The sequence below is a fragment of the uncultured Marixanthomonas sp. genome (assembly GCF_963974425.1).
Classification (GTDB): domain Bacteria; phylum Bacteroidota; class Bacteroidia; order Flavobacteriales; family Flavobacteriaceae; genus Marixanthomonas.
The window spans coordinates 1-57,671 of record NZ_CAXBCK010000007.1 but is presented as its reverse complement, the minus strand read 5'-3'; the positions used below and the strand labels follow the sequence as shown (position 1 = coordinate 57,671).

General features: G+C 34.7%; 51 protein-coding genes (1 of these 51 running past the window's edge). 27 read left to right on the top strand and 24 right to left on the bottom strand.

Annotated elements, in window-relative coordinates:
- The 6 genes from AACZ92_RS03160 to AACZ92_RS03135 all read right to left on the bottom strand — a co-directional run.
- Nucleotides 1–150, bottom strand: the 5' portion of a protein-coding gene (locus AACZ92_RS03160; protein WP_339697050.1) for a Maf family nucleotide pyrophosphatase. The gene continues 438 nt to the left of window position 1, outside the view; 150 of the gene's 588 nt are visible here — the first part of the coding sequence; it begins with the start codon at nt 148–150; the stop codon falls past the left edge of the window.
- Between the two features lie 45 nt (nt 151–195).
- Nucleotides 196–552 carry a four helix bundle protein gene (locus AACZ92_RS03155; protein WP_339697048.1) on the bottom strand — a complete coding sequence of 119 codons (357 nt, stop codon included), beginning with the start codon at nt 550–552 and terminating at the stop codon, nt 196–198.
- 64 nt (nt 553–616) lie between these two features.
- Nucleotides 617–1,528 (bottom strand): geranylgeranylglycerol-phosphate geranylgeranyltransferase, encoded by a 912-nt coding sequence (locus AACZ92_RS03150; RefSeq protein ID WP_339697045.1) that lies wholly within the window; start codon nt 1,526–1,528, stop codon nt 617–619.
- Nucleotides 1,529–1,645: 117 nt separating this feature from the next.
- Nucleotides 1,646–2,179: an HAD-IIIA family hydrolase gene (locus AACZ92_RS03145; RefSeq protein ID WP_339697043.1), complete on the bottom strand. Its 534-nt coding sequence runs from the start codon at nt 2,177–2,179 to the stop codon at nt 1,646–1,648.
- On the bottom strand, nt 2,163–2,927 hold the full coding sequence (locus AACZ92_RS03140; protein WP_339697041.1) for a Rossmann-like and DUF2520 domain-containing protein: 765 nt from the start codon (nt 2,925–2,927) through the stop codon (nt 2,163–2,165). Before AACZ92_RS03140 ends, AACZ92_RS03145 begins: the two co-directional genes overlap by 17 nt.
- A gap of 29 nt (nt 2,928–2,956) precedes the next feature.
- Nucleotides 2,957–3,544, bottom strand: a complete 588-nt coding sequence (locus tag AACZ92_RS03135) for a Crp/Fnr family transcriptional regulator (RefSeq protein WP_339697039.1) — start codon at nt 3,542–3,544, stop codon at nt 2,957–2,959.
- A 75-nt stretch (nt 3,545–3,619) separates the two neighbouring features.
- On the opposite strand from AACZ92_RS03135, the gene AACZ92_RS03130 reads away from it, so the two are divergent.
- The 5 genes from AACZ92_RS03130 (at nt 3,620) to ccsA (ending at nt 9,525) form a co-directional block, all read left to right on the top strand.
- The gene (locus AACZ92_RS03130) at nt 3,620–3,907 is read left to right on the top strand and encodes a hypothetical protein (protein ID WP_339697037.1); all 288 of its coding nucleotides are present in this window, start codon (nt 3,620–3,622) and stop codon (nt 3,905–3,907) included.
- 39 nt (nt 3,908–3,946) lie between these two features.
- Nucleotides 3,947–4,600 carry a peroxiredoxin-like family protein gene (locus AACZ92_RS03125; RefSeq protein WP_339697035.1) on the top strand — a complete coding sequence of 218 codons (654 nt, stop codon included), beginning with the start codon at nt 3,947–3,949 and terminating at the stop codon, nt 4,598–4,600.
- A gap of 217 nt (nt 4,601–4,817) precedes the next feature.
- On the top strand, nt 4,818–5,843 hold the full coding sequence (locus AACZ92_RS03120; RefSeq protein ID WP_339697033.1) for a hypothetical protein: 1,026 nt from the start codon (nt 4,818–4,820) through the stop codon (nt 5,841–5,843).
- A 27-nt stretch (nt 5,844–5,870) separates the two neighbouring features.
- Nucleotides 5,871–6,266: a group III truncated hemoglobin gene (locus AACZ92_RS03115; protein ID WP_339697031.1), complete on the top strand. Its 396-nt coding sequence runs from the start codon at nt 5,871–5,873 to the stop codon at nt 6,264–6,266.
- A gap of 76 nt (nt 6,267–6,342) precedes the next feature.
- Nucleotides 6,343–9,525 (top strand): cytochrome c biogenesis protein CcsA, encoded by a 3,183-nt coding sequence (gene ccsA, locus AACZ92_RS03110; RefSeq protein WP_339697029.1) that lies wholly within the window; start codon nt 6,343–6,345, stop codon nt 9,523–9,525.
- Nucleotides 9,526–9,570: 45 nt separating this feature from the next.
- On the opposite strand, the gene AACZ92_RS03105 is transcribed toward ccsA, so the two are convergent.
- Together AACZ92_RS03105 and fumC are read right to left on the bottom strand one after the other, a co-directional pair.
- Nucleotides 9,571–10,764: a 7TM diverse intracellular signaling domain-containing protein gene (locus tag AACZ92_RS03105; protein ID WP_339697027.1), complete on the bottom strand. Its 1,194-nt coding sequence runs from the start codon at nt 10,762–10,764 to the stop codon at nt 9,571–9,573.
- 264 nt (nt 10,765–11,028) lie between these two features.
- The gene (gene fumC, locus AACZ92_RS03100) at nt 11,029–12,423 is read right to left on the bottom strand and encodes a class II fumarate hydratase (RefSeq protein ID WP_339697025.1); all 1,395 of its coding nucleotides are present in this window, start codon (nt 12,421–12,423) and stop codon (nt 11,029–11,031) included.
- Between the two features lie 167 nt (nt 12,424–12,590).
- On the opposite strand from fumC, the gene AACZ92_RS03095 reads away from it, so the two are divergent.
- Nucleotides 12,591–12,764: a hypothetical protein gene (locus AACZ92_RS03095; protein WP_339697023.1), complete on the top strand. Its 174-nt coding sequence runs from the start codon at nt 12,591–12,593 to the stop codon at nt 12,762–12,764.
- A gap of 69 nt (nt 12,765–12,833) precedes the next feature.
- Here AACZ92_RS03095 and AACZ92_RS03090 read toward each other — a convergent pair whose 3' ends face one another.
- The 4 genes from AACZ92_RS03090 to AACZ92_RS03075 all read right to left on the bottom strand — a co-directional run bounded on the left by AACZ92_RS03090 (nt 12,834) and on the right by AACZ92_RS03075 (nt 17,514).
- Nucleotides 12,834–15,353 carry an outer membrane beta-barrel protein gene (locus tag AACZ92_RS03090; protein WP_339697021.1) on the bottom strand — a complete coding sequence of 840 codons (2,520 nt, stop codon included), beginning with the start codon at nt 15,351–15,353 and terminating at the stop codon, nt 12,834–12,836.
- An 85-nt stretch (nt 15,354–15,438) separates the two neighbouring features.
- Nucleotides 15,439–15,780 (bottom strand): arsenate reductase (glutaredoxin), encoded by a 342-nt coding sequence (gene arsC, locus AACZ92_RS03085; RefSeq protein WP_339697019.1) that lies wholly within the window; start codon nt 15,778–15,780, stop codon nt 15,439–15,441.
- Nucleotides 15,781–15,786: 6 nt separating this feature from the next.
- On the bottom strand, nt 15,787–16,263 hold the full coding sequence (locus AACZ92_RS03080) for a hypothetical protein (RefSeq protein WP_339697017.1): 477 nt from the start codon (nt 16,261–16,263) through the stop codon (nt 15,787–15,789).
- Between the two features lie 18 nt (nt 16,264–16,281).
- Nucleotides 16,282–17,514, bottom strand: a complete 1,233-nt coding sequence (locus AACZ92_RS03075; RefSeq protein ID WP_339697015.1) for a geranylgeranyl reductase family protein — start codon at nt 17,512–17,514, stop codon at nt 16,282–16,284.
- Nucleotides 17,515–17,720: 206 nt separating this feature from the next.
- Between AACZ92_RS03075 and AACZ92_RS03070 the strand changes: the two genes are divergently transcribed.
- The 5 genes from AACZ92_RS03070 to AACZ92_RS03050 are packed head-to-tail and all read left to right on the top strand — an operon-like array spanning nt 17,721 to nt 25,469.
- Nucleotides 17,721–18,452 (top strand): hypothetical protein, encoded by a 732-nt coding sequence (locus AACZ92_RS03070; protein ID WP_339697013.1) that lies wholly within the window; start codon nt 17,721–17,723, stop codon nt 18,450–18,452.
- 32 nt (nt 18,453–18,484) lie between these two features.
- Complete coding sequence (locus AACZ92_RS03065; RefSeq protein WP_339697011.1) at nt 18,485–21,229, top strand: TonB-dependent receptor; 2,745 nt, start codon at nt 18,485–18,487, stop codon at nt 21,227–21,229.
- A gap of 39 nt (nt 21,230–21,268) precedes the next feature.
- Nucleotides 21,269–22,459, top strand: coding sequence for a DUF4249 domain-containing protein (locus tag AACZ92_RS03060; protein ID WP_339697009.1), 1,191 nt, complete (start codon nt 21,269–21,271; stop codon nt 22,457–22,459).
- Between the two features lie 11 nt (nt 22,460–22,470).
- Nucleotides 22,471–23,691 (top strand): DUF4249 domain-containing protein, encoded by a 1,221-nt coding sequence (locus AACZ92_RS03055; protein WP_339697007.1) that lies wholly within the window; start codon nt 22,471–22,473, stop codon nt 23,689–23,691.
- Between the two features lie 14 nt (nt 23,692–23,705).
- The gene (locus tag AACZ92_RS03050) at nt 23,706–25,469 is read left to right on the top strand and encodes a hypothetical protein (RefSeq protein ID WP_339697005.1); all 1,764 of its coding nucleotides are present in this window, start codon (nt 23,706–23,708) and stop codon (nt 25,467–25,469) included.
- A gap of 214 nt (nt 25,470–25,683) precedes the next feature.
- Here AACZ92_RS03050 and AACZ92_RS03045 read toward each other — a convergent pair whose 3' ends face one another.
- Nucleotides 25,684–26,961: a chloride channel protein gene (locus AACZ92_RS03045; RefSeq protein WP_339697003.1), complete on the bottom strand. Its 1,278-nt coding sequence runs from the start codon at nt 26,959–26,961 to the stop codon at nt 25,684–25,686.
- 77 nt (nt 26,962–27,038) lie between these two features.
- A protein-coding gene (gene prfB / locus AACZ92_RS03040; RefSeq protein ID WP_339697001.1) for a peptide chain release factor 2 occupies nt 27,039–28,146 on the bottom strand; the annotation gives its coding sequence in 2 pieces (ribosomal slippage) (nt 27,039–28,082 and nt 28,084–28,146; 1,107 coding nt in all).
- Between the two features lie 194 nt (nt 28,147–28,340).
- On the opposite strand from prfB, the gene AACZ92_RS03035 reads away from it, so the two are divergent.
- Both AACZ92_RS03035 and AACZ92_RS03030 read left to right on the top strand, forming a co-directional pair.
- Entirely contained in the window at nt 28,341–28,892 is a 552-nt protein-coding gene (locus AACZ92_RS03035) for a hypothetical protein (protein WP_339696999.1), read from the top strand.
- Between the two features lie 11 nt (nt 28,893–28,903).
- Nucleotides 28,904–29,926 (top strand): GntG family PLP-dependent aldolase, encoded by a 1,023-nt coding sequence (locus tag AACZ92_RS03030; RefSeq protein ID WP_339696997.1) that lies wholly within the window; start codon nt 28,904–28,906, stop codon nt 29,924–29,926.
- A 55-nt stretch (nt 29,927–29,981) separates the two neighbouring features.
- On the opposite strand, the gene AACZ92_RS03025 is transcribed toward AACZ92_RS03030, so the two are convergent.
- Nucleotides 29,982–30,302 (bottom strand): YegP family protein, encoded by a 321-nt coding sequence (locus tag AACZ92_RS03025; protein ID WP_339696995.1) that lies wholly within the window; start codon nt 30,300–30,302, stop codon nt 29,982–29,984.
- A 296-nt stretch (nt 30,303–30,598) separates the two neighbouring features.
- Here AACZ92_RS03025 and AACZ92_RS03020 point away from each other — a divergent pair, with 296 nt between their 5' ends.
- Nucleotides 30,599–31,048, top strand: coding sequence for a thioredoxin family protein (locus tag AACZ92_RS03020; RefSeq protein WP_339696993.1), 450 nt, complete (start codon nt 30,599–30,601; stop codon nt 31,046–31,048).
- Nucleotides 31,049–31,107: 59 nt separating this feature from the next.
- On the opposite strand, the gene AACZ92_RS03015 is transcribed toward AACZ92_RS03020, so the two are convergent.
- Nucleotides 31,108–31,422: a YbaB/EbfC family nucleoid-associated protein gene (locus AACZ92_RS03015; protein ID WP_339696991.1), complete on the bottom strand. Its 315-nt coding sequence runs from the start codon at nt 31,420–31,422 to the stop codon at nt 31,108–31,110.
- A 65-nt stretch (nt 31,423–31,487) separates the two neighbouring features.
- Here AACZ92_RS03015 and AACZ92_RS03010 point away from each other — a divergent pair, with 65 nt between their 5' ends.
- The 3 genes from AACZ92_RS03010 to AACZ92_RS03000 all read left to right on the top strand — a co-directional run bounded on the left by AACZ92_RS03010 (nt 31,488) and on the right by AACZ92_RS03000 (nt 36,145).
- On the top strand, nt 31,488–33,623 hold the full coding sequence (locus tag AACZ92_RS03010) for a S9 family peptidase (RefSeq protein WP_339696989.1): 2,136 nt from the start codon (nt 31,488–31,490) through the stop codon (nt 33,621–33,623).
- A gap of 79 nt (nt 33,624–33,702) precedes the next feature.
- Nucleotides 33,703–34,740, top strand: coding sequence for a cysteine synthase family protein (locus tag AACZ92_RS03005; protein ID WP_339696987.1), 1,038 nt, complete (start codon nt 33,703–33,705; stop codon nt 34,738–34,740).
- Between the two features lie 145 nt (nt 34,741–34,885).
- A complete protein-coding gene (locus AACZ92_RS03000; RefSeq protein WP_339696985.1) occupies nt 34,886–36,145 on the top strand; it encodes an aminotransferase class I/II-fold pyridoxal phosphate-dependent enzyme in 1,260 nt (419 codons plus the stop codon).
- 117 nt (nt 36,146–36,262) lie between these two features.
- Here AACZ92_RS03000 and AACZ92_RS02995 read toward each other — a convergent pair whose 3' ends face one another.
- The gene (locus tag AACZ92_RS02995; protein WP_339696983.1) at nt 36,263–37,381 is read right to left on the bottom strand and encodes a GTP cyclohydrolase; all 1,119 of its coding nucleotides are present in this window, start codon (nt 37,379–37,381) and stop codon (nt 36,263–36,265) included.
- An 8-nt stretch (nt 37,382–37,389) separates the two neighbouring features.
- Nucleotides 37,390–38,400: a transporter gene (locus tag AACZ92_RS02990; protein ID WP_339696981.1), complete on the bottom strand. Its 1,011-nt coding sequence runs from the start codon at nt 38,398–38,400 to the stop codon at nt 37,390–37,392.
- 105 nt (nt 38,401–38,505) lie between these two features.
- Between AACZ92_RS02990 and AACZ92_RS02985 the strand changes: the two genes are divergently transcribed.
- The 3 genes from AACZ92_RS02985 to AACZ92_RS02975 all read left to right on the top strand — a co-directional run bounded on the left by AACZ92_RS02985 (nt 38,506) and on the right by AACZ92_RS02975 (nt 42,720).
- Nucleotides 38,506–38,760 (top strand): DUF4834 family protein, encoded by a 255-nt coding sequence (locus AACZ92_RS02985; protein ID WP_339696979.1) that lies wholly within the window; start codon nt 38,506–38,508, stop codon nt 38,758–38,760.
- A 219-nt stretch (nt 38,761–38,979) separates the two neighbouring features.
- Nucleotides 38,980–41,427: a YfhO family protein gene (locus AACZ92_RS02980; RefSeq protein ID WP_339696977.1), complete on the top strand. Its 2,448-nt coding sequence runs from the start codon at nt 38,980–38,982 to the stop codon at nt 41,425–41,427.
- A gap of 6 nt (nt 41,428–41,433) precedes the next feature.
- On the top strand, nt 41,434–42,720 hold the full coding sequence (locus AACZ92_RS02975; RefSeq protein WP_339696975.1) for a glycosyltransferase family 4 protein: 1,287 nt from the start codon (nt 41,434–41,436) through the stop codon (nt 42,718–42,720).
- Nucleotides 42,721–42,788: 68 nt separating this feature from the next.
- Here the strand turns inward: AACZ92_RS02975 and AACZ92_RS02970 are convergent, their stop codons facing one another.
- Nucleotides 42,789–44,096, bottom strand: coding sequence for a hypothetical protein (locus tag AACZ92_RS02970; RefSeq protein WP_339696973.1), 1,308 nt, complete (start codon nt 44,094–44,096; stop codon nt 42,789–42,791).
- A 309-nt stretch (nt 44,097–44,405) separates the two neighbouring features.
- A complete protein-coding gene (uvrA, locus tag AACZ92_RS02965; protein WP_339696971.1) occupies nt 44,406–47,183 on the bottom strand; it encodes an excinuclease ABC subunit UvrA in 2,778 nt (925 codons plus the stop codon).
- A 256-nt stretch (nt 47,184–47,439) separates the two neighbouring features.
- Between uvrA and AACZ92_RS02960 the strand changes: the two genes are divergently transcribed.
- Nucleotides 47,440–48,024 carry a sigma-70 family RNA polymerase sigma factor gene (locus tag AACZ92_RS02960; protein ID WP_339696969.1) on the top strand — a complete coding sequence of 195 codons (585 nt, stop codon included), beginning with the start codon at nt 47,440–47,442 and terminating at the stop codon, nt 48,022–48,024.
- A gap of 252 nt (nt 48,025–48,276) precedes the next feature.
- On the opposite strand, the gene nth is transcribed toward AACZ92_RS02960, so the two are convergent.
- Nucleotides 48,277–48,936, bottom strand: coding sequence for an endonuclease III (gene nth / locus AACZ92_RS02955; protein WP_339696967.1), 660 nt, complete (start codon nt 48,934–48,936; stop codon nt 48,277–48,279).
- Between the two features lie 30 nt (nt 48,937–48,966).
- Here nth and bcp point away from each other — a divergent pair, with 30 nt between their 5' ends.
- On the top strand, nt 48,967–49,419 hold the full coding sequence (gene bcp, locus AACZ92_RS02950; protein ID WP_339696965.1) for a thioredoxin-dependent thiol peroxidase: 453 nt from the start codon (nt 48,967–48,969) through the stop codon (nt 49,417–49,419).
- Between the two features lie 71 nt (nt 49,420–49,490).
- Here the strand turns inward: bcp and AACZ92_RS02945 are convergent, their stop codons facing one another.
- Nucleotides 49,491–50,936 (bottom strand): TonB-dependent receptor, encoded by a 1,446-nt coding sequence (locus tag AACZ92_RS02945; RefSeq protein ID WP_339696963.1) that lies wholly within the window; start codon nt 50,934–50,936, stop codon nt 49,491–49,493.
- Between the two features lie 82 nt (nt 50,937–51,018).
- Between AACZ92_RS02945 and AACZ92_RS02940 the strand changes: the two genes are divergently transcribed.
- Together AACZ92_RS02940 and AACZ92_RS02935 are read left to right on the top strand one after the other, a co-directional pair.
- Nucleotides 51,019–51,795, top strand: a complete 777-nt coding sequence (locus AACZ92_RS02940; protein ID WP_339696961.1) for an MBL fold metallo-hydrolase — start codon at nt 51,019–51,021, stop codon at nt 51,793–51,795.
- A 2-nt stretch (nt 51,796–51,797) separates the two neighbouring features.
- On the top strand, nt 51,798–52,292 hold the full coding sequence (locus tag AACZ92_RS02935) for a hydrolase (protein WP_339696959.1): 495 nt from the start codon (nt 51,798–51,800) through the stop codon (nt 52,290–52,292).
- A 27-nt stretch (nt 52,293–52,319) separates the two neighbouring features.
- Here AACZ92_RS02935 and AACZ92_RS02930 read toward each other — a convergent pair whose 3' ends face one another.
- The gene (locus AACZ92_RS02930) at nt 52,320–53,504 is read right to left on the bottom strand and encodes an MFS transporter (RefSeq protein WP_339696957.1); all 1,185 of its coding nucleotides are present in this window, start codon (nt 53,502–53,504) and stop codon (nt 52,320–52,322) included.
- Nucleotides 53,505–53,660: 156 nt separating this feature from the next.
- The gene (locus tag AACZ92_RS02925) at nt 53,661–54,884 is read right to left on the bottom strand and encodes a cyanophycinase (protein WP_339696955.1); all 1,224 of its coding nucleotides are present in this window, start codon (nt 54,882–54,884) and stop codon (nt 53,661–53,663) included.
- Nucleotides 54,885–55,231: 347 nt separating this feature from the next.
- On the opposite strand from AACZ92_RS02925, the gene AACZ92_RS02920 reads away from it, so the two are divergent.
- From AACZ92_RS02920 to AACZ92_RS02910, 3 genes are all read left to right on the top strand, one after another.
- A complete protein-coding gene (locus AACZ92_RS02920; RefSeq protein WP_339696953.1) occupies nt 55,232–55,789 on the top strand; it encodes a TetR/AcrR family transcriptional regulator in 558 nt (185 codons plus the stop codon).
- 87 nt (nt 55,790–55,876) lie between these two features.
- Complete coding sequence (locus AACZ92_RS02915) at nt 55,877–56,632, top strand: SDR family oxidoreductase (protein ID WP_339696951.1); 756 nt, start codon at nt 55,877–55,879, stop codon at nt 56,630–56,632.
- 315 nt (nt 56,633–56,947) lie between these two features.
- A complete protein-coding gene (locus tag AACZ92_RS02910) occupies nt 56,948–57,292 on the top strand; it encodes a nuclear transport factor 2 family protein (protein ID WP_339696949.1) in 345 nt (114 codons plus the stop codon).
- Nucleotides 57,293–57,671 lie beyond the last annotated feature (379 nt).

Genomic DNA, 57,671 nt, shown 5'->3' with positions numbered 1-57,671 from the left:
CTCAGTTCCTTTTAACTCTTTTGGATAGGTTTCAATAATTTTACGTACATCAATCGTAAAGGGAATACCCAGTTCCTTAAAAAAGTTTTGTCGTCTTGGCGACCCGGATGCGAGAATGATATTGTGGTTGCTTAGTTTTTGTTTCAACATGATTATTAGAATAAAGAATATAGAATAGAGAAAATAGACTAAAAGCTATCGCTTCAATTTGTTTTGAAAGCCCATCGTCATTTTTTGCCATTCGGTAATTTTATCTTCAAAGAACGATAATTTTTCTTGGGTGATATAATTTTTGTGATGCGCTATAAGTAATTGAGTTCCTAATTCAAAAGAAGATCCCAATGCGATATCTAAATAATGGGAAAAGGTCTTTTCAGTTCGTGCAGAACCTTCAGCAATATTACTAGGAATGGAAACAGAACATCTGTTAATTTGTGAAGTAAGGGCATATCGTTCATCACTTGGGAATGTTTTAATAATATCGGAAATCTCTAATGCAATTTCAAGACCTAATTTCCATATTTTTAGGTTTTTGTAATTATGTCTTTTCATAATAGTACTTAGCTAATGTATGTTCTTTTTTCTTTACTCTATTTTCTCTTTTCTTATATTTCATTTATAAAATTACAAAAGGATACAATAGCATAGAGCACATTCCGGTTAACATTACAAGTTTTAATAAACGGGACAGAAGGCCATAGTGTTTAGGTTTCTCGGCTTCAAAAGCTTTGATGCAGAAGAATAGGAGCGGTGCTATTACTAAAAACAGAAAATATAAAACGGCTGAGGTGTATGCGTATAAAAATACATACATATAAGCTATGATAGAAAGCGTTGTGATAGCTCCTAAAGCAAATACAACTGTAGTGGCGCGGCTTCTACCAATAGCAATAGGTAAGGTGCTTTTACCGCCATTTTTATCACCATTGATGTCTTGTAAATCTTTTACCAATTCGCGTATAAAGTTTAAGATAAAAGCAAACAAAGCGTATTCTAAACTTATTTTAAACACTTCCCATTGTGATGTCTGATTCATAGCGTCAGTAACTGGTACGAGGTCAAAAAGTCCTACAATAATAATACTCATTGCAACCAATATAGACACTAAGAAAGTGCCTATAAGTAGCATCGTTTTGAGGTAAGTTGCATAGAGGTACAATAAGGCGGCAATACCAATAAAAAGTGTTGCAAAGGCGGGCTTACCTATGCTATTAGCTAGAAAAAATCCGATGCCCACTCCCAAAGCAGTTACAATGATATAAAAAGTACTCGCAGCTTTTTCTGAAATAGCGTTGCCAATTATAACCTTCTTGGGCTTGTTGATGCGGTCAATATCTGCATCGTACACATCGTTAATAATATTCCCTCCGGCGGCAATGCAAACCGTAGCGATTACCAATAATGAAAAATGAAAATCAGTAAGGGCGAAACTAGCGTGGAATGACTCAAAAAGCGTATATTTAATCAATACTTGTACAAGTACAATTAAAAGCAGATTTATGGGTCGGGTGAGTTGTAAATACTTCAAAGAAACAAAATCTTTTTTTAGGATAAAATTCCCCCTTGGAAGGAGGTTAGGGCGATCTTTTAGTTTTCAAATTAAATAAACTGACAGTACGTAACTTAAAATTATATAGAAAGTTATTTAATCGTACTTGGCACTTGCATTTTCCTTATTTATCCACTTGCCCTGTACTTTTAATACTTGCTCTATAACATCGCGAACACACCCTTTTCCACCTTTTTTGTGGGATACATATTTTGAAATGCTTTTTACCTCTGGTACAGCATCCTGCGGACAACACGGTAAGCCAATCTCTTGCATAACATATAGATCTGGGATATCATCACCCATATAGAGTACGTTTTCGTGTTTAATATCGTACACGTCTAGGTATTCATCCATCGTGTCGGTTTTATGATGTGCGCCTAGATATATATCGGTAATACCGAGTCCGCGTAATCTTGCACGTACGCCTTCGTTGGTTCCGCCGCTAATGATACATACATTAAACCCTTTATCTAATGCTGTTTTTAGTGCAAAACCGTCTTTGGTGTGCATGGTACGGTACATTTCGCCCTCGGTAGTGATGCTAATGGAGCCATCGGTAAGGACACCGTCTACATCAAAAATAAAAGTGGTTATCTGGTTAAGGTATTCTTTATAGCTTTTTTCCATAGGTATTTTGGATTGCCTCTGTTAAATATTGATAAACGTTTTTATACGGACTATCTTTCAACAAATGTAAATGATTTTCTATTGTTTTTACATCATTCCGCTTAGCGGGGCCGGTATGGGCTTGTTTTGGAGATAGTCTTTTTATTTTGTTTGCTGTTTCGGCAATTAAGGGTTTCAATAATTCAAAATCGAGATTACTTTCCTTTAAAATGTCTTCGGAAATATAATACATGTGGTTCACAAAGTTATTTACAAATACTGCAGCCAAATGCAGTGTTTTCCTTTCTTCAGAAGAAACCACCGTTACATGCTTTGAAATATGTTCGCCTAATGCTCTAAGTAACTTTAAATCTGTTTCTTCTTCAGCTTCAATACAAACTGGGATCTCAGAAAAATCGACCAAATTATTTTTAGTGAAGGTTTGCAACGGATAAAAAACTCCTTGTTTGTTCTTTCCGTCTAGTGCTTGCATAGGGACACTTCCCGAAGTGTGCACAACCAATCTATCATTAAAAGGTAGTGTTGCAGAGAAATCGGCTATTGCATCATCAGGGATGGCAATAATATAAATATCGGCTTCTTTTATTTCTGAAATATCTGAAGTGAACGGAATAGACTTTAAACTATCGGGTAGGTCGATTAAATTTCTATTAAATACTTGGATTACTGAAACTTGTTGTGTTTTATGTAAAGCATTACATAAATTGCTTCCAATGTTGCCAAATCCTAAAATAACTACGTTTAACATACTGCCGAAGGTACTAACTTTTTGGTTTTTTACCGATGTATTTTTCGGTTGATTATTTTAATTTCTTCATCTTCTTCTAACTTTTTTACAGCCCTAATAACCGTTTCTACTCGAAGTCCTGTAAGGTCTGCTATCTGTTGGCGAGTTAGTTCCACTTTGTAAGTAGTAGGGTTGCCATCTTTTTGTTTTAAAAAGTCAATTACTGTCAGTACACGGTGTTCTGGAGGATGGACCGATATTTCTTTCATCATCATGGCTTTGTAGCTCAATCTTCGTGAGAGTGTGGCGGTCATTTGCAAATGAATATCAAAGTGTTCTTTCAGTAGCGCAAAAAAGGCTGTTTTGCCCAACTTTATAATACTCACATTACTAATAGCAATAGCAGAGGCAGGATACTTGAAATTGCCAAACAAGGGAGGTTCGCCAAAACTCTCTCCGTCTTGAAACATACCTTGTACAAACTCCTTACCCTCCTCGTTGAGGTTATACATTTTTACGGCGCCGTGCTGCACTTGAAAGTAAAATAACGCTCGCTGATTTTCAGAAAAAATTACATCGCCCATGGTGTATTCGATTACTTCTGCTTCATAATCCAATAAAATTGCTTCGTTGATCATGGGTTTATGATTTGGCTCATAAAATGAAGGGTATTCGCTGAGGTAATTTTGTCTGTGAATTTAAAACTCAAAGTTATGAAAACGATTTCAGAAAAAAGTTTGTTAGTAGAGTTTAAGGAAAACTATTACGCTTATATGCCATTGACGATAATCCTTCAAAGCTGTATAGGTTCTATCGCTGCGATGCTTATTTTGGCACAAGGAACTTCTATGCTTTCTTTTATAGAGTTAATGGTTTGTGTCTCTTTATGTATGGGTTATAACGCTGCCTTATTAGCTCAAGCGCCTTATAAACTTTCATTTAGGTTGCTTGGCATCAGTTTGATTGCAAATATCTTACTTATCTTTATAAACTTGTTGTAGGTAATTAATACCATACATTAAAATTATATATAAAGAATAATGCAAAGACTGAAAGAACAAACTGATGCTAAAATTGCCTTAGGAAGAAAAAACAATCCTAAATTTATGAAAGGTGTTGATGAAATAATCAATAAAGCAAAAGCTTTTCAAAAAGGAAAAAATGCTGTTAAAATAGGTGAAAAAGCATCAAATTTTGAGCTACCCAACCCTTTAGGAAAACAAATAGAATTATTCGATTTATTAAGTAAAGGTCCAGTAGTCATTACATTTTATCGTGGCAGTTGGTGTCCATATTGCAATCTACAATTACGCGCTTTACAAGATAAATTAAAAGATATTCATCAACTTGGTGCTACTCTGGTTGCCATAAGCCCTGAAGTACCTGACTCATCAATGACAAAAAGTGAAATTAGTAATATGGAGTTTACCGTATTGTCTGACCAAGACGCAAAAGTTGCGTCCCAATATGGAGTTGCTTGGGAGATTCCAGAATTTTTATTAGATCATATGCAAATTGACCGTAATCTTGATTTAAAAAAAATTAATAATGGAAATGACAGGATACTACCAATTCCTGCTACTTTTATACTGGGAAGTGACGGAATAGTCAAATGGAATTATGTGAATGTTGATTATAGAACACGTTCAGAACCTGATGAAATAATCGAAGCGTTGAAAAATATTTCAAAATAAACTACCTATAAAAATGGGTATAACTCATAGCTAAGTCGGGTTAAATCGAAGGTTTCAGGCGTTTTTGGGAACCCTCTAAATTTTTAAATTTGGCTTTAATGCATAAAAATTTAAAACAAAAAGTAAAAATTTCTGCTCGTTTTAAATCTAGAAGTCCGTACTTTTTAAGATACTACGAGCCATACCCAAACCGTTATAATGCGCTAAAGTAGAACCAATGGATAAAGCATTAAACCCAAAGAAACTTGTAACTATATTTGGAATACCATTAGTCATCACTGGGATGATGGCGCTCCTTGCGAACTCTTCAGTTTTTAATGCAAACCCTAGTAGTTTATCAATAGGAATTACATTTGACTTATTATTGACTGTCCCGTTAATCTATTTCTTACTTATTAGAAAAACAACGATTCCTAAAACAACGGTAATTCCTTTTTTGATTGTTGGTGTTGTAATTTGTTCCTTGATCCTTCCTGCTGAAAATCAACAATACCTCACTTTTTTTAAAACTTGGTTGCTTCCAATAGTAGAGCTATTCATTCTATCATTTATAATCTTTAACCTTAAAAAAGGAATAAAACACTATAAAAGAAATAAAAGTGAAACGTTCGACTTTTACATAACTTTAAAGAAAACAAGCTATGAAATACTTCCTAAAGCTGTTGTAATTCCCGTAGTTACTGAAATTGCAGTGTTCTATTACGGATTCATTTATTGGAAGAAAAGAAAATTAAAAAACAATGAATTTTCGTACCACAAAAACAGTGGCACAATACCATTATTAATAGCGATTATTGGCATTGTGGCAATCGAAACGATTACAGTTCATATTTTATTAGCTAAATGGAGTAATACAGCCGCTTTGATTTTTACTATTTTAAGTATTTATTCAGGTATTCAGATTTTTGGGTTTTTGAAATCAATGTTGAAAAGACCAATAGCAATTCAAAACAATAAACTTTTTCTTCGATATGGCATCATGACCGAGACAACTATCGATTTAAAAAATATAGAGTCGGTTACACTTTCATCGAAAGATATTGAGTCTAATAAAGAAGCACGGAAATTATCGCTTTTGGGAACATTGGAATCTCACAATGTGATAATTCAATTAAAAGAAGAAAACACGTTAATTGGACTATACGGAGTTCAAAGAAAATATAGAGTTTTGGCTTTATATGTAGATGATAAAATTGAATTTCAAAACCAAATTAATAAAGCCTTAAAAGACAACTCTAATTGATTAATAAGACCCTGCAGAGAATTTGCTATGACAAAAACCGAAATAAAAAATAGAGAAGACGTAAACAAATTGGTAATTACCTTTTATGATTCTGTACGTGCAGATGAGTTGTTGAGCCCTATATTCAATTCGGTGATTACCGATTGGGAAGAGCATTTGGAAAAATTGACCGATTTCTGGGAGAGCAATCTATTTTTTAAAAAGAAGTATACAGGAAACCCTTTAACGAAACACGTGGAGGTAGATAAGCAACAAGAAGGCACAATCAATGAAATGCATTTTGGTGTTTGGCTAAACCTATGGTTTCAAACCATTGATAGCCTGTTTGTTGGAGAAGTGGCTCAGTTAGCAAAAAACAGAGCCCGAAATATGGGAACCTTTATTCATCTAAAAATATTTGAAGCCCGAAAAACAAAGGCATAATAAACTGAAATTGATTAACAGATTTCAGTAGAAAATATGGCGCGAAATACTTATTTTTGCGCCAAAATTCGCTATAATGATTAAAAGAATAGCTTCAGTCCTTTTTTCTACCAGACTTACCGCCGTATTATTTATTGTTTTTGCTATTGCCATGGGAATTGGCACTTTTTTAGATGCTTCTATGGAAACATCACCAACTCCGTATAGTAGGGAGATAATCTATAACGCCTGGTGGTTCGAGGCGATTATGGGGATGTTTGTAATTAACTTTCTTGGTAATATGGCTCGTTATAGGCTAAACACCAAAAAAATGTGGGCAACCTTAGTTTTACACCTCTCCTTTATATTAATCATTATTGGTGCATTTATTACACGATATATTGGGTATGAAGGAGTGCTTCATATTCGGGAAGGGGAAACTGAAAACGTATTACTTTCAGAACACACCTACCTAAACACGTTTATTGACGGTGATTACGAAATTGATGGGGTTGTACAACGTAGAAAATTAACGCCTGAAAAACTTCGACTATCAGAACGGTTGGACAATGATTTTACTATTGAAACCGACTACAACGGTCAGCCGGTAACAATTGAATATAAAGATTTCATTAAAAACGCCAAAGAAGGACTTATTAAGGCCGAAGATGGTAGTCAATTTTTAAAAATAGTTGAAGCTGGAGACGGCAATCGCCATGACCACTGGTTAGAAGTGGGCGAGGTGGAGAATATTCATAATGTACTTTTTGCTGTTAATAAACCTACGGAAGGTGCTATTAACATTACTTATAACGAAGATGGAAGTTACGATATTTCATCTCCATTTGAAGGAACGTATATGCGTATGGCAGACCAAAAACAAGGGGCTGTTGCAAAAGATAGTGTACAGCCACTTATGCTGCGCTCGTTATACCAAATGGCGGGAATGTCATTTGTAATTCCAGATCCTATGACGAAAGGCCGTCAAGGAGTGGTTCATGCAGGTAGTGAAGAACAAACAAATAAAGACGCGCTAATTCTTGATGTTACCTCAAATGGTGAGACCAAAACGGTTGAATTATTGGGAGGAAAAGGAAATGCACCAAACCCTAAGCTAGTTGAAGTAGGCGGCTTAAAAGTATACCTTACCTATGGTGCGAAAACATATGAACTTCCATTTAGTATTACTTTAAATGATTTTATAGCAGATAAATATCCCGGTACCGAAAAAAGCTATAAATCTTTTGAAAGTAAAGTAACGGTAAACAAAGAAGATGGTACTACCATGGATTATAGAATTTATATGAATCATGTGCTTGATCACAAAGGATATCGTTTTTTCCAATCTGGTTTTGACCCCGACGAAGGTGGAACCATTTTATCGGTAAATCATGATTTCTGGGGAACTTGGATTACTTATATCGGTTACTTTTTATTATACCTGGGTTTAATGGCAATACTATTTGATAAGAACACACGCTTTGGAGCTTTAGAGCGTACGCTTAATAAGATTAAAAAGAAGAAAGCCAATATGACCATGTTGGCATTGGTACTCATTTCGGTATCAGGATTTGCACAGCAATCTCCTGATGCCACTACTCACTTGCACCAAGAAACTTCGGTTAAGCAATTAGATTCAGTAATTAAAAATAACGCAGTTAGTAAAGAGCATGCTGCTAAATTTGCGAGATTGGTTATACAGGATAATGGGCGAATGAAACCCGTACAAACCTTTGCAAGCCAATTATTACGTAAAATAAGCAAAGATGATGGATATCATGGTTTAGATGCTAATCAGGTATTTTTATCCATGACAGAGTTTCCTAGGTTATGGTTAGAAACACCTTTACTGAAATTAGACTGGCGAAACGATAGTATTAAAAGAGTGATTGGAGTTTCAGAAGAAACGAGTGAAGTTTCTTTAATAGATTTATTTGACGAAAACGGAAACAGTAAAATAGCACCATATATAGAAGAGGCAACCAGTAAAACTAATCCGAATCAGTTTGAAAAAGATTTCATAAAAATCTATGAAAAAACGTTTTTACTGAACCGTGCATTAAGCGGAACCATTTTAAAAATATTTCCGTTACCAAATGATGAAAATAACAAATGGGTTTCCTATCCAGAACTTCAGGAAGCAAATTTTACAGGCACAGACTCTGTAATTACAAAAAGTATATTACCTGTTTATTTTAAAACGCTAAAACAAGCTAGAAAAACTGGAGACTATTCACAAGCCGAGCAAGTTTTAGACGGTATTAATAAATTTCAGCATAAATACGGAAGCGAAGTAATGCCATCTGATAATAAGATTACTGCTGAAATTGTATATAACAAAGTAGATATTTTTAATAGGCTTTACAAATACTTTTCATTGATTGGTATTTTAATGTTTGTTTTTATAATCGTTCAGATATTTAGGGAGGGGAAGGTTGTCAATTCCCTTATTAAAATCTGTAAATATATAATTTGGGCGTTCTTTATATTTATGACCTTAGGGTTAATAGGCCGTTGGTATATTAGTGGTCATGCTCCTTGGAGTGATGCCTACGAGTCGATTATATACATTGCTTGGGCAACTGTTTTCTTTGGGTTGGCCTTTGGTAGAAAAAGTGACCTCACCATTGCCTCTACAGCTTTTGTAGCAGCTATTATTTTGTGGGTGGCTCACCAAAACTGGTTAGATCCGGCTATCTCAACCTTAGTGCCTGTATTAGACAGCTATTGGCTTATGATACACGTTGCAGTAATTGTAGCAAGTTATGGACCGTTTACTTTAGGAATGATATTAGGTGCTACAGCCTTGTTACTCATGATTTTGACTAACAAAAACAACAAGAAGAAAATGGATATCAACATCAAAGAAATTACAGTGATTACTGAAATGGCTTTGACCGTTGGTCTAGTAATGTTAACTATTGGTAACTTTTTAGGAGGGCAATGGGCTAATGAAAGTTGGGGACGTTATTGGGGTTGGGATCCTAAAGAAACTTGGGCATTAATTAGTATTATGGTTTATGCTTTTGTAATTCACGCTCGTTTAGTACCTGGACTACGAGGACGTTGGTTATTTAATGTATTAGCTATATTTTCTTATGCTACTATTATGATGACGTATTTTGGAGTGAACTTTTACCTAACAGGATTACACTCTTACGCTAGTGGTGATGTTCCCGTAACTCCTACGTTTATTTATTATGTAATTGCATTTTTCGTAATACTAAGCGTTGTTTCTTATTTTAGTTATAAAAAGCATTATAAAATAAAAAAAGGATAGGTTTTTAAACCTATCCTTTTTCCAACTTAATTATAGTTTGGGGATTTAATTGTAGATATAATCTGGCTGCTCATCTACCATCCTGTGGTCTTCAATAATTTGTTCTCTAATTTCTAACTTCATATAGAGGTCATTGGTGAGTTCTTCTACATTTGCTTCGGTTACTTTTAGTTTTCGAGCTATTTTTGGATTTTCTACTCCTTCTGAAATATATTGGAGCAACTTAATTTCCAATCCATCAAGATCATATTGCATAATCAAGTTTTCAAGATATTCATCTTTCATTAAGTTGGTAAGATTTTCTCTGTTCATCATTTCTTTTCTTTTTATAAAAATTCGCATTTCTGTTTGTCTTAGTTCAATTTCTTCTTTTATAGCTTTCATTCTATATGTTATACCAAAGGTTAATAGCAGCATTTCTATTACAACAGCTATTTTCATATGGATGGTTTCGGTGTAAAGAAACGTTATTTCAAAACTCTGAAATACAGAAAAGTCTATTGATAATAACAATGGAATACAAGAGGCAATAACATAAAATTTTGCATAGTTTTTTTTACTAAAGAGGAGCATTCCACAAATAAAATAACCAATTAAAACGGTGAATAAAACCGCATTTGAAACGGAGGAAAGTAATTCGTTCTTTGATATCCATGCCGATACAAGGAGTACAAACGAAATACCTAACAATGCAATTGTCAATCCTTTAATATTTGAAAAAAACTCTTTGATAACCAGATATTTATATGAAAACAGAGCCATTAAACCAACTGCTCCAAAAAGTAGGGTAGATTGGATTAACCAAGATTCAACCATTAAATTTACACCGGCTAGTTTTAATAGCCCATCATTATAGAATAAAACCGAAGCCAATAATAATAGGGTACCCGTAAAATAAAGAAAAAGGTTTTCTTCAAAAATAAAGTAGCACGCTCCATTTAGTAAAAAGAGCATTAATATAAAACCGTAAAAAAGGCCTTGATAAAATAGTGTCTTAGGGTTTTCAGAATATTGAAATGTGTTTGTCAATATTTTTTCTGAAATTGGGTTTAATTTAGTTGTAGTATGTTCTTTAAAACTGTGGGAAAATTCTGCAACTACAGAGTTATCTGTGTTAAAAGCAGCTTGAACTTCATTGAAAACTAAATCAGACTTTGTTGTAACATCTGTTTGTTTTTGTATTGTTTTTTTATTGTGCTCAGTTATGTGTTCAAGATACTGATATTTTTGGGAAGCCATTGTGTTTACAAGGGCTCCATCTTTAAAGTTAGCTTTTCCAAAACTGCTTGCGTCTGCTTGACAAACTAGGAGCAGTGATAAAAAAAGACACAATATAAGGGGGGTAAATTGCCGTCTCATTAAAGTAGGTTTACATTATTAGGGTAGGGAAATATACGCAAAAATTACATTTAAACTAATTTTTTTGCATTTAATCGATATTTTAACATAAAAAAAGAGCTGCAATTAATTACAGCTCTTTTGAAAAAGTTAATTTATTAACTATTATTTTTTCCCAACCATATCTTCAGGACGCACCCACTTATCAAATTCTTCAGCGGTAACATATCCTAAATTTATTGCTTCTTCTTTCAACGTCGTTCCGTTTTGGTGAGCTGTATTAGCTATTTCTGCAGCTTTATAATAACCTATTTTTGTATTAAGAGCTGTTACTAGCATTAATGAGTTGTTTAGTTGTCTTTCAATAACTTCTGTGTTTGCTTCAATTCCGTTAGCGCAATGTTCTTCAAACGAAACACAAGCATCTCCTAACAATTCAGCAGAGTGTAATAAATTAGCTGCCATTACAGGTTTAAATACGTTCAATTCGTATTGACCCTGCATGCCGCCAACCGTCACAGCAACATCATTACCCATAACTTGGGCACAGACCATGGTCAATGCTTCACATTGAGTAGGATTTACTTTTCCAGGCATAATAGAAGATCCTGGCTCGTTTGCTGGAATGGTTATTTCTCCAATTCCACTTCGAGGACCACTTGCAAGCATTCTTACATCATTTGCTATTTTATTTAAAGAAACCGCTAGTTGCTTTAACGCTCCGTGTGACTCTACAATTGCGTCGTGTGCTGCTAATGCTTCAAACTTGTTTTCAGCAGTTATAAATGGAAGCTCGGTAAATTTTGCTATATATTCTGCTACTTTCTTGGCATAGCCATCAGGCGTGTTCAGTCCAGTACCTACAGCCGTTCCTCCTAATGCTAGTTCAGAAAGGTGTGGCAATGTATTTTTTAAAGCTTTTAAGCCGTGTTCTAATTGAGAAGCATACCCACTAAACTCTTGTCCTAAGGTTAGGGGAGTGGCATCCATTAAATGGGTACGACCAATTTTTACAACATCTTCAAATTCTTTCGATTTATTTTGAAGGGTTTTATGTAGCTGTTCTACACCAGGAATAGTCACATCAATCAGCTTTTTATATGCAGCAATGTGCATTCCGGTTGGGAATGTATCGTTTGACGATTGCGATTTATTTACATCATCATTGGGCTGTAACGTTTTATCACCTTCTCCAATTTTATTTCCTGCAATTTGATGAGCACGGTTAGCAATCACTTCATTTACATTCATATTACTTTGTGTACCACTTCCTGTTTGCCAGATTACCAATGGAAATTGATCATCGTGCTTGCCGGCTAAAATTTCATCACAAACTTTGGCTATCAAATCTCTTTTTTCTTCTGAAAGAACCCCTAATTCAGAATTAGTATACGCTGCTGCTTTTTTCAAGTACGCAAATCCATATACAATTTCAAGTGGCATAGAGGCTGGTTTGCCTATTTTAAAGTTGTTTCGGGAGCGTTCTGTTTGTGCACCCCACAATTTATCGACAGGGACTTTTACTTCGCCCATCGTATCTTTTTCTATTCTGTAATCCATAATAGGTTGAAATTTAATTTTTTAAGAAACTACGCAAAGTTAGTTAAATCAAGGGCTTTACTCAAGGATAGGTCGTTAATTATGTGTGAATAAATAGCTTCTTTTTATTGTTTTTTTTGAAAAAATCCTACTATCTTTGATGCGTTAAATAAAAATCACGATTTATCATGTTCGACTTCAATCAATATTTAGGCTTTTTAGCTTTTCTAACTATATTAACTATCGGGTTTTGGTTAATGATTTTTTTAATGGCTATCCTTCCGTATTGGATTGGGGGATCATTATATGAAAACTGGAAACTAAAGCGCGAAGCAAAAAAGAAAGAAAGAGAAGAAGCTTAAGCTTTAAACGTACAATATTAAAAAAGGAAGCCAAACGGCTTCCTTTTTTTTGTCTATATACTAAATATTTTATCCTTCAAAGTCACCGCCTTCATCATCACCATTTCCTCCTTGTTGATCACGACTACGTTGGCGTTGTTTTTTCTGATTAAATCTATAGGTAAACGATAAATTCACACTACGTTGTCTCCATTGAAATTCACTATCACTAATAAAAGAATCTGTAACGGTCAATGAATTTCGTTTACGAGAATTCAGTAAATCACTAACATTTACACCAATGGTACCATTATCGTCCATTATATCTTTACTAAAAGCAAGATTAATGGATAGAATTCCTTCAGATTCTGTTTGTGCATTGTTTTGTGGGCCTCTGTAAAAACCATTTGTCTGCCAATCAATTTTCCATGGAAGACTCACTTTGGCACTCGCACGGGCAAACCAGCTATTGTTTTCGGTTCCATATTCAATACTATTAAAACTACCATCACTTTTAAAAGTAAAATAGTTGAAACTTCCGTTAAGACGTAACCACTTTAATGGATTGTAAAGTATACCGGCTTCAAAACCGTAACGCTCGTTTGTAGAAAGGTTAATTGGGATAGTACGTACTACATTAACACCATTTATTACTTGACCAGTTTGTTCTTGAATACGCTCAAATGAATCAGTTTCATGTTGATAGTAAATGGAAGAAGTAAGCGTTATTTTTTTCCATCGTTTTAAATACCCTAAATCGAAAGCACTTGCGTACGCTGGATCTAAATCAGGGTTTCCTTGAAATACATTGGTAACACTAGAGCGTGAAGGGAATGGGTTGATAAACCACCCTCTTGGACGGTTAATTCTTCTATTGTACCCTAAAGTAATATTTTCGCGTTCGGCTAATTCGTAGATTAAGTTAACAGTAGGGAAGAGGCCTAAATAGTTTTTATCGAAGTTGGTGTCAATATCAACTCCCAATGCTTCAGAAAAGGCATCTTCATCAAGGTTTGATTGTATTTCACCCTTAAGTTGTGTGTTTTCAAGGCGTAATCCTAATAAGAAAGAGAACTTACCGAATTTGTTTCCGTACTGCGTATAAACCGCGTTTACGTTTTCAGTATAATCAAAAATGTTTGAAAGGGTATCATTTCTTACAAAAACACCATTGTTATTTTCTTGATTTAAGTTGTAATCGGTTACTTCATTTTCAAAATTTCCGCGATATCCAGCTTCGAATTGTGCGTTTTCACCAAGAGGTAGCACGTAGTCTGCTTGAATTAAAAATTCTTCTTGGTCTTCATAAGTTAAAATATCTTCAGAAGGAAAATCAAAAGCTGAAGGGATTAATCGTTGTTCCGTAATAAAAGATCGTTGCTCTTCGCTATCGTTTTCATATTGAAAATCTGCAGTAAGTTTATGGCCATTATCATCAAAGTTATTTACATAGTTTAATGAAAGCTGATAACTCACATCTTCTTCCGTTTCAAATTCTTCACGAACTGTTGTTTCTTGAAGGACTCCATTGCTAAATTTTCTCGCATTATTAGTCGTTAAATCTTCATCATCACCCAAACGAAGAAACCCGCTAGCTGTAATTGATGAACGATCTGTTAAAAAATACTCTATACCTAAGTTGGTATTAAATCCTCTGTTTAAGCGATCGTAATCTCTATCTTCAATAACACGATCAAAAGTTGGATCTGTTGTAACTTCCTCTCCTGTATCTGGATCTGTAAAGGTTGTGGGGAAATATTGGTTGTCAAAAAAAGCATTACCAGGCGCATCTCGATACCGGACACTGGTGGTGTTGAATATATTAAAATTATCTGTCCTAAGGTTTATGTTTCCTGAAATACCACTACTGGTTGGAACACCTATATTTGCAGAAATAGAACCGTTCAGTCCAAGGGTTTTCTCTTTCTTCAGAATAATATTTAGAATTCCTGCGGTACCTTCAGCGTCATATCTGGCAGATGGTGATGTAATAACCTCTACACGTTCAATAGCTTCGGCAGGAAGTTGACGTAACGCATCGGTAGAACCAAAACCTGCAATAGCAGATGGTTTTCCGTTTATTAGAATACGAACATTTTCATTTCCTCGTAAGCTAATGGCGCCTTCCACATCAACATTTACCGATGGTACGTTATTTAAGGCATCACTTACCGTTGCTCCACTTGTGGTAAGGTCTTTACCAATATTATATATTTTTTTATCTAACCTTACCTGTACTTCGGTCGTTTCGGCACGGATAACAACTTCGTCTAAGCTTTCAGTATCTAATGCCAAGGCAACAGTTGGAAGCGTTGTGTCCTTTCTCAGTTGTTTATTTGGCACTTCTTTAGTCTCATAGGAAATAAATTCATACTTAACTGTATAAATTCCTGGCGGAACTTTAAGAGAATACATACCATTTGTATCGGTAATTCCTCCATTGGCAACTTTTCCTTGTGCATTGGTAAAAGAAACTGTTGCATATTCTAAAGGAATGTTAGATCCTTCTTCTATAATTTTTCCGCTAATGGTTACGGATTCTGGTTTTTTGTTTTGGGCTAATAAAAAAGTACTGCAAAGGAGTGCAAGTACAAGAGGGTATAGTTTCATAGTCGGTTTTACTGGATTGGACTGCGAAAATACGTGTGGGTTTAGTCTGTTTTTCCTAAAATTCTGTTAAATAAAAAAACAGTAGTTATAATATAGATAAAACATTCTCTGGAGGTCTGCCAATACTAGCTTTAGCACCTTTTACAACAATAGGACGTTCTATTAATTTAGGATGTTTTATCATAGCTTCTAGAACTTCTTCTTGGGACAAATCTTTTCCTTTGAAATTATCCTTCCAAATTGGTTCATTTTTCCGAATTAAAGCAATCGGTTTGATATTCAGTAACTCAAGGATTCTCTTTAGTTCTTCCTTTGTAGGTGGCTCTTCCAAATATTTCACAATATTTAGGTCTTCATTTTTTTCTTCCAATAACTGAAGTGTTTGGCGAGATTTACTACATCTGGGGTTGTGATATATAGTTGTCATAGTATTTTATAAATTTAATTCTTCTATTTCTAATGTATAATCGTGCTGTAGGTCTTCGTGCAGCTCTGTAATTATTTTTTTAACGAGCGTTAGTTGCCGTTCATATAAATTTGTCAATGTTTTATTTCTTTTTATTGAAGGCCTCAAATCTTTCAACTGTTCACAAAAATACAAAAGCAGTTCTACTTCGGTTTCCTTTTTCTTTGAATACCGAATGTATTTTTTGACCATTCGCAATACTTTCCGAACGGTTTTCTTCATATAATAATAGCTGTTTGTGTTTATAGTTGAAAAACCTTCGTCAATAACTTGTTTTACGCTTTCTATATATGTTTCTTCGTTATGCGATTGAAACAATAAATAGGTGAGGAGCTCTTTATTCTCTTTTTTGAATTTAGCCAGACGGAGGCAAAGTTCTTCCAACTCATCGGAAGATCGGAATTTTAATTCTTTTTTAAGTTGAGCTACAGTGGCTGGTTTCATATAAGGGGAATATACGTATTAAAAATTGAAAAGAAGCTTCACATAAAAACTTGGCTTTACCAATTCTTTTTTAAGATTTACATCGTCAAGCATCGAAGTTAATAAAAGTTGCACCGATTTGTTTTTATTGGCTTTTTTTACCAAGAAATTGAAAAGCCAAGGGTATTTAAGCAGATTTTGGAGCGATTTGCTCACCCGAAGTTCCTTCCACATAGCTTGGTAAATTTTAGTATCGTATTTTTTGTTGAAATCAGCATCAAAACGATTTGTTTTAAAAGCTTCTTCAATATGTGTGGCAGCAATACGGCCACTGCGAATGGCGTTTCCAATTCCTTCGCCTGTAAATGGGTCGATCAGGTTTGCGGCATCGCCCAATAATAGAAATCGATTTCCGGAAAGTTGTTTCTTTTTAGAGCCTAACGGAAGTCCAAACCCTTTAATGTCTTCCAATGGCTTTGCGTTTTTAAATCGGTCTTTTAAGTTGGGATGATTATTTAGTAGGTGAGTAAATTTTTCTTTTAAGTGTATGTTCTGCTTGCTTATTTCGCTGGAAAGTATTCCTAAACCAACATTGGCTTTGTTGTCTGGCAAAGGGAACACCCAAAAGTAGCCAGGAAGTATTTCTTTGTAAAAATGAAGTTCGATAAATCCGGATTCATTTAGACCTGTTACATTTTTAAAATATTGACGTAGGCCTCCGCTATGGTATTTTTTATCTATTTTGTTGAGACTAAGCTTCCTGTTAACAATAGAATTTGCGCCATCTGCACCGATGATTATTTTTGTTTGAAAAATGGATTGTGAGGTTTCAATAAAAACGGAATTTTCTTTAATTTCAATTGCTTTTACTTTATGGTTTTCAAAAACTTTAATGTTAGGTACCTTTTTAATTTCTTCAGCAAAAAAAGCATCAAAATCTAATCGTTTCATGACAAATCCTGCTGCTTCTTTGTACTTTGGGTTTTTAAAAGGAATATCTAAGCTTTTATGATTTGGTGCAAAAAACCGAACGCCATTAGATGCTTTCTTTGGGTTTTGCTTCAAAAATGCTTCAGCTAGTGCAGAGTCCATCCGGTGAAACTGATTTGTTACATCTGCACTTAGTGCATCACCACAAACTTTATCACGTGGAAAAACGTCTTTATCAAGTACAGCAATCGTTAAACCACTTTCGGCTAATTGATAGGCACTCGCACACCCGGCAGGACCAGCACCTATAATTACCACATCAAATAACCTTGATTCTATCATAGATATTAAAAGCTAAATACATCACAATGTAAAAAAAGAAAAGAAGATAGTTAATTTCAGTTTTTAATTATTTTTTAGAAATACTAGTTATATAACAAATAAACTTGTTTGTTTTTAAGAATGTTATAATGTTTTGTGGATTTATGTGCAAATATTTTTTAAAAATTAACCTACTGTTTAATAAAACTTTGGGTAATTTAGTACTTATGAATTGGAATAAACTGTGCCTTTTACCATTAATTTTATTGTCAAATTTATATGTAACCGCACAAGGCTTAGACACTGAAAAACAATATAATTGGTTTGATAATACCATTGGTGTGGAGAACACAGGGCTATACAATGGCGTAGCATATATTGATATTGAAAAAGCTAAGGGTACATTTAAAAAATTTTTATACCATAATGGTTTTCAATCTGGAAGTATAGATTATGATGGGCAAACCTATTATGATATTACTTTAAAGTATGATGTTTTTAATGATAAGGTAATTCTACAATTAATAGGTGAGAACGGAACTACAATTTTACAACCCTTCAAAGAACTCATAAACTCCTTTAGTATCAAAAATAGGACGTTTAAAAATATAGTAAACAAGACTACTGAAAATGGGGATGCGTTTTCTGGCTTTTATGAAGAGATATTAGAAACCTCTCAACTTGCAGTTTTAAAAAAACATAGAAAAAAAAGACTAAAGCGTATAAGGAGAAAAAAGCTTAGTTACCAATATAAACCTATAAAGTCCTATTATTTTCTTCTTTATCAAGGCAACTATTACTCTGTTAAAAACAAACGGGATTTTATTAAGTTGTTTCCAGATTTTAAGGAAGAAATTAATTCTATAGGGATAGATGGTTCAGTACAAAGAGATAACCCAGATGCTGTTATTCTTGCTTATGCTAAACAAATAAACACACTACTATCAAAAAAACAATAAATAAAGTCCAGATTACATTCAGTATCTTTTTTATGCTACTTTTCTTTGTTCAAGTTAGTGTAGCACAGGATACTAGTACCGTATCAGTTTCATTTAATAATACTCCATTAAAAGAAGCACTAAGCACTATAGAAAAGCAAACAGAGTATCATTTTTTTTACTTAGATAAATGGCTAGAAGGCAAGACAGTAAGCGGGAATTTTGATAATACAACAATGGATACTTTGTTGATCGAACTGTTAGACAAAACAGTTTTAAACTATTATATCACCAAGGATAAGCGAATTATACTTACCCAAAACAGTTTGGTCTACGACAAGCTTCCCGAAGGGTTTTTTCCGACGGAAGAGATAGATACAATTGCAATTGAAAAAGAGGTGACTGAAGCGTATTCTCCAATATTTTACAATCAAGAAAAACCAAAGAAAAGCACACCAATAGAAACGGTACGTATTGGTAAAGAAAACCAAGGGAACTCTCGTAATAGATATACTTTAAGCGGATATGTAACTAATTCATTGACCGGAAAACCTATTGCAGATCTTGCTATTTTAGTACAAGGTAGTAGTACTGGAACCACTACAAGTGATGATGGTTTTTATTCTATTTCATTACGTCCGGGTGTCAGTATGTTAGAGACCAAATTAATTGGTATTGAAGATGTGCAAAAAAGAGTGATTATCTATAATGATGGTAGACTCGATATGGAACTAAATGAAGATTACGAAATGCTAGGGGAGGTTTTTTTAGAAAACGAAGCAGATAACAATGTTACAAAAGCAGAAACCGGTGCAGAAACCATCGATGTAAAAGTAATTAAAAACATTCCGTTGGTTTTAGGAGAACGTGATATTTTAAAGGTAGCAACGACCCTTCCGGGTATTTCAAATGCTGGGGAAGGAGCAACCGGGTATAACGTTAGAGGTGGAAAAGCAGATCAAAACTTAATTCTTTTAGATGAAGGTGTTATTTACAATCCTTCTCATTTCTTCGGAATATTTTCTTCCATTAATCCGTTTACTTCTGGTAATGTGGATATCTATAAAGGGAGTATTCCTGCCGAATATGGCGGAAGACTTTCTTCGGTTTTCGATATTTCTACCCGAGATGCCAACACAGAAAAGTTTTCAGGCGAAGGCTCTATTGGTCCGGTAACGGCTAACTTGACATTAGAAACTCCGATAGTTAAAGATAAAGCTGGAATTATGGCTGGAGTTCGGGCAACCTATTCAGATTGGATTTTGAATTCACTCGATGAAGAATCTTTAAAGAATAGCGAAGCTTCTTTTTATGATGCCATTGTAAAATACAACCACCAAATAAATGAAAATAACGAAATAAAAGCCACAGGGTATTATAGTAAGGACCGGTATAGCATTACTTCAGATTCGTTGTTTGGGTATAGCAACCGGTTGGTTTCTTTACAGTGGAATCATAGGTTTAACGAGGAGAACAAGGGAAGTTTATTGTTGTTAAATAGTGAATATAAATATGATATTGAATACGACGGCCCAACAGATACCGATTTTGATCTAGGCTACAGCATTAACGAAACCCAACTAAAATTAAGATTTGATTCAAAACTGAACAATAAGCACACATTAGACTATGGTATTTCTACAAAATTGTACAATGTGCAACCGGGCGAGATACAACCCTCACAAAATAGTTCTATTGTAGACCCTTTAAAAATACCAAAAGAGAGAGGGTTAGAGAGCGCTGTGTTTTTGTCAGATAACTTTACAGTAAATGAAAAAATAGAGCTTAATGCTGGTATTAGGTATTCAACTTTTGCAGCACTTGGGGAGGCTACACAACGAAGTTATTTGGAAGGTGTTCCGTTAAGTGATGCCACGGTAACCGATACACTTAGTTACAATAATAATGAAACTATTGAAACTTATGGAGGGCTGGAGGGACGTGTTTCTGCACGGTATTCTTTTAACCCAGAGTTTTCGGTAAAAGCGAGTTTCAATAATACTATACAATATATTCATACCTTATCCAACAATACAACAATATCACCTACGGATACTTGGAAGCTTTCTGATTTAAATATTGAACCACAAAGAGCCAACCAATATGGTTTAGGGTTTTATTATAATTTTGACTCCAATAAATACGAAGTAAGCCTAGAAGGATACTATAAAACGTCTAAAAATATTTTAGACTTTAAAACAGGTGCCCAGCTTTTACTAAACGAAAATGTAGAAACAGAGTTATTGCAGGGTGAAGGAAAAGCCTACGGCCTCGAGTTTTTGGTTAGAAAAAAAACAGGGAAGTTAAATGGTTGGTTAAGTTATAGTTATTCTCGTTCTTTTCTTAAATTAGATAGTGAGTTTAAGGAAGAACGAATAAATAACGGTGATTTTTTCCCTTCAAATTATGACAAACCGCACGATATAAGCGTAGTTGCCAATTATAAATTAACAGAGCGTTTTAGTCTTTCTGCCAACTTTGTATACCAAACGGGACGTCCTATTACGTATCCTGTAGGAAGCTATGTGATAAATAACTCCGAATTTGTGCTGTATAGTGACCGAAATGAATTTAGAATACCAGATTATTATCGGTTAGATTTAAGCATTAATTTTGAAGGAAACCATAAATTGGATAAGCTAGCGCATAGCTTTTGGAATATTTCGGTGTATAATGTGTTAGGGCGTAGCAATCCATATTCTGTCTTTTTTGTAACAGATAATGGAGAAATAAAAGCGTATCAAAGCTCTATTTTTTCCATTCCAGTACCAACGATAACGTATAATTTTAAGTTTTAAATTATTGTGAAAGAAGGATTACGACATAAAAATTCAATGTTGAAGCGAGCTACACTCTTTTCAATTGTTTTTGCAGTCTTCTTTCTCCATGGATGTATAGAAGAAATTGATTTTGAAACAGAAACTTTTGAAAGCGCTCTTGTAGTAGAAGCTACTATTACCAATAAAACAAAACTACAGACAATTACACTAAGCCGCACATTTCAATTTGAAGAGGATGGACCTTCGGCCGAAACAAATGCAACAGTATTGGTTTCCGATTCTATGGGAAATGAATATTCTTTTGAAGAAACAGATGTGCCAGGTGTTTACCAATCAACTACTACCTTCTCTGCTCAGCTTGATCGTGATTACGAGTTGTCCATAATAACGGCTAATGGCAGGACCTATGGTTCTAACCCAACCGCTTTAGAAAGTACAACTCAAATTGATGATTTATATGCTGAACGAGAAACTAACGAAAGTGGAGAACTTGGTGTTTCAATTTTTGTTGATAGTAATAACTCAACTGAAGAAGGGACTTATTATCGTTTTGAATATGAGGAGACCTATAAAATAGTTTCCCAGTATTTTACCGATAAAGATTTAGAAGTAGTTACCTACAGTCCGCCAGAAGTGAAATTAGTGCCAAAAAATCGGGAGGAATTTACTTGCTATAATACAGTTCCTTCCACTGCTATACTATTGGCTAATACAAATACGCTTAGCGAAGATCGATTATCTCGGTTTCCAGTACGTTTTTTAAGCCGAGAAAACCCAAAAATTTCCACTCGTTATAGTTTGCTTGTAAAGCAATTAGTAATTTCTAGAGATGCGTATGTATTTTACGAAACATTAAAAAATTTTTCAGATTCAGGAAGTTTATTTTCACAAGTGCAACCAGGATTTATTAGTGGGAACCTTTTTTCAACCACTAATGAAAACGAAAATGTGATTGGTTTTTTTGAAGTAGCTGCTGTTTCATCAAAACGAATATTTTTTAACTATTCAGATTATTTCACACCACAGGATGGATCTTTACCACTTTTTGTAGAGGATTGTGATCTTAAACGCCCTAGATTACAATCATTGGTAAACCTAATAGGAAGTGGAGGAGCAAAGTTTGTTGCAGAACCTTCTGAGCCCGGGAACGAAGAAATAGGCTTTGGCCCTTATTTAATTGCACCAAAACCGTGTGTTGATTGTACTGTATTTGGGACAAATGTAGTACCAGATTTTTGGGAGGAATAATTCATTTTATAATGAAAGTAAAATTACAACATACAATTTTGAAACTGAAGAAGGTCACTTTTTTTTCAGTGATTTTAGCGTTCTTTTTTCTTTACGGGTGTGTAGAAGAAATTGATTTTGAAACAGAAAGCTTTGAAAGTGTTCTTGTAGTAGAAGCTACCATTACTAATGAAACAAAACTACAAACCATTACATTGAGCCGTACATTTCAGTTTGAAGAGGATGGACCTTCGGCTGAAAGTAATGCAACAGTACTAGTAACCGATTCTATGGGGAATCAATATTCTTTTGAAGAAACTGATATGCCTGGCATTTACCAATCAACTACTACTTTTGCTGCCCAGCTGGATCGTGACTATCAATTATCTATAACAACAACCAATGGCAGAAGCTATGGTTCTAGCCCTACAACGCTAGAAAGCATTACCCAAATAGATGATTTATATGTAGAACGGGAAACTAACGAAAGTGGAGATACTGGTGTTTCAATTTTTGTTGATAGTTACAACCCGAATGAAAAAGAAACCTATTACCGTTTTGAGTATGAAGAAACTTATAAAATAGTATCACCTTTAAGAGCTTCACAAAATTTAGAAGTTGTTAGTCTTAATCCTCCAGAAGTGGAGCTTGTACCTAAAACCCGAGAAGAAGAAGTTTGTTATGCTACCAAACAATCTAAATCAATTTTATTAGCATCGACAAACTTATTAGCTCAAGACCGTTTGTCGAGATATGAAGTGCGTTTTATTGAACGTATAAATCCAATTATTTCGCAGCGATATAGTGTTTTGGTAAAACAAAGTTCTATTTCAAGAGATGCGTATCGGTTTTATGAAAAATTAAAGAGTTTTTCAGAATCAGAAAGTCTTTTTTCTCAAGTTCAGCCAGGTTTTATCGAGGGAAATATTGTTTCACTAGAAAATGACACTGAAAAGGTGATTGGAATTTTCAATGTAGCTTCTGTATCTTCACAAAGACTTTTCTTTAACTATTCAGATTTATTTGCCGAAGATGAATCTCCAGGAACTTTTGTAGATGATTGTCTTCTTACAAGACCAGAATTGCCGCTTTTAGTAAATCAAATTGAAAGTGGACTAATAAAGTTTGCTTTAGAACCAACAGGGCCAGGAAACCGAGAAATAGGTTTTGGCCCATATTTAATAGCTCAAACACCTTGTATAGATTGTACTGTATTTGGTTCGAATGTAGTTCCAGACTTTTGGGAAGAATAATTTAATTTTTATATATGAATAAAAAGATTTTACATATTCTATTATTGTTTTTCACAATTGGTACAATTGCTTTTATGCAAGCACAGACTAGTAATCGTGATGCAAGCCAGCATTTCAACACATCAATAATACCAAATGAAAATATTTTTACACATTTAAATACGTCTTTGTTTTTTGTGGGCGAGTATTTGTATTATAAAATGTATGTGCTCAATTCAAAAACCGAAAATGTAAGTACCCTTAGTAAAGTAGCGTACCTTGAATTAATTAATGAAAACAAAGAATCGGTCTTTAAACATAAAATACCTTTGGTTTCAGGAATTGGACAAAGCGATTTTTTTATTCCTACTACAATTCCTTCAGGAAATTATAAAATTGTTTCCTATACCATGAACATGCTATCAAAAAGTCCTGATAATTATTTTCAGCAAGACATTACTATTATTAATCCATATAGAGGAAATCAAAGTACACTTACAAAAAAGAATGATACTCTTTTAAATAATGAGACTAGACCAAAGAATGTTATTGATAATAGCAGCAATAATTCAAGCTTTAGTATCACTACTGATAAAAAAAACTATGCAAAAAGAAGCCCCGTAATCCTACATTTTAAAGGTGAAAGAGGGGAACTTCCGGAGGGAGATTACTCATTATCGGTTAGAAAAATAGATACTGTTGCGCATGTCTCATTAAAACATGCTACAGATTATACAAATCTAGTTTCCGATAACTTTAAACCTCAAAACAAGCTCATAGTGCCAGAGTTAAGAGGAGAAATCCTTACGGGAAAAATAAGCACTAAAGATGAAAGCCAGAAAATTGGAAAACAAAAGATAGCCTTATCAATCCCGGGCGATAATTTTATTTTTGAAATATCTAACGTGGATTCTGAAGGGAACTTCTATTTTAATATCGATAGACCGTATTCAAACAATACCCTAGCATTGCAAGTACTTAATGATTTTGATAATACTTTTGAAATTATAGTAAACGACGAAGCTTCCATAAGTTTTGATACATTAGATTTTAATCATTTTTACATCACACCAGAAATGAAAAATCTGATTGTAGAACGCAGTGTTTACAATCAGGTTGAAAATGCATATTACAGTGTAAAACCAGATACTGTAAAGACAATTCCACCGCATACCTCTATTTATAAAAAAAAGAGTTCCATTTACAATTTAGACGAATACACTCGTTTTCCTACTATGAAAGAAACCATGGTGGAAATAGTAAACGATGCTTGGATAGACTGGCAAAACGGAAAAGGTACTTTTGCAATTAGAGAAAAGGAGAATAGCTTGCGCAGCAATGCCCCTGTTCTTTTACTAGTAGATGGTTTTTTTGTACAGGATCATCAAACATTAATAGATTACAATGCTAATAAAGTAGAAAGCATAGCCATAATGCAAGATAAATATTATTATGGTTCGCAAACTTTTCAAGGGGTAATGGTTGTGGAAACTATTGAAGATGATTTTTACGAAAAACCTTTAAAGAATTATGTTAAGCAAGTTGAAATAGTACCCATTCAACAAAAAAAACAATATTTTAAACAAGTATATTCAAACACGGATAACTCAGAAGCGTCGCAACGTGTACCTGATTATAGAAGACAATTACTTTGGTTGCCAGAACTAGAATTTAACGAATCTAGCAGAAATATTACCTGCTATACTTCAGATATTTCAGGTGTTTATGAAGTTATAATGGAAGGTTTCACTGAAAAAGGACAGCCTATTTTCCTAAAAAAAACATTTACTGTAAGGTAATTATGTTAAAAAATTAAAAAGATCGCATTAATTTTAAAATTTATTACTATATTTATAAAATCATAATTGGGGTGCTAAAGTTAAAACAGCTGAGAATATACCCATTGAACTTAGAGAGATAATACTCATTAAAGAATTATGATAGCAAAGAGAATTAAAATGTGATTTTACATTTTGTTCTCTTTGTTTTTTTTTAAACTACTCACAAACAAAATCATTCCTTTACCTTTTTATCCATTTGTGAACTGATAAAAGGAATTCGTGGTGCTAAAAAATAGCCTGTTAAGCTAGCAAACAAAATAGGAATAAAATAAGTAAACCCAGTTAATGTAGCTAATAGAATAGTAGTACTCATAGGGGTTCGGGTAACACAAGCGTTAACCGATGCCATACAGCAAATAACCGCCAACGATACATCTACGGAAGGAAATACTTGATGTATTAACAATCCTAACGTTGCCCCGACAAAAAATAACGGAATTATAAAACCACCACGCCAACCCGAAGTAACCGTTACTGAAATAGCTATAATTTTAAATATAAGTATAGCAGTTAATAATGTAATAGAGTAATCATTAGATAATAATTCGTTTATTTCGTGATGTCCAAAATATCGTGTTATAGGTAGGTAAAAAGCAATTATCCCCAATATTATACCACCAAGTAATGTTTTTATATAGATGGGGACGTGTAGTTTTCCAAAAATATTCTTTAAAAACTTAGTGCAGAAAATAAATGACCACGCCAGTACCGCAGCTGAACAAGCAAACAGGACAGCAAATAGAAAATCATAAGTCGATTCCATTTCATAAGCGGGTAGCTCCCAAGTAGGGCCGAGTCCTAAATGAATAATTAAAGCAAAAACTACATAACTAAAGCAACTTGCTACAAAAGCAGGGATAATGGCCTTGTAATACTCTACAGCGTGTTTGTGGTGTAATATTTCTAGTGAAAACAAACTTCCACCTAATGGTGCTCCAAACAAAGCGGTAAAACCAGAAGCCATCCCAGCAATACTTAATGAGCGTCGGTCTTCTCCTTTTAAGCGAAAAACTTTCCCTAGCCACGTTCCAGTAGATCCTGTAACTTGTACCAACGGTGCCTCTGGACCTAAACTTCCCCCAGAGGCTACACAAAGCAAGGAAGAAAGAATCATCGATGGATTATTCTTTGGATCCAACTTTCCTTTATTAAAGCGAATGTTGTTGACGATTAACTGTATTTCTCCGGGGTCACCAATAAGATGAATAACAATACCAGCCAATAACCCAGATATTGCCATTGCCGGAATTACTTGCCAGCCTTCAAAAAAAGCAATTTGATGAGTTAAAAACTCTAAAACAATCCAATACACCCCTGCAATAACGCCACCCAGTAATCCTAACAGTGCCCACAGTAAAAAATTTCGGCTAAATAGAAAAGGATTAAATGAAATAGGCCTGTCTAGTATGTTTACATATTCTACAAGCTTTCTTCTTTTTTTAAGTTTCATGGCTTGAACTGTATTTTAAAATAATTGCTGCTTATTGATATTGACGCTGCCAACTGAAAACTGCGTACTGAACACTATTAAAGCTCATCACTCTTTTCCTTTTGCCCACTATTCATTAAATAGGCCTTTAAAAAGTCATCTAAGTCACCATCTAAAACAGCATCGGTATTTCCAGTTTCGTGGCCAGTACGAACGTCTTTAATTAACTTATAAGGATGCAACACATAGTTTCGTATTTGGGATCCCCATTCTATTGCCATTTTGCTGTCTTCTATTTCGGCACGCTGCTCTTGTTGTTTCCGAAGTTCTATTTCGTATAACTGCGATTTCAACATTTGCATGGCTTTTTGGCGGTTTTCTAGTTGAGAGCGTGTTTCAGAATTATGTATAACAATCCCAGAAGGTTTGTGTGTTAAAATAGCTTTAGTTTCAACCTTATTCACGTTTTGCCCTCCAGCGCCGCTACTTCGTGCAAAATCCCATGATATATCTCCAGGACTTACATCAATCTCTATAGAATCATCGGCCAAAGGATATACATACACACTAGCGAAACTAGTATGGCGCTTAGCGTTGCTATCAAATGGGGAGATGCGCACCAATCTATGCACACCGTTCTCGCTTTTTAGCCAACCAAAAGCATATTCGCCGTCAATTTCGAGTGTTACGGTTTTTATCCCGGCTACATCGCCTTCTTGGTAGTTAAGCTCTTTAACTTTAAACCCATTTTTTTCAGCCCACATTAAGTACATACGCATCAGCATACTAGCCCAATCGCAACTTTCGGTACCACCAGCACCGGCTGTAATCTGCAAAACGGCACTTAAATCGTCACCTTCTTCGCTCAGCATGTTTTTAAACTCAAGCGACTCGATGGCTTTTAGGGCTTTATCATAGCGGTTTTCAACGTTTTCCGCCTCGCCTTCGCCTTCTTTAAAAAATTCGTAAATTACTTCGGCATCTTCCGTAAAGTTAACGGCTTCTTCATAATCTTCTACCCACTTTTTTTTATTTCGAAGTTGACGCATAAATACTTCGGCTTCTTGAGGGTTATCCCAAAAATTGGGATCAAAAGTTTTTTCTTCTTCGTTTTGTATTTCTATTCGTTTTCCGGCTACGTCAAAGATACTGCCTCAAAGAATCCAGGCGATCCTTAAGGTCTTGGAGTTGATCGTTCGTAATCATATAGTGTTTGGTTTGTTTAAAATTTCTTTCAGAAAAACAAAAATAGGATTTAACTCGGCAAGCGGAAATTATTTCAGCCTATTTTTATAACTTTAAATCGTACTAACCAAATACATCAATTTGTTATGAAACCTTACTTTTTACTACTTACCGTACTTATAAGTACCATTAGTATTGCCCAAAAAAATACGGAAATGAAACCGAATTCAATTATTTCTGAAATAACTAAAACATTAGATAATCAAAATGTAGAAAATTACTTCTTTACTAATCGCACCTGTTTAGGGGATACTCGAATTATTACGATGAATAAAGAGGAAAAATGTTTTACCAGCGGAAATTTTAGTGAATACTATTTATTTTGGCAAAAAGACGGTGTAACCCATATTACCAAAGCTGATAATTGCGGTGCTTTTAAAAGATTGAAAATCAATGATAACGATATATTTGATTTTTTTCTGAAGCATAAAGAAGCGCTTAAAAATAATTCGGTTAAAGAATACGAAGTAGCAGACCCTGAAAATGTGCCAACACAAAGAACAGAAGTATATCCGTGTTCGCATAAGTTTTCTTTTACAACGCCAATGGGTACCTTTACAAAAAAGTTTAAGGAGTTTGATGTAACAAACGCTTCTAAACAAAGTAATCTCAATTATGAGTATAATCAGCAATTAAAATTAATTGCCCTAGATAAAATGATAGATGCTGTAATTTCAGAAACAGCAGATAAATTAAAAAGACAATAAAATATACCTGCATGAAAATTGACCTACGCAGTGACACCGTCACAAAACCTACAAAAGAAATGTTGCAAGCCATTATGGAAGCCGAAGTAGGGGACGATGTGTATAAAGAAGACCCTACCGTAAACAAATTAGAAAACTATGTAGCCGATCTTTTTGGTATGGACGAAGCCCTCTTTTTCCCAACGGGGAGTATGGCCAATCAAGCTGCTATAAAGCTACATACTCAGCCTAGTGAACAGTTAATTTGCGATAAATGGGCGCATGTTTTTAATTATGAAGGCGGTGGCGCCTCGTTTAACAGTGGTGTGTCTTGTAAATTGGTTGATGGTGATCGTGGAATGATTACCGCTGCACAAGTGGAAGAAAACATCAATCCGCCAGATTTTTACCACAGTCCATTGACTACCTTGGTTTGCTTGGAAAATACTACCAACAAAGGGGGAGGAGCGTGTTACGTTTTTGAAGAAATAAAGAAAATTCGAAAAGTCTGTGATAAACACAATTTGGGGCTGCATTTGGATGGCGCTAGATTAATGAATGCAATCGTAGCCAAAAAAGAAAACCCAAAAGACTACGGGAAAATATTTGATACGTTAACCATTTGCTTAAGTAAAGGAATGGGTACTCCATTAGGAACGCTGTTACTTGGAAAAAAAGAACTGATACAAAATGCCATGCGCGTTAGGAAAGTGTTAGGTGGTGGTATGCGCCAAATAGGCTTTATGGCAGCAGCGGGATTATATGCTTTTGAAAATCATATTGAACGATTAGCAGAAGACCATAAAAAAGCTTCGGAAATAGCTGAGACCTTAAGAAAGCAATCCTACGTTTCAACAGTAGAACCTACAGAGACTAATATTGTTATCTTTTACTTGAATGAAGGCTTTTCCGAAGAAAAGTTTATGGATGACCTACAAAATCAAGACATTGTAATAAGCAATATGGGACAAGGAAAACTTCGTGTAGTAACCCATTTGGATTATACCAATGCGATGCACAAGCGTTTTTTGGAAGTTTTGAGACAATATAAGTAACTAAAAAAAAGCTCCTATATAAGGAGCTTTTTTTAGTTTTAAAGTAAAAAGATGTTTACTCAACTTCTTTCACCTCTGCTCCCGGAGCATTTTTCTTTACAGATTCAATACCGTTGTTCATTCCGCTTTCAGCAGAATACATTTGGCTACTGCCGATAATTTGTCCGTTTGTGGATTTTAAATTGAAATGAAATTTTCCGTTTTTAGCAGTTTTCTTTTCATAACGAGCATCGTCGCCACAATTTTTTTGAATAGACTCAATTCCATTTTTTGCGGATGCCTTTGAGTTATACATTTCACTAGTTAAAATCACTTGCCCGTTACTTGCTTTTAAGTTGAAATGATATTGATCTCCTTTTTTCTTTAATTCGAACATGTTTCTTATTTATAGTTAAACTTGTTTTAAGTACTTAAATATCCGAAAAAAAAACCATACTCTAAAGTTATAACCTATTTCATTACAGAATTTTAATCAATGTTTAACATCAATCATCAGAAAAAAACAGTTATAATATTTGCGCTAAAAATCTAGTATTAATGATGAATACCTAAAAGATATTATAAAATTGACTAACATTAATGTTAAAACAAGTACTTATAATAATAAATCTACGTTGTTTATTTTTATTTGGCATTATATGTGCTTATTTTAACTGAAAACAACAGAAGACTATGAAACGTGTTATCTTAATTGCATTTATTTTTATTACTACAATGGCAACAGCACAGATGAAGAGTAGTAAATTAAATTGGCACACTAATTTGGAAGAAGCACAAACCCTTTCAAAAGAGCTAAATAAACCTACTTTAATATATTTTACTGGAAGTGATTGGTGCGCACCTTGCAAAAAACTCAAAGAAGACTTTTTTGAAAGTCCCGAGTTTAGACATAAAGCAGAAAGTTTAGTGTTAGTTGTAATAGACTATCCTAGAAAAGTAGATTTACTTAGCCAAGAACAACTAGACTATAACAAAACGATAATTAGTAAGTATAATAAGCAACAGACGTTTCCTAAAATAGTAATGCTAAATCCAAAAGGGAATGAAGTGGGTAGTATTTCAGGTTATAGTCCATCACGTGATACTAGTAAACATTTTACTTTTCTAGAAGAGCATATATAATCTAGATTGATAAAACAGTATATAAGAGCCTTGTAAAAATTTTACAAGGCTCTTTTTTATTACTTAAACATATCCATTCCTGGGATATTTGGCATGCCTTCTTTGGCAACGGCACCAATTTCAGCTTCATTAACATCGGTTGCTTTTTTAATAGCTTTGTTGAGATTGACAACTAGATAATCTTCTAATTGCTCTTTATCTTCTAATAAAGAATCGTCGATTTCAATTTTTTTGATTTCTCGATTGGCCGTTATCGTAATTTTTAATAATCCGTCATTGCTTTCTTCATCAAGAAGAACGGTATCTAAGCGTTTTTTAGTTGCTGCTACTTTTTCTTGGGCTTCTTTTAATTTAGCCATCATATCTCCGAACATAACTTTTTGTTTTAGGTTTGGTACAAATTTACTAATTTGCTTAGGTAATAATCAACCTTTTAAAGATGAAAAAACCTATAGTTGTTTCCATGGTATGCCTTATTTTTGCCGTTTCTTGTAAAACAGATAAAACTTCCGAAGAGAATATGGAGATAACCCCACCTAAAGCTGCTAAAATTGCTAAGAATCTTGAAATGCATGGTGATACCCGTGTTGACAATTATTACTGGCTTAACGATCGTGAAAATGAAGAAGTGATTGATTACCTGGAACGGGAAAACGATTTTTATGAAAAGATGACGGAACATACCAAAGCGTTTCAGAAAGATCTTTTTGAAGAAATGAAAAGCCGAATTAAAGAAGATGATGAGTCGGTTCCCTATTTTTATAATGGCTATTACTACATTACACGTTTTGAAACTGGGAATGATTACCCAATCTATGCTCGTAAAAAAGGTTCTTTACAAGCAGAAGAAGAGATTTTGTTTAATGTAAATAATATGGCTAAGGACCATTCCTATTATAACTTGAGAGGAATAAACGTAAGCCCAGATAATAAATGGGTTGCTTTTGGAGTGGATACGGTAAGTAGAAGGCAATATAAACTTCATGTCAAAAATTTAGAAACAGGTGAAATTCTTTCTGAAACAATTGCGAATACTACTGGAGGCTCTACGTGGGCTAATGACAGTGAAACACTATTTTACACCCGAAAAGATCCACAAACGCTGCGTTCTAATGAAATTTTCAGACATAAAAGAGGAACTGAAGCAAGTAGCGATGAATTAATATATACCGAAGAAGACGAAACGTATATTACCTATATATATAAGACAAAATCTGATAAATACCTCGTAATTGGGAGTAATAGCACGTTAACTTCAGAGTATCAAATTCTGGAAGCAGATAATCCAGATGGAACTTTTAAAGTTTTTCAACCGCGTGAAAGAGGATTAGAATACAATATTTCACATTTCGGAGCAGACTTTTATGTGCTAACCAATAAAGACGGTGCGACCAACTTTAAGTTGATGAAAACACCTGAAAACAAAACCCTGAAAGAAAATTGGAAAGATGTTATAGAGCATAGAGAAACAGTGTTGTTGGAAGATATCGACATCTTTAAAGATTATTTGGTGGTAAGTGAACGTAACAACGGCTTAAATAAAATACGTATCATGCGTTGGGACGAAACGGATGATTACTATCTGCCGTTCGATAATGAAACCTATACAGCCTATACCATACAAAACCGAGAATTTGAAACCGATACTTTACGCTACGGCTATAATTCGTTGATTACACCAGCTTCGGTAGTAGATTTCAACATGAAAACTCGCCAAAAGACGGTAAAGAAAGAAGTAGAAGTATTAGGCGGAAAGTTCGAAAAAGATAACTACGAATCTAAGCGTATTTGGGCCACAGCGGAAGATGGCACCAAAATTCCAATTTCGTTAGTGTCTCGCAAAGGAATTAAAAAAGATGGCAGCAATCCATTTCTCTTATATGCTTATGGATCCTATGGTTCCACAATCGATCCTTATTTTTCAACCGTACGCTTAAGCCTAATGGATCGAGGATTTATTTTTGCCATTGCACACGTTCGCGGTGGGGAATATTTAGGAAGACAGTGGTACGAGGACGGAAAACTACTGAAAAAGAAAAACACCTTTACCGATTTTGTAGACGCTTCAAAATATGTAATTGAAGAAGGATATACTTCTGCAGACCATTTATACGCGTCAGGTGGTTCTGCTGGTGGATTATTAATGGGTGCTATTGTAAATATGAACCCAGAACTATATAATGGAGTAATTGCTTCAGTACCATTTGTAGATGTAGTAACTACGATGCTCGATGATACTATTCCATTAACAACAGGAGAATATGATGAGTGGGGAAATCCGAACGAGAAAGATTATTATGAATATATAAAATCGTATTCACCATATGATAATGTGAAAAAGCAGGAGTATCCTAATTTGTTGGTTACAACTGGGCTACACGACTCGCAAGTGCAGTATTGGGAACCAGCAAAATGGGTGGCGAAACTAAGGGAAATGAAGACAGATAAAAACAAATTACTGCTACAGACAAATATGGATGCCGGTCACGGTGGTGCATCGGGAAGGTTCGAAGCACTTAAGGAAGTAGCAATGGACTATGCATTTATACTGGACTTAGAGAACATTAAAGAGTAATTAAAAAAAATAATGTAACTTTGCCTAGTTTTTTAAATGAAGGTATTACACCTGACTTTTACTAACGAAAATTCCCTTTATGAAAGAAGAAATTCAGGCGCATGATAATGTGTTGCAATTAATAGGAAACACTCCTTTAATAAAACTCAACAACATTACGGCGAACATGAAAGGCAACTATTTTGCTAAAGTAGAGGCATTTAATCCCGGTCACTCTTCAAAAGACCGTATTGCCCTTTATATAATTGAACAAGCCGAGAAAAAAGGAATCCTCAAACCTGGAAGTACAATTGTCGAAACCACTAGTGGTAACACAGGTTTCAGTATTGCTATGGTGAGTATATTAAAAGGATACAAATGTATTTTAGCAGTAAGCTCAAAATCTTCAAAAGATAAAATAGATATGTTGCGTACTATGGGTGCACAAGTCTATGTTTGTCCAGCTCACGTTCCAGCAGACGATCCGCGTTCGTATTACGAAGTAGCTAAGCGATTGCATCAAGAAACAGAAGGTTCGGTATATATTAATCAGTACTTCAATAGTTTAAATATTGAAGCACACTATAAAACTACCGGTCCTGAAATTTGGAATCAAACAAAAGGACAGATAACGCATTTGGTGGCTTGTAGTGGTACTGGAGGTACTATTTCTGGTACGGCTCGTTTCCTGAAAGAACAAAACCCAGACATCAAAATAATTGGTATTGATGCTTTTGGTTCGGTTTTGAAGAAATACCACGAAACCCGTGAATTTGATAAAAACGAAATTTATCCTTACAGAATTGAAGGATTGGGGAAAAACCTGATTCCAGAAGCTACAGACTTTAACTCCATTGACAAATTCATAAAAGTAACTGATGACCAAAGTGCTCATACAGCACGAGAGTTAGCAAGAACCGAAGGCATTTTTGCAGGATATACAAGCGGTGCAGCTATGCAAGGCTTAAAGCAGTTGGAAGAGGACGGCGATTTTGGTGAGGACAGTAATATTGTTGTTATTTTTCCAGATCACGGATCACGCTATATGAGTAAAATATACAGTGATGAATGGATGGAGCAACAAGGTTTTATGGACACTGAAGTAGAGCAGATTGCTGCTGTTCAGGTAGTAAAATAACTTTTAAAGGTTAGGCCTTAAAATACCTTACTTTTTAAACTTTTGGATAGGATATTCATTAGTTGTCAATATCTTCAGAAAAAGAATATGGCTATGGGAAGTAATTTCCCTATTTTTGCGCCCTGTATTGAAACAAAATTACTTGATGAAAGATTTATTTGATAAAATTTACAAAGACAAAGGCCCGTTAGGGAAGTGGGCAGAACAAGCTGAAGGCTATTTTGTATTTCCCAAACTTGAAGGTCCTATTAGCAATAGAATGCACTTTAATGGGAAAGAAGTGATTACATGGAGTGTAAATGATTATTTAGGCCTCGCTAATCACCCTGAAGTACGTAAAGTAGATGCCGAAGCTGGTGCCAAATACGGTTCAGCATATCCAATGGGTGCTCGTATGATGAGCGGTCATACCGATCTTCACGAGCAACTACAAAAAGAATTAGCTGCATTTGTAAATAAAGAAGCTTCTTATTTATTGAATTTCGGTTATCAAGGAATGGTTTCTACCATTGATGCTTTAGTTTCAAAAGACGATGTAATTGTGTACGATGTAGATGCTCATGCCTGTATTATAGATGGTGTTCGTTTGCATTTAGGTCAGCGCTTTACTTATAAGCACAACGATATGGAAAGTATCGAAAAAAACTTAAAACGTGCTGAACGAGTTGCTGAAAAAACTGGAGGAGGAATTTTATTGATTTCTGAAGGTGTTTTCGGAATGCGAGGAGAACAAGGAAGATTAAAAGAAATTGCTGCCCTTAAAAAGAAATATACATTCCGTTTGTTTGTTGATGACGCACACGGATTTGGTACCTTAGGAAAAACAGGTGCTGGAGCAGGAGAGGAGCAAGGAGTTCAAGATGATATTGACGTGTATTTTGCCACATTTGCAAAATCTATGGCGAGTACAGGAGCTTTTATCGCTGCAGACGAAGAAATAATAAACTACTTAAAATACAACCTACGTTCTCAAATGTTTGCCAAATCATTGCAAATGCAATTGGTGGAAGGTGCTTTAAAACGTTTAGATATGTTACGCACCATGCCAGAGCTTAAAGAAAAGCTTTGGGAAAATGTAGATGCTTTACAAGGCGGACTTAAAAAACGAGGTTTTGATATTGGTACTACCCAAAGTTGTGTAACACCCGTGTATTTAAAAGGAAGTATTCCTGAGGCGATGGCTTTGGTAAAAGATCTTCGTGAAAATCACGGAATATTCTGTTCTATAGTAGTTTACCCTGTGATACCTAAAGGATTAATACTACTTAGGATGATACCAACTGCATCACACACCATGGATGACATTAACGAAACATTAGAAGCCTTTTCAGCTATACGCGATCGTTTGGAAGATGGAACTTATAAGCGTCTTTCTGCAGCTGTAGCGCAAGCAATGGGTGAATAAACTCAATTCCTATGAAAATAGGAATCTTGGCAAACAAAAAGCATTATTATAAAATTCAAAAAAAAACCACTTCAAAGTTGAAGTGGTTTTTTTAATAAACAATTGTGGTTGGGTTAGTTATAAGTCTTTCCTAAACGTACTTCGTTCTTTATGTTGAACCGGCTCATAGTCTTTCCAAAGAAGTTGCACGGCGGTGTTTTCCTTTAATTCAGGGTTGGTTTCTACGCGCTCAATCCCTTTAGAGTTGAACAAGTGTTGCATTTCTTCAAAAATAATAGCAGTAACACCTTTTCCTTGTAGCTCAGGGTCAATCCCTATTAAATAAAAAGCGGCGATATCATTTTTCTTTTGAGCTTGTAAAAGATGATACCAACCGGTAGGAAACAATCGTCCATTGGCCTTTTTTAATGCTTTACTGAAAGATGGCATAACAATGGAAAAAGCAATAAGTTTCCCTGTTTCATCTTTTATGCACGTGATATAATCTGGATGCACAAAACTGAAGTATTTTTCTTTATAATAGTCTATTTGGTATTGCTGAATAGGTACAAACGTCTGTAAGTCATTATAGGTTTTATTGAGCAAATCGAACATTTTGTCAACATACGGTAGTATTTCCTTTTTGTTTTTGAATCGAATGACGGAAAGATTATACCGCTGTTTTACAATTTTTGAAAACTTAGCTACTTTCTCTTTAATAGAGTCTGGAATACTCAATTTATATTCCACCCAAGTGGCTTGTTTTTCAAAGCCCAATTGTTCAAAGTGCTTGGCGTAATAAGGGTAGTGGTACCACGTTATCATGGTATTCAACTCTTCAAACCCCATAGTAAGGATTCCCGCTTTTTCCATATTTGAAAAGCCAACAGGTCCTTCAGTATATTCTAAATTATGGGCAGCGCCAATTTCAAAAACTTTTTCAAGTAAGGCTTTGGTCACTTCAACGTCATCGATAACATCAAACCAGCCAAATCGGACTTTTTTCTTGTTTTGTTCTTCAACTTCCAGTTGATTAATTATAACTGAAATCCTTCCAGCAATTTTCCCGTCTTTATAGGCTAAAAAATACCAAGCTTCGGCATTTTTAAAAACAGGGTTCTTTGCTTTATCAAGGGTTTCCATCTCGTCTTTAATCAACGGTGGAACCCAATATTTACAGTCTTTATACAATTTGAACGGAAAGGTTACAAATTGCTTTAATTCTTTTTTGTTGGTTACTTTTTTAACTTCAATCATGTGATTTATTACAATTGGCTACCATCTCCATCATCTTCCAAGAGATCTTTTCTTTTGTTACGTTCGTTCTTTTCTTTTTTCTGTTCCTTGTACTTCTTTCTTTTATCACGTCCGCTTTTTCCTTTTTCTTCAATAAACTCGTCTTCGCGATGCATATCAAACCGATAGGCAACACCAAGTCTTGCTCTCCAAAGGGAAGGAGTATCTTTAAAATTTAGGGTGCCAGAAAGGTCAACCTGTAAATCTTTATTTATAAGGACAGCTACACCTCCTCGCAGTAATTGATCGGCATAAAAATCACTTTTTATACCTTGATTTTCTAAGAAAATAGAGAAATACCGATTTGTAGCGTGTGTTAGTGTAAGTATATATCCATATTCGGGATTATCTGTAGTAACTCTATTTACAATAATATTGGTTACAAATACAAAACCTCCAATAAAATTATTTTGTGTAGACACTACAAACTTCGGACTAATAGATTTTTCTGCTTCAGGAGTAAAAGGATTGTCTTCTGTTATGTCAAAATTTGCTCCTGCATAAACAGAAATGGCCGGAATTAAATCGGCCCATTGGATACGGTTATTGGCTTTCCAACTATATAAATTAGGACCTTTTGCTTCGCGGTTGCGGTACGGATCGTACAACAAATATTTAGCCCCTAAGGTGTTGCTTTTAAAATTGGCAAAGTTGCGTTCAAAGTTGTTCGCTCCACGGGTATCTGTTACTTTATTAGATTGAAAGTTACCCATTAAGCTCACCTCAAGTTCTTCTTTTAACACGCCATACCTAATGGCGTAATCCCAAGAAAAAGTATTAGCTTCGGTAAATAACAATCGGTGTTCTTCTTTTCCAATACTTAACCCAGATTCAAATTGTAAAATGTTTGTTCCTACTGAAAAAGCACCTTGAGAGCTGCCAGGCCTATTGGCGTTGAGTATTTCGGTGTATTGTGCCGAAAGCGTCGTGGTTGCTACAAAAGCTACTAGGAAAAAGTAAACAATTCGGTTGTTCATCATTGTTTTGGGTTTGATTCAAAGATATAAGAATTTATCATTTATTTAATAAATTGCTTTCGTCTTTTTATAGGGGTTTATGTATTTTTGAACTCTATGATTACGTTTTTGAAAACGATATTAATTATCCTTCTGGTATTTTTCGGGTTAAAAGTTTTAATCCGTTGGGCTACACCGTACCTAATGAAGTATGTGGCCAAAAAAGCAGGGCAACGTTTTGAGCAAGCTTTTAACGGAACCCAAGGGAACCCTAATTCGAAAAAAGAAAAAGAAGGTAAAGTGACAATCGATAAAGTACCAAATAGAAAAAAATCACAAAAATCTACAGTAGGGGATTATGTGGATTACGAAGAAGTAGAGTGATTTAAAAAAAATCATATTCGTATGATTTCTGTCTGTTTGTAAAATTCTTTTTTAGTATAAATACTGCAAGAATATAGACTTTAGCGCTTCAGTTTTATAATAACCTATATCTCATACTCTTTTAGCACAGCGATCTTTTTCTATTTATATCTAAAGATGTATATCCAATTGTAGCATATTTTTGTTAATTTTCACACTTCAAAAAAATTGACAGTGGCTATGAAGCATTCGCTTAAAAAATTTCTACCGCATCTTATAATTTTCATTCTTTTTATTATTGCTTCGTTGGCTTATTTTAGCCCTGTTTTGCAAGGGAAAACTATTTTTCAAAGCGACATTGCTCAATACCAAGGAATGGCTAAGCAATTAAAGGATTATCGTGCTGAAACTGGAAATGAAACGTATTGGACCGATGCTGCTTTTGGCGGTATGCCCACTTACCAGTTAGGAGCTAAATATCCTCATAATTATATTAAAGATTTAGATCTTGCCATTCGGTTTTTGCCGCGACCAGCAGATTACCTGTTTCTATATTTTATAGGCCTCTACATTTTATTATTAGTATTAAAAGTTGACTATAAACTTGCTTTTCTAGGAGCATTAGCCTTTGGCTTTTCAACCTACCTTATTATAATTCTCGGCGTGGGGCATAATGCCAAAGCCCACGCTATTGCGTATATGCCATTGGTATTGAGTGGGATTTTGTTGACCTTTAGGGGTAAATTTCTGTATGGTTTTTTATTAACCACAGTTGCGATGGGACTCGAATTGGTTTCCAATCACTACCAAATGACTTATTATCTTCTGTTCTTGGTTATTTGTATTGGAGTTGCTTATTTAGTTGATGCTTTCAAGAAAAAAATGCTTCCTCATTACTTTAAGGCTTTAGGTGTTATGGTACTTGGAGTTTTAATTGCTGTCGGTCTCAATGCTACTAATATTTTAGCCACAAAAGAATATGCCGATACTTCTACCCGAGGAAATAGTGAATTAACGATTAACTCTGATGGTTCGCCTAAAGATAACGTAGACGGACTTGATTTTGATTATATTACAGAATACAGCTACGGAAAACTAGAAACATTAAATCTGTTTATTCCAAATTTCATGGGAGGTGGTTCTGGAGATCCGTTGCCTCAAGACGGCGCAACTAAAGAAGCTTTATTAAAAATGGGAGCATCGCCACAGGAAGCTAGCCAGATTTTAAATCAATTACCCACCTATTGGGGAGATCAACCCATTGTAGCAGCACCAGCTTATATTGGAGCGGTGGTTATCTTTTTAGCTGTTTTGGCCTTGTTTTTAGTGAAAGGACGTCTAAAATGGTGGGTAACAGCTGCATTTATATTGAGTTTGTTCCTTTCCTGGGGGAAAAATCTTAGTTTCTTGACGGAATTTTTTATTGACTACGTTCCGCTATACAGTAAGTTTAGGGCGGTATCATCTATTCAAGTGATTATGGAACTGATTTTGCCAATTTTAGCAGTAGTGGGATTACACCAATTTTTCAGCGGCTTTGAACGCGATGAAGAAAAAAAGAAAGCTTTGTTATACAGCGCCGGAATAACAGGTGGAGTAGCATTAGTATTTATTCTATTTAAATCGACACTGTTAGATTTTTCCAATTCATTTTACGATGCAAACATTCGTGAAAGCTTGAGTTTGCCAGTTCTCGACGCGGTAAGAGAAGATAGAGCAGCCATGTTGACTTCAGATGCTATCCGGTCGTTAATCTTTGTTTTACTTGCAGGAGCTACATTATGGTTCTTTTTAAAGGGTAAACTGAAAGAAATAGGAGTAATTTCAGTACTCGCTGTTTTAATTGTGATTGATCTTGTAGGAGTGGATAGGCGATACGTAAACAATGACGATTTTGTTCAGGCACGAGTTATGGAACAACCGTTTCAGAAAAACGGAGCGGATTTGCAAATCTTAAAAGATGATAGTAATTATAGAGTATATGATGCTACCACCAATGCATTTAATAGCGGTCGCGCCAGTTATTATCACAATGCATTGGGAGGTTATCACGCTGCTAAACCAGGTAGAATGCAAGACCTTAATGAATTTTATATAAGCAGAGGAAATATTGGGATGCTCAATATGCTAAATGTAAAATATATTATTACTCAAGGTGAAAATGGGGGAGCAGTGGCACAGCGAAATCCCTACGCGAATGGCAATGCTTGGTTTGTTGATAATGTGATTTTGGCAGATAATGCAAACGATGAATTATTGTTATTAGATAGTTTAGACACCAAGAAAACAGCTATAATTCCTAAGAAATTTAAAAATGAATTACCTGTTGAAAAGATAAGTCGTGATAGCTCTGCTACGATTGATTTAGTAAAGCACGAGCCTCAACATTTAATGTACGAAACTGCTACAAAATCTCCACAACTGGCTGTGTTTTCTGAAATATATTATCCACACGGTTGGAATGTATACCTTGATGGGGAGCCAACTGATTATTACAGAGCTAATTATGCGTTACGGGCGATGACCATTCCGGAGGGTTTACATAAAATAGAGTTCAAGTTTGAGCCTAAAGTTATACAAACAGGAAGTACTGTAAGTTTGGTTAGCACCCTTATTTTTGTCCTATTGTTGATAGGAGGAATATATTTTAGTTTTAAACAAAATAAAACTGAAATTGACAATACCTAATTGGTTATGAGAAAAGTCTTAATTATAACCTATTATTGGCCTCCAGCAGGTGGACCAGGCGTTCAACGTTGGCTTAACTTTGTAAAATACTTTAAAGAATTCGGGATTGAGCCAGTTGTCTATGTGCCAGAAAACCCTCATTACCCATTAATTGATACAAGCTTTGAAGCCGATGTACCCAATGATATAGAAATTCTGAAACATCCCGTAAACGAACCCTATAAGTTTGCTAAACTACTCTCTAAAAAGAAAACATCACAAATAAGTAGTGGGATTATTTCTGAAAAAAAACAATCTACTGTAGAGAAGCTGTTACTTTTTATTCGTGGAAACTTCTTTATTCCAGATGCTCGGGTAGGGTGGGTAAAGCCTTCTGTAAATTTTCTGAAAACATATCTTTCAGAAAATTCAATCGATACAATAATTACAACGGGACCACCACACAGTCTTCATTTAATTGGTCTTGAATTACAAAAGAAAACAAAACTTCCGTGGATTGCCGATTTTAGAGATCCGTGGACGACCATACATTATCATAAATCGTTACGGCTTACTAAAGCTTCAGAAAAAAGGCATAAACAATTGGAAGCTGAAGTTTTAAAAAGCGCTGACTTAATTACAGTAACCAGCCCAACGACCAAAAAAGAATTTCAGGAAATTACTAAAAAACCGATTGAAGTAATTACAAACGGATACGAAATTAGAGAAAAAATCACACCGGAACTTGACATCAAATTTTCCATTGTACATGTTGGTTCTTTATTAAGCGAACGCAATCCTTCTGTTCTATGGAACGTACTTTCAAAATTGGTTTCAGTAAATGAAAAATTTGCTGCTGATTTTCAATTAACACTCGCAGGAACTATAAGTGAAAGTGTGGTTGAAAGCATTAAAAAGCAAGGATTAAAAGATAATTTAAGGTTGCTAGGTTATGTTTCGCATTCTGAAGCTTTACAAATGCAGCACAATGCTCAGGTACTTTTACTTCTTGAAATAGACCGCCCAGAAACCCGTGCTATCATTCCAGGTAAGTTGTTTGAATACTTGGTGGCAAAAAGGCCTATTATTGCTTTGGGGCCAAAAGGGAGTGATATTGAAAAGCTAATTATAGAAACTGAAAGCGGTCAGTTTTTCAACTATTCAGAAAAGGAAAAACTGAAGTCTAATATTTTACAATTATATTCTGAATATAAAAAAGAAGCATTAGGAGTGAATTCAAAAAATATTTCAAAATACAGTCGTAGAAGCTTGACGAAACATATGGCTGAAGTTATACAAAAGGTTGCTGGGTAATAAAATGCGAAACCCCCGCTAAACTTTCGCTTAACAGGGGTTTCTAACTAACCAACCAAAAACTTTTATTATCCGCGGCCTCTTTGTCTACTGTTGCTTGAAGACGATCGGCTACTTTTACTAGTTCCACTAGAATTAGATCTTTTTACCGAGCTGCTGCGTTTTGCAGTACTTCTTTTTGGAGTACTAGAACGGTAGGTTTTATTATTTGTACTTGTTCTTTTATTTTGTGAAACAGCCTTTCTTTTATTTGAACTGCTTGTACGTTTGTTTATACTTTGAGTTCTATTAGTACTCACTTTTCGAGGCGTGCTACTTCGTGAAACACTTTTTGTATTACTCGTGGTTGTTCGACTTCTATTATTTATAGTCGATTTAGGTTTAGAGCTTCTAGTAGAACTTGTTTTAGAAATTACATTACGACTAGAAGAGCTATTTCGATTATTACTAACGGTTGACTTCCGTACAGTACTTGATCTTTTCGTATTGTTACTAGAAATAACATTTCGTTTATTACTAGATGACGAACTTCGCACCGTTTTTGTATTCCCCCGAGAACTTGTTCCTTTAGCAACTGATGCACGATTATTAGTACGTGTAATGTTACTTCTATTCACGTTATTTCTGCGTGGGTTCTCTGTGGCGTAGGTATTACGTCGGTTTGGGTTATAATCACTACGTTTTGTTACACGACCATTTTTATAATGTGTACGACTACCTGGACGATAAAAGTTTCTTCTACTATTGTTGTAGGCTACACGATGTCTATTGTTATAATACTTTCTATGCTTTACCCAACTATAACGGTGTGGACTATAATATCTTCTATAAGGATTATCATATACAACACAGTTTGAATAATACGGTCTTGCATAATATACGTGCCATGGACGATAAACATATCTTGGAGTCCATAAATTTATATATCCAGTAACGTGCGAAAAATGCCCGTAATGGTTATAAACTACATGTAAGCCTCCAACACGCACAATACGTCTGTCGTTATAGCGTATTTCGGTATTACCTACTTGGGCTACACGGCCGTATTCGTCATAATAAATAGGAATTTCTTCCACTTGAATCACGGCACCATAATCATCATATTGTACATATGCTTCATAATCATATCCGCCGTTAAATGAAATATTTACATTTCGTGTATTTACGTTTACATTTACATTACTCCGGTTTTGACCTAAATACACAAAATCAAACTGACCATCTGGAAATACTGAAAATTCAACATCTCCTTCTACAAACACATACGATTTTCCATCGTAACTGTAATTTGCAATTTCTTCTGAAGCGTTACTTTTTGCTGTTGCAGTAAGACTTACTAGAAAAATACTGAATAAGAATAAGGTTACTTTTTTCATAATAGAGGTTTTTAAGTTGTACTTGCTTTAAATTTTTGGTCAGCTCGGTACATTTATTACGAAACAATCATCGTGCCAAGTTTTGTAACCAGTTGATTATCAATTAATGTTATGTTGATGAGTTTACTGTTTTTATTTTTTCAACTTCAATCCCTAATGTCTGTTTATTGCTAAGGAAAGGATAGAATAAATAAAACCCCGGCTTTTCTTGTAAAAGAAACTCCGGGGTTTAACTAAAAACTAATCGATAAAAAACTAAATATTTCTTATTTAATAGCTTTCAATCTTTATGCCAAAAAATAGTACTGATTAAATCTTCTCTTTTAGATAAGTAGCTGTAAATGATTTTTTGTTTCTCGCTACTTCTTCAGGAGTGCCTTCTGCTACTACTTGTCCTCCTTTTTCACCACCTTCTGGGCCGAGGTCTATAATATGGTCGGCGCATTTTACCAACTCCATATTATGCTCTACAACGATAACGGTATGGCCTTTTTCTAATAAAGCGTAGAATGATGCCAACAGTTTTTTGATATCGTGAAAATGAAGCCCAGTAGTAGGTTCATCAAAAATAAAGAGGGCTTTATCCTTTGTGGTACCTTTAATTAAAAAGGATGCCAGTTTAATACGTTGCGCCTCACCACCTGAAAGGGTAGAGGAGCTTTGACCTAATTGTACATATCCTAAACCTACATCTTGCAGAGGCTTTAATTTTTTGGTTATTTTTTTCTCTTCGTGTTTTTTAAAGAATGAAATAGCATCATCAACCGTCATGGTTAGGATATCATCAATATTCTTATTTTCAAAATTCACTTCTAGAATCTCTTTTTTGAAGCGTTTGCCATTACATGTTTCACATTCTAGATGTACATCGGCCATAAACTGCATCTCTATTGTCACTTCGCCATCACCTTTACACGTCTCACAACGCCCGCCATCTACATTAAAACTGAAATGCTTGGCTTTATAGTTTCGTATTTTTGAAAGTTTCTGTGATGCAAATAGATTCCTTATATCGTCATATGCTTTTATATACGTTACAGGATTACTTCGGCTCGAACGACCAATTGGATTCTGATCAACAAATTCAATGTTCTTGATGTTGTTGAAATTTCCTTTTAATTCTGAAAACTGACCCGGTTTTTCACCATAGCCACCAATTTTTCGTAGCATAGCTGGATATAGAATCTTCTTAACCAAGGTACTTTTACCACTTCCTGAAACACCGGTGACAGCTGTAAAAACACCTAACGGGAATTCTGCGTCTATATTTTTTAAATTATTTTGCCGCGCACCGATTACTTTAATGCTTTCTTTCCAACTGCGGCGTTTTTTAGGAACTTCAATCTCCATGGTGCCATTTAAGTATTTTGCTGTAAGGGAATCAGATTTCAAAATATCTTTAAACGTTCCGGTTGAAACTACTTCACCGCCAAAGGTTCCTGCTTCTGGACCAATGTCTATAACTTCATCGGCAGCTTTCATAATATCTTCATCGTGCTCCACGACAATAACGGTATTACCTAAATCCCGTAAGGATTTTAAAACTTCTATTAATCGCTCAGTATCTTTTGGATGCAGACCGATGCTGGGCTCATCAAGAATATACATGGAGCCGACCAAGCTACTGCCCAACGAAGTGGCTAAATTAATTCGTTGTGATTCTCCTCCGGAAAGCGTGTTACTTTTTCGGTTCAGAGTCAGGTAGCTCAGTCCGACATCCATTAAAAATTGAAGACGGTTGTTTATTTCAAGCAACAGCCTTTTGGATACGTTCGTATCGTATTCGTTTAATTGTAATTCTTTAAAAAAGATAGCTAACTTTTCAAGTGGAAGCTCCACTAATTCTTGAAGGGCTTTTCCGCCCACTTTTACATAGCTTGCTTCTGGACGTAGTCGTTTTCCGTTACAAACATTACATTTTGTTTTACCACGGTAGCGAGAAAGCATGACTCGGTTCTGTATTTTATAACTTTTCGATTCTAAAAAAGAAAAGAAGTCGTTTAAGCCTTCAAAGTATTTATTTCCGTCCCAAACCAATTGTTTTTGTTCTTCAGTGAGTTCGAACCAAGGTTTGTGAATAGGGAAATCGAATTTATATGCGTTATTGACCAATTGGTCTCGGTACCAACTCATACTATCACCGCGCCATGGAAAAATTGCGTTTTCATAGATAGAAAGTGACGTATTAGGTATCACCAAGTCGTCATCAATGCCAATTACATCTCCGTAGCCTTCACAATTGGGGCAGGCTCCGTAGGGATTGTTAAAACTGAAAAGATGTACGTTCGGTTCTAAAAAAGTCATCCCATCGGCCTCAAAACGATTATTGAACTCCTTACTAGAATTATCACTTAGTTTTTCAATGTATAATTCACCTTTTCCTTCGTAGAAAGCCATTTCAATAGCGTCGGCTAAACGATTATAAAAGTCTTCGTCATCTTTGGTAATAATACGATCTACAACTAATTGAAGTTTTTTTGAAATTTGTTTGTCCTCCAATTCATCAATACGAATTACCCTATCTTTATTTTTTACCCGAGCATATCCTTGTTGGGCTAATGCTTGAATTTTGTTCTTCATCGTGCGTCCTTCTTCTAAAAAAATAGGAGCGAGGAGGAGCATTTTTTCACCTTCTGAAAAGGATTTAATGTAATTTATAACATCGGTTACCGTATCTTTTTTTACTTCATCTCCAGAAATTGGTGAAAATGTGTGGCCAATTCTAGTGTAAAGAAGTTTTAGGTAATCATAAATTTCGGTTGAAGTACCTACCGTTGAACGTGGATTAGTGGAATTTACTTTTTGTTCAATGGCAATAGCCGGAGCAATCCCTTTAATGGAATCTACTTTTGGTTTATCTAATCGCCCTAAAAATTGGCGAGCATAGGAAGAAAGACTTTCTACATAACGACGTTGACCTTCAGCATAGAGGGTATCGAAGGCTAAGCTGGATTTACCACTTCCGGAAAGACCGGTTATTACTACTAATTTATTTCTGGGTATAGCAACATCAATATTTTTTAGATTATGAAGTTTTGCTCCCTTAATTAGGATGTTCTTTTTAGTATCTAAAGTGTCAATATTCAAAATAAAAGATTCTTTTTAGGTAAGATTTTGCAAAGATACTACATAGAAATGGGGATTACACATGTGCCGATATTATAATTTTTTTAGGAAAATTTTATGTTTTATTTGCATTTCACGTTTCTTTGTTGTTATATTTACGGCTCACAACGACAATTTTAAAATTTATTGCCTATAGCATATTATTACTTTTTACACTAAAAACCAAAACGACTAAATAGCCTTAACAAGGCTAGTTGTTAACTTAAAAAGTATTGATATGAAAACGAACACCCATACGGATGCAGTATTGGTTAGTGCTTACATAAATGGTGATGAATCTGCACTCTCTCATTTAATTACCCGCCACAAACAAAGGATTTACAGTTTTATTTATTCTAAAGTCTATAATAGAGATGTCACTGAAGATATTTTTCAGGATACTTTTATAAAGGTTATTCGCTCTTTAAAGCGAGGTAAGTATAACGAAGAAGGAAAATTTTTACCTTGGGTTATGCGTATTGCTCATAATTTGGTTATAGATTATTTCAGAAAAAATAACCGCATGCCAAAATTTGAAAATAAAGACGATTTTAATATTTTCTCGGTACTCTCCGATGGCGCTTTAAATGCAGAAAAGCAAATAATAAAAGGGCAGGTAGAGAACGATGTTAGAAGGTTGATTGAAGAGCTACCCGAAGACCAAAAAGAAGTGCTCGTTATGCGTATTTATAAAGAAATGAGCTTTAAAGAAATTAGCTTACAAACCGATGTAAGTATTAATACGGCATTAGGAAGAATGCGATATGCACTTATTAACTTGCGGAAGGTAATTGATAAGCATAATATTGTGTTGACAAATTAATACAATAAATTGTTTTTTTGGGCGTTAATAAATAACATTAACCACAAAACGACTCTTTATGCAAAAAATGTACTCTAAAACCTCACACCAGGAGCAGGTGGATAAACTGGCTCCTAAAGTTGAAACAATTAAGTTTCTTCTAGACTATTCAAAGGCTTTAAGTGTTAACGATTATTATAATTTGAAGTTTGAAGCACTTCTAAACTAAACTTTGTTAAGAGCCCCGAATTAATTTTCGGGGTTTTTTATGTCTTATTTTTTCTTCTTTTTATAATATTCGTTCAGAACTGTTTTCCTACCGATTGTTTTAGTAATAATATCTTTTTCCAAATCCCAACCACGTGCTGGTGAGTAATGACGTCCGTACCATATTATTTGTAAATGAAGTTCATTCCATAAATCCATTGGGAAGAGTCGTTTGGCATCCTTCTCAGTTTGTGTTACATTTTTTCCCGTCGTAAATCCCCAACGGTATAATAGCCTATGTATGTGTGTGTCTACAGGAAACGCAGGAATATTAAAAGCTTGAGACATCACTACACTAGCGGTTTTATGGCCAACGGCAGGAAGCGATTCTAACGCTTCAAAATCTGCTGGAACTTTCCCGTTATAGCTTTCGATTAAAATTTCAGAAAGACCGTGGATTCCTTTAGATTTCATAGGCGACAAACCAACTGGCTTGATAATTTCCCGGATTTCTTCTACCGATAGTTTTACCATATCATAAGGATTGTCTGCGACTTCAAACAGTAAAGGGGTTATTTTGTTCACTCGAACATCGGTACTTTGGGCAGAAAGTAAGACTGCAATCAAAAGTGTATATGGGTCTTTATGATCTAGAGGAATTGGTATTTGTGGGTACAATTCTTTTAGTGTCTTGATTACAAAGTCAACCTTTTCCTGTTTCGTCATTTTTTGCTTATTTTTAAACAAAAATAGCAAATGAAAACCTTACAAGAAGGGGACAAAGTCCCAAATTTTACTGTTAACGATCAAGAAGGGAATCCGGTATCACTTACCGATTATAAAGGCTACAAGTTGGTGGTTTTTTTCTACCCAAAAGCAAACACACCTGGTTGTACTAATGAAGCTTGTAACCTTAGGGATAACTATGAAGAACTTAAGAATAAAGGCTACAAATTGTTGGGAGTAAGTGCGGATAGCGAACGCAAACAGAAAAATTTTAAAGAAAAATATGATTTCCCCTTTCCGTTATTGGCAGATGAAAACAAAGAGGTAATCAATACATTCGGCGTTTGGGGACCTAAAAAATTTATGGGTCGGGAGTATGATGGTATTCATAGAATGACATTTATTGTTGATGAAGAAGGAAAAGTAGAACGTGTTATTTCAAAAGTAAAAACGAAAGATCACGCTGCGCAAATTTTAGATTAATATTCTTTATAACAATAAAACGGCTAGTTTTTAAAATATAAAACCTAGCCGTTTTTTTATAATCTATATATCTATTTGGAAGTTTTTGCGTGGTAACTGAATAATTCTTTTTCGTGAATAATTTCAGAAACACCAGGGGGAAGCATTTCTTCCCAATTTTCCTCACCGTTTTCTATCATTTCTAATACTTCGCGAGAGAAGATGTTTAAAATGTTTGGATTGTAATCTTTTATATCCACTACTTTACCATTGTACTTGAAGAATTTGTATAATTCTTTCATTCTTGGATGTACTTTCAAGTTTTCGCTGGTAGTATATTCACCTGTTTCAGGGTCGCGCATTGGGTAGAGGTATACTTTAAGATCTTTAAAGAATAACTTCCCAAAGGCCTCTAGAATACCACCACTTAAATGACGGTAGTATTTTTCATCAAAAATATCGACCAAATTATTTACTCCCATGGCTAATCCTAAACGCATTTTGGTGTATCGTGAAAAATATTCCACCAATTTGTAATACTCTTGAAAATTAGAAATCATTACTGTATGCCCAAGAGAACAAAGCAGTTTAGCTCGATCCATAAAGTCTTCTTCGTCAATTTCACCTTCTGCACGAAGGTTGGATAGTGTGATTTCAAAGATAACTTCGGTACGCTCTTTTTCAACTTTTCTCTCTTGTAAAAACATCTCGTATGAGTTTTCATACATATCGATGTTTACTTTTGTTACTGGACGAAAGCTTCCGCGAAGCGCTAAAATGTTCTTTTTGTAAAGAATTCTAGCTGGTAAAATGTTGTTTCCGTCAGGACCGAACATAATAGCTTCGGTCATTCCGTTTTTAATAAGCTGTAAACTCATTAAGCGGTTATCAACTTTTTCAAACTTAGGTCCGGAAAAATTTATCGTATCAATTTCAATTTTATCTTTATCAATGTGGTCGTATAAATAGCGTAATAACTTTTTAGGCGTGTCATACTTATAATAGGCACCATAAATTAGATTAACACCAAGAATTCCCAACGTAATTTGTTGTAATAATGCTTCATTTTCATGAAAGCGAACATGTAGCATAATTTCGCTATAATCTTCATTAGGATCTACTTGGTATTTAATGCCAACCCAACCGTGACCTTTATATTTTTTAGCAAAATCAATAGTTGCCACCGTATTTGCATACGCGAAGAATAGTTTATTTGGATGCTTTTTTCGGGCTATTCGCTGTTCGATAAGGTCTATTTCGTGCGAAAGCATTTTTTTGAGTCGGGATTCTGTAACGTAGCGTCCATCTTCTTCTTCTCCATAAATGGCATCGCTAAAATCCTTATCATAAGCCGACATGGTTTTCGCAATCGTGCCGGATGCACCGCCTGCTCTAAAAAAATTCCGAACGGTTTCTTGTCCAGCACCTATTTCAGCAAAAGTTCCGTAGATATTTTCATTCAAATTTATTCGAAAAGCTTTACTTCTAATGGAAGGAATGTTTTCAAACTCTTTGTCTCCTAATATAGTATCTGGCATAGTTACCCTTTATTATGAATGGTACTAACAAAGGTAAGAAATACCGTAGCTATTCAAAAAAAATACTGTTATTTTTGTGTGAATGAATTCGCAATTTACCGTAACATTTTTGGGCACCGGAACTTCACAAGGTGTCCCCGTAATAGGAAGTCACCATCCCGTTTGTAAAAGCAACGATCCCAAGGATAAACGTCTTCGGGTTTCCGTGTTATTGCAATGGAACAATTATAATTATGTAATTGACTGTGGACCAGATTTTCGATATCAAATGCTTAGGGAAGGCGTGACATACCTAAATGGAATATTATTGACTCACGAGCATAGCGACCATACAGCTGGGATAGATGATATACGCCCGTTTTATTTTAAACAAGGGAACATCCCTTTTTATGCTCACAAGCGGGTTTTTAAATCGCTTCACGATCGCTTTGCCTATATATTTGAAATTGAAAATAAATATCCAGGTGCACCAACTCTCGATGAAATAGAAATAGATAAAGACACTTCTTTTATTATAAGCGAAAAGAAAGTAACTCCCATTGAAGCCATGCACCATACGCTACCTGTTCTAGGGTTTCGGGTTGATGGGTTTACATATTTAACTGATGTTAAAACAATTTCTGAAGAAGAAGTAGAAAAAATTAAAGGAACAAAAGTACTGGTGGTAAATGCGTTGCGGGAAAAAGAACACTATTCGCATTTTAATTTAGCAGAAGCATTAGCCTTTATAGAGAAAATAAACCCTGAGCGTGCTTATTTAACCCATATAAGCCATTTAATGGGCTTTCATGAAGAAGCGTCAAAACAACTGCCAAAAAACGTTTTTATGGCATACGATACATTGAAAATTAAAATATAGTTATGAGAAAGAAATTATATATGTACTTGTTCTTTTTTGCTTTATTGTTCATCATATTTCAATATATGAACGAAAAGCAGATATATGAATCACAAGAAAATGACATAGCTCTGCTGAAAAGTAAGGTTGATAAGTATGAAAAAGTCAATGATTCTTTAGCTAGACAATTAATGGACGTAAATTATTTTACGCTTCAAGGAAATGACAACGCTATGACTTATTTTGAAGAAGTTGGATATGAAGCTTCCGATATTGAAAACCAGGTGAAAGAACACATTTACGATCTTAATGGTAAAAAAGGTAAAAACCCTATTGTTCCTTATGATGGAATAGAGGGGAAAATGAAGATAAACAAAGTGAAGTTTTTAAATCACCGATGGATTGTAGCCGATTTTACCGACGGTACCTACTGGGGCGAAATGGTTTTGGAATATTACATGAACGAAGATGAAAGTATCGACCTAAATGTTATTGGCTCATTGTTGTATGGCAAGTAATATTCAATAAACAATTTATTTTATACGCTATCTGGAAACCGTCTTGTAACTCTTACTTCTCAATGCAATTAAACCTAAAATAGGACCTATAGCTAGTATTGTATAAATAGCATTTGAGTCAGTCAACGCTATCATTTCTGTAATAAATTGAATGCTAAGTATCGTTATTGAATACCCTATGCAATTAACAATTGTAAGTGCAGTCCCTTTTATTTCTTCAGGTGCATTTTGAGCTACTAATGTTGATAAAAGCGGAGAGTCTGCAATAACAACCATTCCCCAAAAAATGAGAAAAGCAATGAACAAGCTTTCATATTCGCTATTAAATAGCAATGGAGAAATTAGGCAGCATCCACAAGATAACAGTAATGCAATGAATGCTATTTGTTTGATACCTGCTTTTTGCCCAAGATAGCCGCTGAATACGCAGGCCAAACCACCAATTCCGATTATTAAGAATGATAAAAGAGAAACATTGAATAGTACTTGAGTATGTTCTGTGCTATACTTTTTAAGCATGATGGGCACAAAAGCCCAAAATGCGTACAACTCCCACATATGACCAAAATAACCAAAAGCAACAGACCGAAATTTTTTATTACGGAATACGCTAAAAAAAACAAATAAATCTGCTCGTTGGCTGGGCTTTCTATATGGACCATCAGGTACCATAAGTATCATTAACAAGCCACCTACCACCGCAAGTGATGAAGTTGCCATAAGTACAGATTTCCAGGAATATAAATCAGTTATCTCTTTTAGCAAATGTGGAAAAGCAGTCCCAATTACCAATGCACCAACTAAAAACCCAAGTGATTTTCCCAGTCCTTTTTTATAATAATCTGCAGCTATTTTCATTCCTACTGGATAAATACCAGCAAGAAAAAAACCTGTAAAGAAACGAAGTAGGAGTAAACTCATTAAATTGTTGCTTTCCCAGATTATTCCTAAATTAAACAATGACCCAAGTAAAGCACTGATTAAAAATACTTTTGAAGGTGAAAATCGGTCAGCTATAGTCAAGATGGCAAAACCCAATGTGCCAATAATAAATCCAAACTGGACTGCCGAGGTTAAATGTCCTAAAGCACTTATGTTAAGATTGAAATTTAGTACGAGATCATTTATCACACCATTTCCCGCAAACCAAAGTGAGGTACAGCAAAACTGCGAGATTACAATTACTGGAAGTATTACCTTAGGTTGTTTCAAGTATATTGTGTTTAAAGTGTTTATGGGTGTAATTGTATATCCTTGTCTAGGCAGTCACTTCTCCTTTTTAATAGGCTGAGCAAGTTAAAAAATAAGATACTAATTTTAAGAAACTGAACTATTGTTTTTCAAGGGATAGGTAGTTGTAAAAAATTATTATTCGGTAATCTTATTAAATCTTTGATTTAGACCATCTATAAACTGATGTGTTCTTTTTTCAAATCCTGTTATAGTCCCTAGACTATCTCTTGTGAAATGAAACCAGAATTCAGCGTCTGTATCAAAAAACAAATCTTTTCCGTACGCATAAATAGGGATGGGATCTCGGACTATATTTCGTCTCCCTACCTGAAACTTTAAAGTATCATTTTCAATTACGATGTTATTCCAAAACACCTTACTTTTTTCAAACAAATAATTCCCTATGTATTCTTTTTGTTCATTAAAACTTATGTTTTTCGGTTTTATAAATTTATTTCGCTGAACTCTTCGCTCTTTTAGATTGTATTTATCGCCATTTTTTAAAACGTAGAATTTGTTTTTTCCAGTTTCTAGTGAGTCAATTTCATTGAAATAAGGCGACCAAAACGTGTTATCATAAATAGATACGTATTTATTACCTATAACTTGAAATTCATTTCCTTGTACTAAAATACCAGTATCTTCATCAATACCAACACCTAACAGTTCTGGTCTGATTTTTAACAAATCAAACATATCATAATGTCTGTTTCTGTCAAGGTGATGTTGGTCAAAAGCAGTATTTGTAACCAATCCAAATCCAATTTCGGGGTTGCTAATTATACTGTAATTTCCATTTAAATTTCTCCCGCCTCTCACCAAATAAGAACCTTGAATTGAAGCTCCTGCCGAATGCCCGCCAATAATTCCGCCACGTTTTAGAACGTTTTTCAATTCAAAATGAGTTTTAGTATTCAAATATGCATCTGCTGTACGCCATTGTCTTCCACCGGTTAACCAAACTGCTGTTGCGGTTTTTAAAGGTTGAACAAAATCATCGCTATTTGCGACCAAAGTATCTCTTGTATGCATTAATCGTATGTCATCAAAGCCACGAGCAGTAAACTGTCTTTTTAAAATTTTAAATTCTGGGTCGTAGTTAATTGAACTTTCATCAAAAGCAGTTGGGATTATAACAAGTTTAGCTGACTCTCCACCGGCCAAATCGTAAAATACGTGCCACATTTCGTCTGTTATTCCGCCACCACCTATTAATAATGCTCCATTTTTTGGGCCAATAGATTGACTTTTATTTCCATTCGGTTTATTTTCTGAATTTTGGCAGGAAATAATTGAAATTAGAACTAATAATAAAGATAGATGTTTGAGGATTTTAAATGTTAGTTCCTTTATTTTCATGTGTTGCAGAATGTTCCTTAGAAATGTATGTTAACCTGTTTGAATAAAATTAGTTGCATGGTTAAGTACGTAATTTAGCAAATAAAAATTGAATAGGAAATCGGCGATGATTTTAGTAAGTAGGCTATAACCAAGTAATTAATTATAGCATCGATGAAAAAGCAGTAATTGCAGTCTGAATGTTTGTTTTAAAAACCGAAAGTTCTTTAAAAGTTTTCTTCTAAAAATCTTTCTTTAAAAAGGTAATGGAGCACTCTTTTTTGCGTGGGACGAAGCGTTGGTTCAAAAGTGTGTGGAATGGCTATTAACGGAAATTGTATCTTTGTTAACTCAAAAACTTTAATCAAATGGATAAAACAGAACGAATTTTAGATGCTGCCTTAGAGTTAATTATCGAGCGCGGTCTTGAACGTACCCCCATGTCCAAAATTGCAGATAGGGCAGAAGTGGGAATGGGGACCGTATATAAATATTTTGAGAACAAAGAACATATCATAAATGGCATTTATGTTAAAATTAAAGAGGAAGAAGCAGCGTTAGTCTTTGTCAACAATGGTTTTAACAAAGATGTATATGAAACTTTTAAAGATTATTACAGTAGAATGATTGACTATTTTTTAAATAACCCTTTAAAATTTAATTTTATATCTCAATATGCATTCTCACCATTAATCAATGCTGAAACACAGAAAAAAGCAATGTCTAGGTTTCATCATTTTGATACACTTTATAAAAAAGGACATCAGGAGGATTTATTTAAAACTATAAAAGCGGAACACTTAACCTTTTTTGTTTTTAGCGCGATAGCCTATTGGATTAAATCTGCAAATGAGCTCCATATTACAATCGATACTCAATATAAAAATACCCTCATACAAATGGCCTGGGATGCCATAAAAAAATAGTTGTATTTTTTTTAACATTTACTGAATGAATATTCAGTCTAACGGTATTAGTTTTGATTATAATTAATACTGTAAACAGAAACAACTATGGGAAAATTAGATTTAAAAGGAAAAGTAGTGGTAATCGCAGGAGGTGCAAAAAACCTTGGTGGATTAGTTAGTAGAGATATGGCACAGCATAGAACAAAAATAGTAGTGCATTACCATAGCGATAGAACAAAAAACGATGCAGAAGAAACGGTAAAAGCCATACAAGATGCAGGTAGTGAAGCAATTATTGTTCAAAGTGATTTGACAAAGGTTGAAAATGTAAAAACACTTTTTAAGACTGCAAAAGATAAATTTGGAAGGGTAGATATTGCTGTTAATACTGCAGGAATGGTATTAAAAAAGCCATTTGTAGACACCACTGAAGAAGAATATGACACTATGTTTGGTGTTAATTCTAAAGCAGCTTATTTCTTTATTCAAGAAGCCGGAAAACAGTTGGAGGGTAATGGGAAAATCATCACAATTCTAACATCTTTATTAGGTGCTTATACTGGATTGTACTCTACTTATGCAGGTGCAAAAGCTCCTGTTGAGCATTTTACAAGAGCTGCATCAAAAGAATTCGGGGAACGCGGAATTTCAGTTACAGCCGTTGCACCTGGCCCGATGGACACTCCATTTTTCTATGGACAGGAAGGAGAGGATGCAGTTTCATACCACAAGTCGGCATCGGCTTTGGGCGGTTTAACTCAAATTGAGGATATTGTTCCTATTGTAACCTTTTTAGCAACCGATGGGTGGTGGATTACAGGACAGACTATTTTGGCAAACGGTGGTTATACTACCAAATAAATTATCTTTTTAATTTATAACAGCCGGAACACAGAGTGTCTGCTGTTTATTTTTTTTATAACAGTAGAAATTTTAAGTATTCAGCTTTTAGATGAAAATTTTGAGAGAGGCAACCATGAAAACCCAGTTTAAACTGTTTAAAATGATTTCCACTAACTTCTAATATGAAATAATAAATTGGTTAGAATGAAACATTTTTTTATTATATCGTTTTTACTAGTAACAATAATTGTCTGTGGTCAACAGAATGAAAAACAATCTCAGCAAGAAATAAATCAACAAACAAGTAAATAAAAGGAAATAAAACACACGCTTATGAGCAATACTATCGAAAATTCAGAATCTAATCCAGAAGAGGTAATTAAATCACTAATAACTGCAATGTCTAAAAATAATGCGGAACAAATTCGTTCATTGTTTCATGAAAATGCATCACAGACTTATGGTAGTGGTGAAGCAAAATATGGAGAAGCATTTTTTAGTTGGCTTGAAAGTGATATTATTGAAAGACAAGGTCACGTTGAGAACGCACACTATACAACAAATAATAAGGAAGTAGTTGTAACAGGAAAATACAGTAGTAAAGGCTATACGAACAAGGCTAATTTTTTATTCACTGTAGAGGGTGGAAAAATTAAGAGCTGGACAATGCGATATTAACTTTACATTAGTTACAAAACTAATGTAAGATGAAAAGTTAACGTATTCAGACTTTTGTATTTTGAGATTGAATAAGATGTTTTTTAGCAAATTATTCATATCGAGGAAGTCTTAACTGGGATACAACTTTTATGTGTATATATCGGTTGGGGTATAAAAATAGTAGGGCAGAAAATAAGCTGTTTCCTTTCGGTTGAGCCACAAGCCCTTTTTTTTATGATTTTACAATTTACATTAATTAAAAGCTAAAACAAAAAAAGGGCGACTTCGCAAACACAAATAGACCTTTTGACTAAGCCATAATCACCCTATTATTTTTATACTTTGTGCCTGTTGCACAAGTCTCGCCAAAGATAAATATATTTTGTAACTTACTGAA

Excerpts from the sequence above, each read along its gene's own strand:
- AACZ92_RS03105 (WP_339697027.1), bottom strand. The coding sequence starts at position 10,764 with ATGGCTTCCCAAAAATATCAGTATCTTGAACACATAACTGAGCACAAT.
- AACZ92_RS03035 (WP_339696999.1), top strand. The coding sequence starts at position 28,341 with ATGAAACCGAATTCAATTATTTCTGAAATAACTAAAACATTAGATAAT.
- AACZ92_RS03120 (WP_339697033.1), top strand. The coding sequence starts at position 4,818 with ATGGATAAAGCATTAAACCCAAAGAAACTTGTAACTATATTTGGAATA.
- AACZ92_RS02940 (WP_339696961.1), top strand. The coding sequence starts at position 51,019 with ATGAATTCGCAATTTACCGTAACATTTTTGGGCACCGGAACTTCACAA.
- AACZ92_RS03115 (WP_339697031.1), top strand. The coding sequence starts at position 5,871 with ATGACAAAAACCGAAATAAAAAATAGAGAAGACGTAAACAAATTGGTA.
- AACZ92_RS03050 (WP_339697005.1), top strand. The coding sequence starts at position 23,706 with ATGAATAAAAAGATTTTACATATTCTATTATTGTTTTTCACAATTGGT.
- AACZ92_RS03025 (WP_339696995.1), bottom strand. The coding sequence starts at position 30,302 with ATGTTCGAATTAAAGAAAAAAGGAGATCAATATCATTTCAACTTAAAA.
- AACZ92_RS03090 (WP_339697021.1), bottom strand. The coding sequence starts at position 15,353 with ATGAAACTATACCCTCTTGTACTTGCACTCCTTTGCAGTACTTTTTTA.
- AACZ92_RS02960 (WP_339696969.1), top strand. The coding sequence starts at position 47,440 with ATGAAAACGAACACCCATACGGATGCAGTATTGGTTAGTGCTTACATA.
- AACZ92_RS02990 (WP_339696981.1), bottom strand. The coding sequence starts at position 38,400 with ATGATGAACAACCGAATTGTTTACTTTTTCCTAGTAGCTTTTGTAGCA.
- AACZ92_RS03045 (WP_339697003.1), bottom strand. The coding sequence starts at position 26,961 with ATGAAACTTAAAAAAAGAAGAAAGCTTGTAGAATATGTAAACATACTA.
- AACZ92_RS03125 (WP_339697035.1), top strand. The coding sequence starts at position 3,947 with ATGCAAAGACTGAAAGAACAAACTGATGCTAAAATTGCCTTAGGAAGA.
- AACZ92_RS03000 (WP_339696985.1), top strand. The coding sequence starts at position 34,886 with ATGAAAGATTTATTTGATAAAATTTACAAAGACAAAGGCCCGTTAGGG.
- AACZ92_RS02975 (WP_339696975.1), top strand. The coding sequence starts at position 41,434 with ATGAGAAAAGTCTTAATTATAACCTATTATTGGCCTCCAGCAGGTGGA.
- AACZ92_RS03020 (WP_339696993.1), top strand. The coding sequence starts at position 30,599 with ATGAAACGTGTTATCTTAATTGCATTTATTTTTATTACTACAATGGCA.
- AACZ92_RS03140 (WP_339697041.1), bottom strand. The coding sequence starts at position 2,927 with ATGTTAAACGTAGTTATTTTAGGATTTGGCAACATTGGAAGCAATTTA.
- AACZ92_RS03030 (WP_339696997.1), top strand. The coding sequence starts at position 28,904 with ATGAAAATTGACCTACGCAGTGACACCGTCACAAAACCTACAAAAGAA.
- AACZ92_RS03015 (WP_339696991.1), bottom strand. The coding sequence starts at position 31,422 with ATGTTCGGAGATATGATGGCTAAATTAAAAGAAGCCCAAGAAAAAGTA.
- AACZ92_RS03070 (WP_339697013.1), top strand. The coding sequence starts at position 17,721 with ATGAATTGGAATAAACTGTGCCTTTTACCATTAATTTTATTGTCAAAT.
- AACZ92_RS03155 (WP_339697048.1), bottom strand. The coding sequence starts at position 552 with ATGAAAAGACATAATTACAAAAACCTAAAAATATGGAAATTAGGTCTT.
- ccsA (WP_339697029.1), top strand. The coding sequence starts at position 6,343 with ATGATTAAAAGAATAGCTTCAGTCCTTTTTTCTACCAGACTTACCGCC.
- AACZ92_RS03130 (WP_339697037.1), top strand. The coding sequence starts at position 3,620 with ATGAAAACGATTTCAGAAAAAAGTTTGTTAGTAGAGTTTAAGGAAAAC.
- AACZ92_RS02995 (WP_339696983.1), bottom strand. The coding sequence starts at position 37,381 with ATGATTGAAGTTAAAAAAGTAACCAACAAAAAAGAATTAAAGCAATTT.
- AACZ92_RS03010 (WP_339696989.1), top strand. The coding sequence starts at position 31,488 with ATGAAAAAACCTATAGTTGTTTCCATGGTATGCCTTATTTTTGCCGTT.
- AACZ92_RS03095 (WP_339697023.1), top strand. The coding sequence starts at position 12,591 with ATGTTCGACTTCAATCAATATTTAGGCTTTTTAGCTTTTCTAACTATA.
- nth (WP_339696967.1), bottom strand. The coding sequence starts at position 48,936 with ATGACGAAACAGGAAAAGGTTGACTTTGTAATCAAGACACTAAAAGAA.
- AACZ92_RS03005 (WP_339696987.1), top strand. The coding sequence starts at position 33,703 with ATGAAAGAAGAAATTCAGGCGCATGATAATGTGTTGCAATTAATAGGA.
- AACZ92_RS03080 (WP_339697017.1), bottom strand. The coding sequence starts at position 16,263 with ATGAAACCAGCCACTGTAGCTCAACTTAAAAAAGAATTAAAATTCCGA.
- AACZ92_RS02910 (WP_339696949.1), top strand. The coding sequence starts at position 56,948 with ATGAGCAATACTATCGAAAATTCAGAATCTAATCCAGAAGAGGTAATT.
- AACZ92_RS02935 (WP_339696959.1), top strand. The coding sequence starts at position 51,798 with ATGAGAAAGAAATTATATATGTACTTGTTCTTTTTTGCTTTATTGTTC.
- AACZ92_RS03145 (WP_339697043.1), bottom strand. The coding sequence starts at position 2,179 with ATGGAAAAAAGCTATAAAGAATACCTTAACCAGATAACCACTTTTATT.
- AACZ92_RS02925 (WP_339696955.1), bottom strand. The coding sequence starts at position 54,884 with ATGAAAATAAAGGAACTAACATTTAAAATCCTCAAACATCTATCTTTA.
- AACZ92_RS02915 (WP_339696951.1), top strand. The coding sequence starts at position 55,877 with ATGGGAAAATTAGATTTAAAAGGAAAAGTAGTGGTAATCGCAGGAGGT.
- bcp (WP_339696965.1), top strand. The coding sequence starts at position 48,967 with ATGAAAACCTTACAAGAAGGGGACAAAGTCCCAAATTTTACTGTTAAC.
- AACZ92_RS02980 (WP_339696977.1), top strand. The coding sequence starts at position 38,980 with ATGAAGCATTCGCTTAAAAAATTTCTACCGCATCTTATAATTTTCATT.
- AACZ92_RS02970 (WP_339696973.1), bottom strand. The coding sequence starts at position 44,096 with ATGAAAAAAGTAACCTTATTCTTATTCAGTATTTTTCTAGTAAGTCTT.
- AACZ92_RS03075 (WP_339697015.1), bottom strand. The coding sequence starts at position 17,514 with ATGATAGAATCAAGGTTATTTGATGTGGTAATTATAGGTGCTGGTCCT.
- AACZ92_RS02945 (WP_339696963.1), bottom strand. The coding sequence starts at position 50,936 with ATGCCAGATACTATATTAGGAGACAAAGAGTTTGAAAACATTCCTTCC.
- AACZ92_RS02920 (WP_339696953.1), top strand. The coding sequence starts at position 55,232 with ATGGATAAAACAGAACGAATTTTAGATGCTGCCTTAGAGTTAATTATC.
- fumC (WP_339697025.1), bottom strand. The coding sequence starts at position 12,423 with ATGGATTACAGAATAGAAAAAGATACGATGGGCGAAGTAAAAGTCCCT.
- arsC (WP_339697019.1), bottom strand. The coding sequence starts at position 15,780 with ATGACAACTATATATCACAACCCCAGATGTAGTAAATCTCGCCAAACA.
- AACZ92_RS03055 (WP_339697007.1), top strand. The coding sequence starts at position 22,471 with ATGAAAGTAAAATTACAACATACAATTTTGAAACTGAAGAAGGTCACT.
- AACZ92_RS03135 (WP_339697039.1), bottom strand. The coding sequence starts at position 3,544 with ATGATCAACGAAGCAATTTTATTGGATTATGAAGCAGAAGTAATCGAA.
- AACZ92_RS03065 (WP_339697011.1), top strand. The coding sequence starts at position 18,485 with ATGCTACTTTTCTTTGTTCAAGTTAGTGTAGCACAGGATACTAGTACC.